Source organism: Bradyrhizobium sp. UFLA05-108, assembly GCF_059803455.1.
Genome location: NZ_JBANAZ010000060.1, coordinates 1 through 57,671, shown reverse-complemented (window position 1 = coordinate 57,671; position 57,671 = coordinate 1). Strand labels below are relative to the sequence as shown.

49 protein-coding genes (1 of these 49 running past the window's edge) are annotated in these 57,671 nt (G+C 64.3%); 34 read left to right on the top strand and 15 right to left on the bottom strand.

The features are described from left to right. Positions 1-271, bottom strand: the 5' end (the start) of a protein-coding gene (locus SO140_RS33770) for an MFS transporter (protein WP_449379068.1). It extends 992 nt beyond the left edge of the window; only the first 271 of its 1,263 coding nucleotides appear in the window; it begins with the start codon at positions 269-271; its stop codon lies off the left edge, out of view. Positions 272-599: 328 nt separating this feature from the next. Between SO140_RS33770 and SO140_RS33765 the strand changes: the two genes are divergently transcribed. Together SO140_RS33765 and SO140_RS33760 are read left to right on the top strand one after the other, a co-directional pair. After that, positions 600-3,923: an adenylate/guanylate cyclase domain-containing protein gene (locus tag SO140_RS33765; protein ID WP_498543684.1), complete on the top strand. Its 3,324-nt coding sequence runs from the start codon at positions 600-602 to the stop codon at positions 3,921-3,923. A 21-nt stretch (positions 3,924-3,944) separates the two neighbouring features. Then, positions 3,945-4,625: a redoxin domain-containing protein gene (locus SO140_RS33760; RefSeq protein WP_449379070.1), complete on the top strand. Its 681-nt coding sequence runs from the start codon at positions 3,945-3,947 to the stop codon at positions 4,623-4,625. Here SO140_RS33760 and SO140_RS33755 read toward each other — a convergent pair. Next, positions 4,622-5,476 (bottom strand): uroporphyrinogen-III synthase, encoded by an 855-nt coding sequence (locus tag SO140_RS33755; protein WP_449379071.1) that lies wholly within the window; start codon positions 5,474-5,476, stop codon positions 4,622-4,624. The genes SO140_RS33760 and SO140_RS33755 overlap by 4 nt on opposite strands. A 139-nt stretch (positions 5,477-5,615) precedes the next feature. Here SO140_RS33755 and purU point away from each other — a divergent pair, with 139 nt between their 5' ends. Next, positions 5,616-6,479 carry a formyltetrahydrofolate deformylase gene (purU, locus tag SO140_RS33750; protein ID WP_449379072.1) on the top strand — a complete coding sequence of 288 codons (864 nt, stop codon included), beginning with the start codon at positions 5,616-5,618 and terminating at the stop codon, positions 6,477-6,479. Positions 6,480-6,555: 76 nt separating this feature from the next. Here purU and SO140_RS33745 read toward each other — a convergent pair whose 3' ends face one another. Further along, a complete protein-coding gene (locus SO140_RS33745) occupies positions 6,556-6,840 on the bottom strand; it encodes a hypothetical protein (RefSeq protein ID WP_449379073.1) in 285 nt (94 codons plus the stop codon). A 531-nt stretch (positions 6,841-7,371) separates the two neighbouring features. Between SO140_RS33745 and SO140_RS33740 the strand changes: the two genes are divergently transcribed. From SO140_RS33740 to SO140_RS33715, 6 genes are all read left to right on the top strand, one after another. Then, complete coding sequence (locus SO140_RS33740) at positions 7,372-8,550, top strand: ABC transporter substrate-binding protein (protein WP_449379074.1); 1,179 nt, start codon at positions 7,372-7,374, stop codon at positions 8,548-8,550. Positions 8,551-8,725: 175 nt separating this feature from the next. Then, a complete protein-coding gene (locus SO140_RS33735) occupies positions 8,726-9,595 on the top strand; it encodes a branched-chain amino acid ABC transporter permease (protein ID WP_449379075.1) in 870 nt (289 codons plus the stop codon). A gap of 9 nt (positions 9,596-9,604) precedes the next feature. After that, positions 9,605-10,633 carry a branched-chain amino acid ABC transporter permease gene (locus tag SO140_RS33730; protein ID WP_498543683.1) on the top strand — a complete coding sequence of 343 codons (1,029 nt, stop codon included), beginning with the start codon at positions 9,605-9,607 and terminating at the stop codon, positions 10,631-10,633. After that, positions 10,630-11,385, top strand: a complete 756-nt coding sequence (locus SO140_RS33725; RefSeq protein ID WP_449379077.1) for an ABC transporter ATP-binding protein — start codon at positions 10,630-10,632, stop codon at positions 11,383-11,385. The genes SO140_RS33730 and SO140_RS33725 overlap by 4 nt, the downstream gene beginning before the upstream one ends. Then, the gene (locus SO140_RS33720; RefSeq protein WP_449379078.1) at positions 11,378-12,094 is read left to right on the top strand and encodes an ABC transporter ATP-binding protein; all 717 of its coding nucleotides are present in this window, start codon (positions 11,378-11,380) and stop codon (positions 12,092-12,094) included. Before SO140_RS33725 ends, SO140_RS33720 begins: the two co-directional genes overlap by 8 nt. Positions 12,095-12,172: 78 nt before the next feature. Then, positions 12,173-13,291, top strand: coding sequence for a cobalamin-independent methionine synthase II family protein (locus tag SO140_RS33715; protein WP_449379079.1), 1,119 nt, complete (start codon positions 12,173-12,175; stop codon positions 13,289-13,291). A gap of 204 nt (positions 13,292-13,495) precedes the next feature. On the opposite strand, the gene SO140_RS33710 is transcribed toward SO140_RS33715, so the two are convergent. After that, positions 13,496-15,205 (bottom strand): caspase family protein, encoded by a 1,710-nt coding sequence (locus tag SO140_RS33710; RefSeq protein ID WP_449379080.1) that lies wholly within the window; start codon positions 15,203-15,205, stop codon positions 13,496-13,498. A 196-nt stretch (positions 15,206-15,401) separates the two neighbouring features. On the opposite strand from SO140_RS33710, the gene SO140_RS33705 reads away from it, so the two are divergent. From SO140_RS33705 to SO140_RS33685, 5 genes are all read left to right on the top strand, one after another. Continuing rightward, positions 15,402-16,397 (top strand): ABC transporter substrate-binding protein, encoded by a 996-nt coding sequence (locus SO140_RS33705; RefSeq protein WP_449379081.1) that lies wholly within the window; start codon positions 15,402-15,404, stop codon positions 16,395-16,397. Between the two features lie 108 nt (positions 16,398-16,505). Beyond that, positions 16,506-17,861, top strand: a complete 1,356-nt coding sequence (locus tag SO140_RS33700) for a hypothetical protein (protein WP_449379082.1) — start codon at positions 16,506-16,508, stop codon at positions 17,859-17,861. A gap of 60 nt (positions 17,862-17,921) precedes the next feature. After that, positions 17,922-19,118, top strand: a complete 1,197-nt coding sequence (gene metK, locus SO140_RS33695; RefSeq protein WP_449379083.1) for a methionine adenosyltransferase — start codon at positions 17,922-17,924, stop codon at positions 19,116-19,118. 123 nt (positions 19,119-19,241) lie between these two features. Next, the gene (ahcY, locus tag SO140_RS33690) at positions 19,242-20,663 is read left to right on the top strand and encodes an adenosylhomocysteinase (RefSeq protein ID WP_449379084.1); all 1,422 of its coding nucleotides are present in this window, start codon (positions 19,242-19,244) and stop codon (positions 20,661-20,663) included. 161 nt (positions 20,664-20,824) lie between these two features. Further along, entirely contained in the window at positions 20,825-22,285 is a 1,461-nt protein-coding gene (locus SO140_RS33685; RefSeq protein ID WP_449379085.1) for a flavin-containing monooxygenase, read from the top strand. 18 nt (positions 22,286-22,303) lie between these two features. Here SO140_RS33685 and SO140_RS33680 read toward each other — a convergent pair whose 3' ends face one another. The 3 genes from SO140_RS33680 to SO140_RS33670 form a co-directional block, all read right to left on the bottom strand. Further along, entirely contained in the window at positions 22,304-23,533 is a 1,230-nt protein-coding gene (locus SO140_RS33680; RefSeq protein ID WP_449379086.1) for a YbfB/YjiJ family MFS transporter, read from the bottom strand. 92 nt (positions 23,534-23,625) lie between these two features. Further along, positions 23,626-23,802 carry a tautomerase family protein gene (locus tag SO140_RS33675; RefSeq protein ID WP_449379114.1) on the bottom strand — a complete coding sequence of 59 codons (177 nt, stop codon included), beginning with the start codon at positions 23,800-23,802 and terminating at the stop codon, positions 23,626-23,628. Between the two features lie 19 nt (positions 23,803-23,821). Continuing rightward, on the bottom strand, positions 23,822-24,532 hold the full coding sequence (locus tag SO140_RS33670; protein WP_449379087.1) for an SDR family NAD(P)-dependent oxidoreductase: 711 nt from the start codon (positions 24,530-24,532) through the stop codon (positions 23,822-23,824). A gap of 213 nt (positions 24,533-24,745) precedes the next feature. On the opposite strand from SO140_RS33670, the gene SO140_RS33665 reads away from it, so the two are divergent. The 4 genes from SO140_RS33665 (at position 24,746) to SO140_RS33650 (ending at position 28,200) form a co-directional block, all read left to right on the top strand. Next, entirely contained in the window at positions 24,746-25,669 is a 924-nt protein-coding gene (locus SO140_RS33665) for a LysR family transcriptional regulator (protein WP_449379088.1), read from the top strand. Positions 25,670-25,804: 135 nt separating this feature from the next. Beyond that, positions 25,805-26,854: an alpha/beta fold hydrolase gene (locus tag SO140_RS33660; protein ID WP_449379089.1), complete on the top strand. Its 1,050-nt coding sequence runs from the start codon at positions 25,805-25,807 to the stop codon at positions 26,852-26,854. A gap of 140 nt (positions 26,855-26,994) precedes the next feature. Continuing rightward, entirely contained in the window at positions 26,995-27,150 is a 156-nt protein-coding gene (locus tag SO140_RS33655; RefSeq protein WP_449379090.1) for a hypothetical protein, read from the top strand. Positions 27,151-27,270: 120 nt separating this feature from the next. Continuing rightward, positions 27,271-28,200: an aspartyl/asparaginyl beta-hydroxylase domain-containing protein gene (locus tag SO140_RS33650; protein ID WP_449379091.1), complete on the top strand. Its 930-nt coding sequence runs from the start codon at positions 27,271-27,273 to the stop codon at positions 28,198-28,200. Positions 28,201-28,299: 99 nt separating this feature from the next. Here SO140_RS33650 and SO140_RS33645 read toward each other — a convergent pair whose 3' ends face one another. The 5 genes from SO140_RS33645 to galE form a co-directional block, all read right to left on the bottom strand. After that, positions 28,300-29,127 carry an amino acid kinase family protein gene (locus SO140_RS33645; RefSeq protein WP_449379092.1) on the bottom strand — a complete coding sequence of 276 codons (828 nt, stop codon included), beginning with the start codon at positions 29,125-29,127 and terminating at the stop codon, positions 28,300-28,302. A 13-nt stretch (positions 29,128-29,140) separates the two neighbouring features. Then, entirely contained in the window at positions 29,141-29,953 is an 813-nt protein-coding gene (locus SO140_RS33640; protein WP_449379093.1) for an amino acid kinase family protein, read from the bottom strand. A 249-nt stretch (positions 29,954-30,202) separates the two neighbouring features. Then, a complete protein-coding gene (locus tag SO140_RS33635) occupies positions 30,203-30,904 on the bottom strand; it encodes a fumarylacetoacetate hydrolase family protein (RefSeq protein WP_449379094.1) in 702 nt (233 codons plus the stop codon). A 35-nt stretch (positions 30,905-30,939) separates the two neighbouring features. After that, positions 30,940-32,748: an ABC transporter ATP-binding protein gene (locus tag SO140_RS33630; RefSeq protein ID WP_449379095.1), complete on the bottom strand. Its 1,809-nt coding sequence runs from the start codon at positions 32,746-32,748 to the stop codon at positions 30,940-30,942. Between the two features lie 117 nt (positions 32,749-32,865). Further along, positions 32,866-33,879: a UDP-glucose 4-epimerase GalE gene (galE, locus tag SO140_RS33625; protein WP_449379096.1), complete on the bottom strand. Its 1,014-nt coding sequence runs from the start codon at positions 33,877-33,879 to the stop codon at positions 32,866-32,868. A gap of 127 nt (positions 33,880-34,006) precedes the next feature. Between galE and SO140_RS33620 the strand changes: the two genes are divergently transcribed. Continuing rightward, on the top strand, positions 34,007-35,044 hold the full coding sequence (locus SO140_RS33620) for a glycosyltransferase family 4 protein (RefSeq protein WP_449379097.1): 1,038 nt from the start codon (positions 34,007-34,009) through the stop codon (positions 35,042-35,044). Positions 35,045-35,296: 252 nt separating this feature from the next. After that, positions 35,297-35,599, top strand: a complete 303-nt coding sequence (locus tag SO140_RS33615) for a hypothetical protein (protein ID WP_449379098.1) — start codon at positions 35,297-35,299, stop codon at positions 35,597-35,599. 145 nt (positions 35,600-35,744) lie between these two features. Here SO140_RS33615 and waaF read toward each other — a convergent pair whose 3' ends face one another. Further along, the gene (waaF, locus tag SO140_RS33610; RefSeq protein WP_449379099.1) at positions 35,745-36,815 is read right to left on the bottom strand and encodes a lipopolysaccharide heptosyltransferase II; all 1,071 of its coding nucleotides are present in this window, start codon (positions 36,813-36,815) and stop codon (positions 35,745-35,747) included. Between the two features lie 210 nt (positions 36,816-37,025). Here waaF and rfaD point away from each other — a divergent pair, with 210 nt between their 5' ends. From rfaD to SO140_RS33580, 6 genes are all read left to right on the top strand, one after another. After that, positions 37,026-38,006, top strand: a complete 981-nt coding sequence (gene rfaD, locus SO140_RS33605; RefSeq protein WP_449379100.1) for an ADP-glyceromanno-heptose 6-epimerase — start codon at positions 37,026-37,028, stop codon at positions 38,004-38,006. 25 nt (positions 38,007-38,031) lie between these two features. Continuing rightward, positions 38,032-39,504 (top strand): D-glycero-beta-D-manno-heptose-7-phosphate kinase, encoded by a 1,473-nt coding sequence (rfaE1, locus tag SO140_RS33600; protein WP_449379115.1) that lies wholly within the window; start codon positions 38,032-38,034, stop codon positions 39,502-39,504. Then, a complete protein-coding gene (locus SO140_RS33595) occupies positions 39,501-40,787 on the top strand; it encodes an O-antigen ligase family protein (protein ID WP_449379101.1) in 1,287 nt (428 codons plus the stop codon). The genes rfaE1 and SO140_RS33595 overlap by 4 nt, the downstream gene beginning before the upstream one ends. A gap of 84 nt (positions 40,788-40,871) precedes the next feature. After that, on the top strand, positions 40,872-42,782 hold the full coding sequence (locus SO140_RS33590; protein ID WP_449379102.1) for an SDR family NAD(P)-dependent oxidoreductase: 1,911 nt from the start codon (positions 40,872-40,874) through the stop codon (positions 42,780-42,782). Between the two features lie 2 nt (positions 42,783-42,784). Then, positions 42,785-44,005, top strand: coding sequence for a glycosyltransferase family 4 protein (locus SO140_RS33585; RefSeq protein WP_449379103.1), 1,221 nt, complete (start codon positions 42,785-42,787; stop codon positions 44,003-44,005). Then, positions 44,002-44,949 carry an NAD-dependent epimerase/dehydratase family protein gene (locus tag SO140_RS33580; protein WP_449379104.1) on the top strand — a complete coding sequence of 316 codons (948 nt, stop codon included), beginning with the start codon at positions 44,002-44,004 and terminating at the stop codon, positions 44,947-44,949. The genes SO140_RS33585 and SO140_RS33580 overlap by 4 nt, the downstream gene beginning before the upstream one ends. Before the next feature lie 18 nt (positions 44,950-44,967). On the opposite strand, the gene SO140_RS33575 is transcribed toward SO140_RS33580, so the two are convergent. Both SO140_RS33575 and SO140_RS33570 read right to left on the bottom strand, forming a co-directional pair. Continuing rightward, a complete protein-coding gene (locus tag SO140_RS33575) occupies positions 44,968-45,963 on the bottom strand; it encodes an MraY family glycosyltransferase (RefSeq protein WP_449379116.1) in 996 nt (331 codons plus the stop codon). A 35-nt stretch (positions 45,964-45,998) separates the two neighbouring features. Next, positions 45,999-46,958 carry a lysylphosphatidylglycerol synthase transmembrane domain-containing protein gene (locus SO140_RS33570; RefSeq protein WP_449379105.1) on the bottom strand — a complete coding sequence of 320 codons (960 nt, stop codon included), beginning with the start codon at positions 46,956-46,958 and terminating at the stop codon, positions 45,999-46,001. A 212-nt stretch (positions 46,959-47,170) separates the two neighbouring features. On the opposite strand from SO140_RS33570, the gene SO140_RS33565 reads away from it, so the two are divergent. From SO140_RS33565 to SO140_RS33530, 8 genes are all read left to right on the top strand, one after another. After that, complete coding sequence (locus tag SO140_RS33565) at positions 47,171-48,160, top strand: NAD-dependent epimerase (protein ID WP_449379117.1); 990 nt, start codon at positions 47,171-47,173, stop codon at positions 48,158-48,160. A gap of 7 nt (positions 48,161-48,167) precedes the next feature. Then, positions 48,168-49,580: a mannose-1-phosphate guanylyltransferase/mannose-6-phosphate isomerase gene (locus tag SO140_RS33560; protein WP_449379106.1), complete on the top strand. Its 1,413-nt coding sequence runs from the start codon at positions 48,168-48,170 to the stop codon at positions 49,578-49,580. A gap of 182 nt (positions 49,581-49,762) precedes the next feature. Further along, on the top strand, positions 49,763-50,767 hold the full coding sequence (locus tag SO140_RS33555; RefSeq protein ID WP_449379107.1) for a Gfo/Idh/MocA family oxidoreductase: 1,005 nt from the start codon (positions 49,763-49,765) through the stop codon (positions 50,765-50,767). A gap of 51 nt (positions 50,768-50,818) precedes the next feature. Continuing rightward, positions 50,819-51,970, top strand: a complete 1,152-nt coding sequence (locus SO140_RS33550) for a DegT/DnrJ/EryC1/StrS family aminotransferase (RefSeq protein ID WP_449379118.1) — start codon at positions 50,819-50,821, stop codon at positions 51,968-51,970. 216 nt (positions 51,971-52,186) lie between these two features. Then, positions 52,187-53,713 (top strand): murein biosynthesis integral membrane protein MurJ, encoded by a 1,527-nt coding sequence (murJ, locus tag SO140_RS33545; RefSeq protein WP_449379108.1) that lies wholly within the window; start codon positions 52,187-52,189, stop codon positions 53,711-53,713. Between the two features lie 309 nt (positions 53,714-54,022). After that, entirely contained in the window at positions 54,023-54,367 is a 345-nt protein-coding gene (locus tag SO140_RS33540; protein ID WP_449379109.1) for a DUF1127 domain-containing protein, read from the top strand. A gap of 145 nt (positions 54,368-54,512) precedes the next feature. Further along, positions 54,513-56,822 carry a xanthine dehydrogenase family protein molybdopterin-binding subunit gene (locus SO140_RS33535; protein WP_449379110.1) on the top strand — a complete coding sequence of 770 codons (2,310 nt, stop codon included), beginning with the start codon at positions 54,513-54,515 and terminating at the stop codon, positions 56,820-56,822. 180 nt (positions 56,823-57,002) lie between these two features. Further along, complete coding sequence (locus SO140_RS33530) at positions 57,003-57,452, top strand: c-type cytochrome (protein WP_449379111.1); 450 nt, start codon at positions 57,003-57,005, stop codon at positions 57,450-57,452. Positions 57,453-57,671 lie beyond the last annotated feature (219 nt).

Below are 57,671 nucleotides of genomic sequence, written 5' to 3'. Positions count from 1 at the left end.
TATAGGCAAGACGCATGGCGACGAGAAGATCCCGGTGACCCATGCGGTCTCCGATCATCCCGAACACCGGTGCGGTCAGTGTCCCGACATATTGCAGCGATGCCAGGATCGTGAGCAGCAGCACCGAGCCGGTCTCCACCATGATGTACCAGCCGAGCACCAGCGTTTCCACCTCGAATGCCCAGGAGGTGAGCAGATCGGATGGCCATTGAAAGCGATAGTTGCGGATGCGGAACGGCGCGAGCGCGGAAGGTCGTGTGGCTGTGCTCAAGATGTGATGACGGGTTTCACGGCGATTCCCTGCCCTTATTATTTGCTTTTTCTGTTCGTCAGCGTAGTGCCGGCGATACGCGTGTCAATTGACGCTACCGCATGCCGCCATGCTAGCCGACATCAGGCGATGTGCCATGCGTTGCGCAACCCGTTTCGTGGAGGGATAGACGAGCCGCCGCTTGCTCTTCCGGCGCGTCGAGCCCATTCTGGTCCACACCCCGGACCCATTCGGCAGGAGCCAGGGGATCGCGCCATCGCGGCGTACACGAGGTCTTGGGCCATGAAAGGTCTTGGGCCATGAAAGGTCTTGGACAGGGTCTTGGGCCATGAACTGCTCGGGTTGCGGTTTCGAGGTTCAGAGTGGCTTTGCCTTCTGCCCGAAGTGCGGCACGAAGCAGCCGCGCGCGTGCCCTGGCTGCGGCTTTCCATGTGCGCCGGATTTCGCATATTGCCCGAAATGCGGCGCTCTCGTCTGTGAGGCCCCCCAAGGCGGCGGGCAGGCATCGGTGCGGACGAGCCCGACGATCATCCCGATCAGGTCCTCCTCGCCGCCGCTCGCGCCGACGGTTGAGGCTCAACACGCGTTTCGACCGCAGCCCGAGAAGATCGATAGCGAGGCAAATCGTCGTACCATCACCGTGCTGTTTGCCGACCTCAGCGGCTTCACTGCGATGACCGAGCGGCTCGACCCCGAGGTCATGCAGACGCTTCAGAACGAACTATTCGAGGAACTGACGGCCGCGGTGCAGAGCTTTGGCGGCTTCGTGGACAAATTCATCGGCGATGCGCTGCTTGCTCTTTTTGGTGCGCCAGCCGCGCACGAGGACGACCCTGAGCGGGCGATCCGCGCGGCTCTGGACATGATCAGCCGGACGGCGCGCCTCAGCGAACGCGCGAAGGCGTATGCCGGCTCACCGCTGCTGCTCCATGTCGGTATCAACACCGGGCATGTCGTTGCGGGAGGGTTGGGTGTGGGTGTTGCCAAATCCTATTCGGTAACCGGCGACACGGTGAATACCGCACAGCGATTGCAGTCCATGGCGCCTCCGGGCGAGGTCCTGGTCGGGCCGCTGACCCACCGTCTGACCCGGCATGCTTTCTCCTATGACTCGCTTGGCGAGGTCTCGCTCAAGGGCAAGATGGGCAGCGTCCTGGTCCATCGTCTGAAGGGGGCGCTCGACACGCCCCGTGCAGCAAGAGGCCTCGACACGCTAGGCCTCAGCGCGCCCCTGATCGGGCGCGACACCGAGCTTGCCCGCGTGATCGGCAGCCTTGATCGCGCGTGCAGCGGCGCGGCTCAACTGGTGCGGCTGGTCGGCGAAGCAGGAATCGGGAAAACGCGCCTGGTGAACGAATTCGTCGCTCGCATCCGCGATGAGGATCGCTTCGCGGGTGTGGCGATCCGGCAGGCCGTCTGCTCGCCTCTGGGCGAACAATCCTACGGCACACTCGCCGCGGTGTTGCGCAGCGCCTATGGCATCGCGCAGAAGGCCAGCGCCGCAGAGGCGGAGGCGAAGCTTGCCGAAGCGCTGTCGGAGCTTGGCCTCGCGGCCGAGGAGACCGACCGCTTGATGCCCCTCTATCTGCACGTTCTTGGCCTCGGCGACCCCAGCGCCGTGCTCAGGCATGTCGAGCCCGAACAGCTCCGTCGACAGATCTTTTTCGCGATCCGCACCGTCTTCGAACGCCGCCTCGCCTTGTCACCGCTTCTGATCATCGTCGAGGACCTGCACTGGGCCGATGCGGTGTCGCTTGAAGCACTGCGATTCCTTATGGATCGGCTGGAGCGGACGCGGCTGATGCTGCTGTTCACCCATCGGCCAATGCTCGAGCTTGATCAGTTCGGTTCGAGTCGGATCAGTCACACGACCCTTCGGCTGTCTCCGCTTGGCGATGCTGACGGACAAAAACTGCTCGCGGCCTACTTCAGTCATGGTTGGCGTGAGGCACCGGGACAGCTGTTCAGTCGAATCCTCGAGCGCGCGAGCGGCAACCCGCTTTTCCTCGAGGAGATCATTCGCGGCCTCATCGAAGCCGGCGCCCTCGAGCGTGATGGTGCGCAGTGGCGGATGAAGTCGGATGAAGCCGCTACCGATATTCCGGCAAGCGTTCAGGCGCTTTTGCTGGCGCGCCTGGACCGGTTGCCGCACGAGGTGCGCCGCCTGGCTCAGGAGGCTGCGGTGATCGGTCCGCGCTTTGATGCGGCTGTTCTCGGTGCGACAGCAACCGAGCGGGCGAGGGTCGAGGCAGGGCTCGAACTTCTGTGCGACGCCGAGATCATCGAGGAGGTCGCAGGCTCGAACACGATTTCGCTGCGGAGCTATCGCTTCACGCAAACCATGCTCCAGGACGTGATCTATCAGAACCTGCTAATGCAGCGACGGATCGAGCTCCATGGTCGCATTGGTGCCGCTCTGGAGCGGCTCTATGGCAACGAGCCCGAGCGGCTCGAAGATCTCATCTTGCTTGGACACCACTTCAGTCTGAGCGCAAGCAAGTCGAAAGGAGCGCGTTATCTGGGCGCGGCCGGCGATCGCGCGCGCGCGAGCTATGCCAACGACGATGCCCTGCGTTTCTACCAGCAGTCCCTTTCCGTGCTGTCGACCGGTAGTGAACGGGAGCCGGAGTGCCTGGTCTTGTGCGAGCGCATCGCGGACCTGTGTCGCGTGGCCGGCCGCCGAAGTGCTGCCGAGGAGCACTACCAGAGTGCCCTGGAGGGGCACCGCATCGCACGGGACAGCATCGGTGAAGCGCGAATTCTTCGCAAGCTCGGCCGATTGTTGTGGGACGCCGGCAAGCGCATCAAGGCAGAGGCGCACTATGCTGAAGCGGCTGACCGGCTTGGCGGCATCGAGGCGCCGATCGAGTGGGCGCACCTCCTGCAAGAACGCGGCCGACTTGCGTTTCGCGTGGGTGATCACGTCGCTGCCGCAAGATGGGCGGAGGAGGCACTCGGCTATGCGAGGTCCGTGCCGGCGGACGCGGACGGGCAGGCCGGGCTCGAGGCGGCGCGCGCTATTGCGGAGGCGCTCAACACCAAGGGGGTCGCGCTGGCCCGGCTTGGACGGCACCAGGAGGCCGTGGGCGAGGTGGAGCAAAGTGTCGCGGCAGCGGAAGCCGCCGGCCTGCTCAACGCGGCGTGTCGCGGCTACACCAACCTCAGCGTGCTCTATACGATCGTCGATCCGGCGCAAGCCATGGAGGTTTGCCGGCGCGGACTCGGGGTGGCGCGTCGCATAGGCGATCTCGGCTTCCAGGCGCGACTCCTCGCCAACTTTGCCGTCGCCTGTTGCACTTTCACGGACAGATGTACCGACGAGGGAGTGCCGGCTGCCGAAAAGGCGGTCGAGATCGATCGTGCGCTCGACCAGCGCGAGCATCTCCCGGTGCCGCTGATCGTTCTTGGGCAGATCCATCAATGCCATTTCCGTCCCGACCTCGCCGTCCGCTGCTACAACGAGGCCATCGAGGTGGCGAACGAAACCGGCGAGCCGCAGCAGCTGTTTCCGTGCTATGATGGTCTTGCGACGCTGAACCTTGATCGCGGCGACATGCCCGAGGCCGAGCGATATTTCGCGCTAGCCCAGGACGTCTGCGACCGGCACGGGCTTGATCCTGCTGGACTGATCGTACTGCCGTTTCTTGACTAGCCAATGTGAGGGAGTTCAATGATGTCAGACCGCCATCTCGATGGACCACTTCAACCGGGCGATCGCGCACCGAACATCGTGCTGGACGCCATCACGCGCGAAGGAAAGATCGCGCTCGAGGATTATCGCGGGCACAGTCCAATATTGGTCGGCTTGTTTCGTGGCCTGCACTGCCCGTTCTGCCGGCGCCATATCGCGGCGCAGGCGCAGCTTGACGGCGCGCTGCGCGGGAAGGGCATCGAAAGTCTCACGGTGGTCAATACGCCGATCGATCGCGCGCGGCTCTACTTCCGCTATCATCCATTGCCCAACCTGCTCGCCGCGTCCGACCCCGAGCGGGTCTCGCATCGCGCGTTCGGCCTGCCCAATCTCGAGTTCACGGAAAACGAAACCGAGTGGCCGCGTAAGGTGGGCATGGATGTGGTCATGAGCATGCCGGTCGCGATGCCAGGCGAATTGCCCGGGCCGATGAATCGGCCGGCGGCGGCCGAGTACCTCAACAACAAGGACGGCTACGAGATGATGGAAGCCGATCAGCGCATGGCGGCGACCGGCCAAGGCCAGCTGTTCGGCCAGTTCCTGCTCGATCGGGAAGGGATCGTGCGCTGGACGTTTACGGAGGTTCCTGACGGCGGCCAACGCATGTTCGGAGCGCCGAGCCCACAGGAGTTGATGTCGGCCGCCTCGCAGGTGGCGGGCTAGGTACCTGGCGATTGACCCGCCACGTTCGGCCGTTTCTCTGCGAGCGCCGCCGCCACCGCCGAGATGAGCGGGCGCATGAAGTAGTGGTCTTCCACCGGTGAGACGTCGGTGCGCAAGCCGTGCGCCGCGAGCTCGCTCGAGACCGCCGGCCCCACCGATGCAATCAGCGTCCGCTCGAACCCAGCGCGCAGGCGCGCCTCACTGCCATGCGCCCTCGCGGCTTCGATCAGGCGGCGCACCTGGCCGAGATTGGTGAGCGCGATGGCATCGATCCGCCCTTCCGCCATGTCGTCGATCGCGGTGACGATATTCGCATCCGCCGCCTTCGGATCGTAGACATAGGGCAACACGGTATCGACTTCGGCGCCTTGCGCCTCGAGCGAGCCGATCAGCGCGCTGTGATCCTTGTCCGGATAGACCTGCAGGCCGAGGCTGTGCCCCCCGAGATCGGTCTTTGCCAGCATCTCGATGACGCCCTCGGTGGTCGGCTTTTCCGTGGTCTGCTGCGCCTCCAGCCCGACCTCGCGCAGGGCGCGCCCCGGCTTCGGCCCGCGGGTGAATTTTCGCGATTTGGCGAGCGCTGCGACAAACGCCTGATCGATCCCGCGCTCGCGCGCGAGCTTCATCATCCGTCGCAGGCCTTCGCCGGTCATCAGCACGAGGTCGTCGAACGGCTTGTCGATACAGCGTCGGATCCAGGCCTCGACCGGCGCGGGATCCGGCGCGTCGTGAATGGCGAACATCGGGCATTGCACGACGTCGGCGCCTTGTTCGGCGAGAAGCTTGGAAAATTGGGCCTCCTCGCGCGTTTCCAGGATCAGGATGCGGTAGCCGTTCAGCCGGTCGGCCATGGTCGAGCCTCGCTTTGCAATTGCAATGTTACGTTCATCCTGACTCCGCTCTTGGGATTGGCGCAAGGCGGGCTCCGGTGATAGAGCAGGACGCAAATCGGCCTGTTCCGTATCGTTTGCCCAAACCTTCATCAAGCTCATGCCCGACCATCAATACGTTCTGACGCTTTCCTGTCCGGATCGCCCCGGCATCGTCTCGGCAGTGTCGACCTTCCTTGCCCATAACGGTCAGAACATTCTCGACGCCCAGCAGTTCGACGACGTGGAGACCAAGAAGTTCTTCATGCGAGTCGTGTTCACGGCGGCCGATCTCGCCGTCGAACTGTCGGCCTTGCAGACCGGCTTTGCCGCGATCGCGGAGCGCTTCGGCATGGAATGGCAGATGCGCGACCGCGCCGCGCATCGCCGCGTGATGCTGCTGGTATCGAAGTCCGACCACTGCCTGGTCGACATCCTCTATCGCTGGCGCACCGGCGAATTGCCGATGAGCCCGACCGCGATCGTCTCCAACCATCCGCGCGAGGCCTATGCCGGGCTCGATTTCGGCGAGGTCCCGTTCCACCATCTGCCGATCACCAGGGAAACCAAGCGCGAGCAGGAGGGGCAGATCCTCGATCTCGTCGCCAGGACGAAGACCGATCTCGTGGTGCTCGCCCGCTACATGCAGATCCTGTCGGACGATCTATCCGCAAAGCTGTCGGGACGCTGCATCAACATCCACCACTCGTTCCTGCCGGGCTTCAAGGGCGCAAAGCCCTATCACCAGGCTCATGAGCGCGGTGTGAAGCTGATTGGAGCGACCGCGCATTACGTCACGCGCGATCTGGACGAAGGTCCGATCATCGACCAGGACGTCGAGCGGATCAGCCATCGCGACACGCCGGCGGATCTCGTCCGCAAGGGCCGCGACATCGAACGCCGCGTGCTGGCGCGCGCGATGCGCTACCATCTCGACGACCGCGTCATCCTCAACGGGCGCAAGACCGTGGTGTTCGTGGATTAGTGGATGACGAGTGGCGAATAGTGGGTGGAAGAAGCGGAGCTTCCTATTCGCTATTCCCTATTCGCCATTCGCCTCTTCAATGAACCGCGCCGCCTGACGTCGAGCCCGTGGCGCCCTTCTGCGCCTGCTCTTCCTTCTCGCGGTCGGCCGCCGGCATCAGCCGCTTGCGCTCGCGCTCTTTCATGTAGGCGTCGTATTGCGGCGTGCCCGGTCGCGGCGGTGCGTCCGCCGGCAGGCCGCCAGCCCATTGCGGAATGTAGTCGCCCATGCCGGCCGACAGTTTCTCGTTCACCGTGCCGCAGCCGGACAGCCCCGCCGTGAGCGCGAGGAGGATGAGGAGGAAGCGGAAACGTTTCGACATTGTAAGTAGCGTAGGGAATCGGAACGGGTTAGCCGGAGGCCGGCTGGAGCCGGCGCCGAGGAGACTAGCCATCAACAAGGTAAAATAGACTTATTCGAGATAGGTTACATCATACCATTTTTGCGGCGGTCTCGAGAATTTCCGGATATACAGATTCTGCAAGGGGAAGCCGAAATCCTCCATCCACGCCGCTCGTCCCATCTGTGGACTGCCGCGGCGGCTTCGCGACAAAGTGCCCTGTTCGGCGACGGGGTTTTTCGTTGACAAGTCCATTTTATTTGTACAAGCGTACAAATAGTATGGCTAGCGTCGGGATGCTCAGGTTACCTCGACGTAACCGCAATACGGCTCCCGCTGCTGGCAACCGGAACGCGGCTTGCGCCGAATGGTCGCCAAACGTCCGATTGACAATGGGGGCGCGAAAGACGCCATGTGGCGCGCGACAACGCTCGCGCGCGAGCCAGGGTGAGGCAAGGACCAGGCGCTCGGTCCGGCACACGAGAGGTCAGGAATGAAGGGGAGGGACATCTGATGTTCGAACGCAACGTGTTTTCTCGGGCCGCCGCGGTGGCCGCTATCGCGGGCCTTGCGGCCGTCGCGCCTGCCAGGGCGGAAGATACCGTGAAGGTCGGCCTGATTCTGCCAATGACCGGCGGCCAGGCCTCGACCGGCAAGCAGATCGAGAACGCGATCAAGCTCTACATGCAGCAGAAGGGCGACACCGTCGCCGGCAAGAAGGTCGAGATCATCGTCAAGGACGATGCCGCGATTCCCGATAAGACCAAGACGGCCGCGCAGGAGCTGATCGTCAACGACAAGGTCAATTTCATCGCCGGTTTCGGCGTGACGCCGGCGGCACTCGCCGCTGCGCCGCTCGCCACCCAAGCCAAGATTCCGGAAGTCGTGATGGCGGCCGGCACCTCGATCATCACCGAGCGCTCGCCCTACATCGTGCGCACTAGCTTCACGCTGGCGCAGTCCTCGACCATTATCGGCGATTGGGCGGTGAAGAACGGCATCAAGAAGGTCGCGACGCTGACCTCGGACTATGCGCCGGGCAATGACGCGCTCAACTTCTTCAAGGAGCATTTTGTCGCCGGCGGCGGTGAGGTGGTCGAAGAGGTCAAGACGCCGCTCGCCAATCCCGACTTTGCGCCGTTTCTCCAGCGCATGAAGGACGCAAAACCCGACGCGATCTTCGTGTTCGTGCCGGCCGGCCAGGGCGGCAACTTCATGAAGCAGTATGCCGAACGTGGCCTCGACAAGGCAGGCATCAAGGTGATCGGGCCGGGCGACGTCACCGACGACGATCTCCTCAACAACATGGGCGATGCCGTGCTGGGCACCGTGACCGCGCATCTCTACTCCGCGGCGCATCCCTCGCAGATGAACAAGGACTTCGTCGCTGCCTACAAGAAGGCGTTCGGCAACCGTCCGGGCTTCATGGCCGTGAGCGGCTATGATGGCATCCATTTGATCTACGAGGCGCTCAAGAAGACGAATGGCGACACCGACGGCACCAAGCTGATCGAGGCTATGAAGGGGCAGAAGTGGGAGAGCCCGCGCGGCCCGATCTCGATCGATCCCGAGACCCGCGACATCGTGCAGAACATCTACATCCGCAAGGTCGAGAAGGTCGACGGCGAGCTCTACAATGTCGAATTCCAGACGTTCGAAGCCGTCAAGGATCTCGGCAAGACCAAGAAGTGACGCGCTTTTCTAAACCTCTCCCGCTTGCGAGAGAGGTCGGCGCGAAGCGACGGGTGAGGGCTCCCTCAATACGGGGATTGTCCCGTTGCGGAGAGACCCTCTCCCCAGCCCTCTCCCGCAAGCGGGAGAGGGAGCACAGCAGACCTCATATCTTTTCGACAACGATCTGCCCTCGATGACCGCAATCCTCACCAACCTGTTCGATGGCGTTGCCTACGGCATGCTGCTGTTCGTGCTCGCTTGCGGGCTCGCGGTCACGCTCGGCCTGATGAACTTCGTCAATCTCGCGCACGGCGCCTTTGCGATGTCCGGCGGCTATATCTGCGCCGTGCTGGTCAACCAGCAGGGCTGGCCGTTTTTCGCCGCACTACCGCTCGCCTTCGTCTCCGCCGCCGTGATCGGCATCGCGCTGGAGCGAACGCTCTACCGCCACCTCTATGCGCGCAGCCATCTCGACCAGGTGCTGTTCACGATTGGCTTGACGTTCATGTCGGTCGCCGCGGTCGACTACGTCATGGGATCGTCGCGGGTGTTCATCAATCTGCCGGCGGCGCTCCAAGGCCAGTTCGACCTGTTCGGCGTCGGTATCGGCCGCTACCGCCTGATGATCGTCATCATCTGCGGGCTCCTCACCATCGCGCTCCAGCTCGTGCTGGCGAAGACCCGCTTTGGCAGCCGTCTGCGTGCCGCCGTCGACGATCCGCGCGCCGCGAGTGGCCTCGGCATCAACGTGCCACAGGTGTTCGCCTTCACCTTTGCTTTCGGCTGCGGCCTCGCGGGCCTCGGCGGCGCGCTGAGCGCGGAGATCCTTGGGCTCGATCCGTATTTCCCGCTGAAATTCATGATCTACTTCCTGATCGTGGTCACCGTGGGCGGCTCCTCCTCAATTACCGGTCCATTTCTGGCGTCGCTGCTGCTCGGCATCGGCGACGTCGCCGGCAAGTACTACGTGCCCAAGATGGGTCCGTTCGTGATCTACACCATGATGATCGTGATCCTGATCTGGCGCCCGAACGGCCTGTTCGGCCGCACGGCCGCACGTTGAGTTGAGCCGATGAGCGCTGCATCCGACGTCGGTCATCACGCCCAGCGACATGCGCGCTGGCACTATGGCGAAGTCGCATTCTGGCTGATCGTGCTGGCCTGCGGCTTCGTGTTTCCCTCGCGCTACCTGATCATGACCGACATCGTGCGGCTCGCGCTGTTTGCGATGTCGCTCGACCTGATCCTTGGCTATGCCGGTATCGTCTCGCTCGGACATGCCGCCTTCTTCGGCGTCGGCGCCTATGCCGCTGGGCTTCTTGCGCTGCACGGCATCATCAACGAGCCGGTGCTTGCGCTGATCGTCGCGGGCCTCGCCGCGATGGTGCTCGGCTTCGCCACGAGCTTCTTGGTGATCCGTGGTGTCGACCTGACCCGGCTGATGGTCACGCTCGGCATCGCGCTGCTGCTGGAGGCACTGGCCGAGCGCTTCTCCAACATCACAGGCGGCACTGATGGTCTGCAAGGCATCGAGATGCAGCCGATTTTTGGGGTGCTTGCCTTCGACATGTTCGGCAAGACCGGGTTCTTCTATTCCGTCGCCGTCCTGTTCGTGCTGTTTCTGCTCGCGCGCCGCATCGTGCATTCGCCGTTCGGCCTGTCGCTGCGCGCCATCAAGAACAATCCGCTCCGAGCCGCCGCCATCGGCATTCCCGTCAACCGCCGCCTGATCGCGATCTATACGCTCGCCGCGTTCTATGCGGGGATTGCGGGCGCGCTGTTCACCCAGACTACCGCGATCGCCTCGCTCGACGTGTTCGCCTTCGAGCGCTCGGCCGATCTGATGCTGGTGCTCGTGATCGGCGGCACCGGTTATCTCTATGGCGGGCTGATCGGCGCGGTCGTGTTCCGCATGCTGCAGGAATGGTTCTCGACGATCACCCCGCAATATTGGCAGTTCTGGATCGGCCTCGTGCTGGTCGTGATCGTGCTGGTCGGCCGCCAGCGCCTGCATCGCTGGGTGCTGTTCGTGCCGAACCTGATCATCAAGCAGGTAGCCGGTCGCAAGGCGGTCGTCGCCGTGCCGGAGGGCGACGCATGACCATCGCGCTCGAAACCCAGAATCTCGAAAAGACGTTCGGAGGCCTGCGCGTCACGCGCGACCTGTCGCTCAAGATCGAGCAGGGCGCCCGTCACGCCCTGATCGGCCCGAACGGCGCCGGCAAGACCACGGTGATCAACCAGCTTACCGGCGTGCTCAAGCCGAACTCGGGACGCATCCTGCTCGAAGGCCAGGACATCACCGATCTGCCCGTGCACAAGCGCGTGCTGCGCGGCCTGTCGCGCACCTTCCAGATCAACCAGCTCTATCCCGACCTGACGCCGCTCGAAACCATTGGGCTAGCGGTCTCCGAACGCCTCGGCCATGGCGGCGACTGGTGGCGGCGCATGGGCACCCGCGACGACGTCAATGGCGAGATTGCCGAGCTCCTCAAGCACTTCCATTTGCTCGACGTCATGAACGAGCAGACCGTGACGCTGCCGTATGGCAAGCAGCGCTTGCTCGAGATCGCGGTCGCAATCGCGGCCAAGCCGCGCGTGCTGCTGTTAGATGAACCCGCCGCCGGCGTGCCCGAGAGCGAGCGCCACGACATCCTGGCCGTGGTCGCAGCGCTGCCCCGTGACGTCACCGTGCTCCTGATCGAGCATGACATGGATCTCGTCTTCTCGTTCGCCGACCGCATCTCGGTACTGGTTGCCGGCGCGCTGCTCACGGAGGGTCCGCCGGATCAAGTGGCGCGCGACCCGCAAGTCAAGGCCGTCTATCTCGGCGAGGAGGCGGTCAATGTCTGACCTGCTCGCAATCGACTCACTTCGCGTCGGCTACGGCGAGGCGGTGGTGCTGCCCAACATGTCCTTGCGCCTCGCCGAGGGGCAGGTGCTGGCGCTGCTGGGCCGCAACGGTACCGGCAAGACCACGCTGATCAACTCCATCGTCGGCGTCACCCGGCGCTTTTCCGGCTGGGTCGCGCTCGCCGGCGCCGATGTCACCTCGCTGCGGCCCGACCAGCGCGCGCGCGCCGGCATCGGCTGGGTGCCGCAGGAGCGCAACATCTTCCGCTCGCTGACGGTGGAGGAGAACATGACCGCCGTGGCTCAGCCCGGCCTCTGGACGGTCGAGAAGGTCTACGAGATGTTCCCGCGGCTGAAGGAGCGGCGGAGCAATTTTGGCAACCAGCTCTCCGGCGGCGAGCAGCAGATGCTGGCGATCGGCCGCGCGCTGACCCTCAATCCCAAGGTCCTGTTGCTGGACGAGCCGACCGAGGGTCTTGCGCCGATCATCGTCGAGGAGCTTCTGAAGGCGATCGGGACTATCACCCGGGCCGGCGGCATCTGCTCGATCATCGTCGAGCAGAACGCCCAAAAGATTCTGGGGCTTGCCGACCGCGTTGTGATATTGGAGCGCGGAACGATCGTCCACGACGCCCCGAGCGCCGCGCTGAAGGCCGACCCATCGGTCCTCGAGCGCCATCTGGGCGTCGCCGGGGCGGCCGCCCACTAGTCTGTCTGACGCGTCTTCTTCACGCGAACCGGTACCCACTTCGCTTGAAAACGCTATTGAAAATTTGGGAGTGAACCAATGCAGCGAACCAAAGCCCCCTTCCGCGCCGACGAGGTCGGCAGCCTCCTGCGTCCGGCGAAGATCAAGGAAGCTCGCGCGAAGCTGGAGAAGGGCGAGATCTCGGCCGATGATCTGCGCAAGATCGAGGACGTGGAGATCGAGAAGGTCGTGCACAAGCAGGCCTCGATCGGCCTGAAGCTCGCAACTGACGGCGAATTCCGCCGCTCCTGGTGGCATTTCGACTTCCTGGCGAAGCTCACCGGGTGCGAAATGTTCCACCCGGACACCGGCATCCAGTTCGCGGGCGTCGAGACACGGCATGACGCGGTGCGGGTGATCGGCAAGCTCGACTTCCCCGACCACCACCCGATGCTCGACCACTTCAAGTTCCTGAAGAAGTATGCCGATCAGGCCCACGTCACCGCCAAGATGACGATTCCTTCGCCCGCGGTGCTGCATTTCCGCGGCGGCCGCAAGGCGATCTCCAAGGACGTCTATCCCGATCTCGATGCTTTCTACGAGGACCTCGGCAAGACCTATCGCAAGGCCGTCAAGGCCTTCTACGACGCCGGCTGCCGCTATCTCCAGTTCGACGACACCGTGTGGGCCTATCTCTGCTCGCAGGACGAATTGAAGAAGGCGCGCGAGCGCGGCGACAATCCCGATGGTCTGCAGCAGATCTATTCGCGCATCATCAACTATGCGCTCGCCGAGAAGCCCGCGGACATGGTGATCTCGACCCATGTCTGCCGCGGCAATTTCCGCTCGACCTGGATCTCCTCGGGTGGCTACGAGCCGGTCGCCGAAACCCTGCTCGCCGGCACCAACTACGACGGCTACTTCCTGGAATATGACTCAGACCGCGCCGGCGGCTTCGAGCCGCTGCGCTTCCTGCCCAAGGGCAACAAGGTCGTCGTGGTCGGCGTCATCACCTCGAAGTTCGGCGAGCTCGAGAAGAAGGACGACATCAAGCGCCGTCTCGAGGAAGCCGCCAAGTTCGCGCCGGTGGAGCAGCTCGCGCTCTCCCCGCAGTGCGGCTTCGCCTCGACCGAGGAAGGCAACATCCTCTCCGAGGAGGAGCAGTGGGCCAAGCTCAGCCTGGCGGTTGAGATCGCGAAGGAAGTGTGGGGCAACTAAGAGCACCACGTAATCCGTCACGTGAGTGACGGGGAGGGGCCCTACCGCTGTCATTCCCCGCGAAGGCGGGGAATCCAGTACGCCGCGGCTTTTCCGTACCTTGCACTGTCTCTGGAATACTGGATCGCCCGGTCGAGCCGGGCGATGACACTTGAGCGTGATGCGAGCAGCGCCGCGCTCCTGTTGGGCAGCGCGCCAGCGCCCTCACTTCTCCGCCAGATAAACCTCGCCCAGCAGCGACGAGTTCGACCACGGCACCTGCTGGTTCCTGGTGGATGAGACCACCTCGGCGCGCACGCGCGTCAGCATCTGCTGCACCTCGAGCCCAGGCGTGCCGATATGGCGGGAAAGGGCCGACGAGAATGGTGAATTGGCGCCTTCGCCGTCGAGCGCAACCTGGCCGGGCGCGGTGGCGAATGCGATCAGCGTGCCGGCCCCCAGCGTCGCGCCCGCGCCGAGACTGGTCGGAGCCGCGAGACCTGAGGCGGCCTCGATGCCTCGATTGGCGCCTGCGCTCGCGATCTGCGGCGCCATCGGGTTGTTACGGCAGGCATCGAAGATCAGGAGGTTGGTGCGGACCTGATCGTCGAGGCCGGCCATGATCGTATCCATGTCGATCATCGCCTCCGTCAGGTGGGCGCCTGCCTTCAGCTCCACATCGATCGGGATGAGATAGTTGCGGCCGTCGATCTGCACGCCGTGGCCGGCGTAGTAGACCACCGCGACCTGCGCCCGCGCCGCATCGCGCAGGAAGTCGCGCGTCATCTTCTGCATCGCGGCGCGGTCGAGGTCGATGCCCTCCGACACCGTGAAGCCGATGTCGCGCAGGCTCTTTGCGACCGCGCGCGCATCGTTGGGCGGATTGGGCAGCGCCTTGACGTGGGCATAGGCGCCGTTGCCGATGATCAGCGCCATGCGCTTGCCGCGGCCTGCCGGAGCGGGCGAGGATGCCGTGCTTGCTTGCTGCGCGGGGGCTGCCGTCTGCTGCGCCGTCGAGGTTGGCGCATCGCGCGGCACCGGCACGGTTGCATCTGATAGCAGCGACAGCCGCACCTTGGCGGTCGCCTGGTTGGACTTGCTGCCGGCGTCCGACGCGGTGACGCCGAGCGCGCCCTTGTAGTCCTCCCTGGCGTGCGCGTAATCGCCCTTGGCCTCAAAGGCGAGCCCGCGGAACGTGTAGGCCGAGATCAGCACGCTGTTCGGCGGCGTCATGATGTTGACAGGTGGCTTGTCCTTGGCGAGCCGGATCGCCTCGCTGCCGTCGGCAATGGCGCGGTCGAGCTCGCCCTTGGCGCGCCAGATCGTGGTTCGGTGCACCAGCGGCTGCGACAGGCTCGGGTCGATGCGGATGGCCTGGTTGATGTCGGCAAGCGCAGCGTCGAGGTCGCCGAGCGCTTCCTTGCAGGCGCCGCGGTTCTGGTAGGAGAAGGCCGATTTCGGGTCGGCCTTTATCGCCGCGTCGAAATCTGCAATCGCCTTGGCGTAGTCCTTCCTGCCTTGATAGGCGTTGCCGCGGTTGTGGAAGATGATTCCGCTCGGTGGCCCGAGCTTCAGCGCGTCGTCGAAATCGGCGATCGCGATGTCGTACTCGCCTTTGTCGAAATAGGCCGAGCCGCGCAGGTTGTGGACCGCCTGGCTCGGCTCCAGGCGGATCGCTTCGGTCGCATCCGCGATGACCTTCGCGTAGTCGCCCTTCTTGTTCCAGCCCACTGCGCGCCAGAAATAGACGGTTGCGAGCTGTCCGCCCTTGAACACCTTCAGCGCGATGATCTTGTTGCAGGCATCGATCTGCTGGTCGGCCGGCGTGGTGTCGGTGGTGCAGAGCGGCCCGAGCTGGCTGCGCGACTGCGCAAGGACGGGTGCGCTCCAGAACGCTGAGACAAGCAGAGAGAGCGCGACAAGCAGACGGCGCATTTGGCGGAATCCGGGGGTGAGCGTCCCTTGTTTGTTGCCGGGGCGGGAACGATGGTTCAAGGGCAGAAACAATGACCCAACACGAAGATCGAGTTGGGCCAGTGCGGCAAGGCCGGCTCCTGCTATTTCCTCTGCGTCACGCCGTCGTAACCTGATACGATCCGGGCATTGCTCAGACGTCCAGAGGCGTTGTGCAATGAGGCGGCGGGATTTCACAGCGGGTCTCTTGCTTGCCACGGCGATCCAACCCGCGCGGGCGCAGCGGGGGACGCCACCGCGGATTGCGATCTTCCATCCGGCCATCCCCGTTGGCCTCCTGACCGAAACGGGCGGGGGGACGGCGTGGCGCGCGTTTTTCGGAGAGCTCCGTCGGCTGGGTTACGTCGAAGGACAAAATCTGATCGTCGAGCGCTATTCCGCCGAGGGGCATCACGAGCGCTATGCTGATTTCGCCCGGGATATCGTGGCGCGCAATCCGGATTTGATCGTCACCGGGACCAATCCGGTCGTGGTCGCCTTCAAGGCCACGACCAGCACGATACCGCTTGTGGCGTTTATGCTGGATCCGCTGAAGGCGGGGCTGATCGCCAGCCTGGCCCGACCCGGCGGCAACCTGACCGGTATCACGCTCGATGCAGGCATCGAGATCTGGGGGAAGCGCCTCGCGTTGCTGAAGGAGGCCGTCTCTCAGGCTGCGAGCGTCGCCTTCCTCGGGATGCGTGACGGGTGGGAAGGCTCATTTGGGCAGGCCTTGCGCGATGTCAGCAGCCGGTTGGGAATTTCACTGGTCTCGATGGTCCCGAACATCGGGACGACCACGGAGATCGAGCGTGTCTTCACTGATATGGCCGAGCAACGGCCGGACGCAGTCTTGATCACGGGCGAAGGCGACCTCTACGCTCACCGGCAGCTGATTGCCGAACTCGCCCTGAAATACCGCTTGCCGACGATGTGTCCGTACCGCGATTACGTCGATGCCGGCGGACTGATGGCCTATACGGTCGACCTCGCGGAATTGCTCAGGCGCATGGCCCAGGACGTGCACCAAATCCTGAAGGGAGCCAGACCCGGCGACATCCCGATTTATCAGCCGACCAAGTTCGAGCTCCTGATCAACCTGAAGACGGCCAAAGCGCTCGGCCTCGTCCTGCCGCCCGCGCTGCTGTCGAATGCCGACGAGATGATCGACTGAACCGTCAGGCAGGGCACTAGCCATCAATCCAAAGCCCAAGCTTCCCCCATTGGGCAGACCGTGGTAGGAACTGCTTATCCCAACCCGCTGCCCACCTCCGTCCCACTCATGAAGAACGACGAAATTCTCAGCCAGATCACCGAGTTCTGCCGCAAGGCGGACATGGCGGAATCGACGTTTGGCCGGCGCGCGGTGAACGATGGGAAGCTGGTGCAGCGCCTGCGCGAGGGTAAGCGCATCACCATCGATACGCTGGAGCGGATCCAGGCCTATATGGCCGCATCGATGACCGGAGGCCTGCCGCCGCCGCGAGGGCTTCAGGTGCCGCCGGAGAAGCGCGATCCGCGCGGTAATTTCCGCTTCTTCGAGAACCGGCAGAAATACCTGCTGTTCGTCCATACCTGCAGCGAGAAACGCGTGATCGCCGAGCGCGTGGCGCTCGAGCTCACCAGCATCCATCCGCGCCCACCGGCTCTGCGCATATTCGACGCGGGCGTCGGTGACGGCACCGTGCTGGCGCGGGTGCTGCGCGCCACCCACCAGCGCTTTCCGCACATGCCGTTCTATGTCGCCGGCAAGGAGCTTAGTCTCGAGGACCTGCGCCTGACGTTGGAGAAGGTGCCGGACCGCATTTTTGAGCATCCCGCGTCGGTTTTCGTCTTTACCAACATGTTCTACTCGGAGGCGCCCTGGTTGACGCCGGCCTCGCCCGCCGCGGCCGCCGCGACCGTCTGGCACGAGGTTCCGCTGCTGGGCGCTTCCTCGGGCGAGTTCGAGCAGCAGATCGCCGAGCTGAGGCCGTTCCTGGAGCAGAACTGGCGCGCCGCGATCAGCCCGCGCACGGCCATGCCGCTCTATGAGCGGCCCGTCGTCCTCGTGCTCTATCGCGAGGATCACAGATTCCTGCTGGATTCGACCATTCCGCGTCCCGGCCAGACCGAGGCCAATTTCGACCTGGTTATCGCATCCCAGCCATACCGCGCCCTGTCCTCGGTTAATTTTCGCGCAAAGCGGATCATTGCGCCTCTGGCGCGGGCATTGCGGCCAGGGGGGCGCCTGATCGGTATTCACTCTCATGGTCACGATCCGGGCATGGAAATGATCCAGGCGATCTGGCCCGGAGAAAATCCTTTCGCGGTGAGCCGTCATGAGCTATTGCGCGCAGTTAAGTATGAGCTCGGATCGTTGGGCCGCGATCTAAATTTTAATGCATATGCTGATAACCGCTCGATCTTCAGGTATGATATGGAAGCGCTGCCCAACGAGGTGACGGGTACCATCGGAACCTCGACGGCCTTTGCAGCGTGGAATGCGGCGGTGTATGTCGCTCAGATTGAGGACGACCGATTGACGGAAATGACTCAAAACGGCCGTACTCTGGATGCTGCCAGGGACGTGCTGCGGAAGTACAACGGGCTCTGGTTTTACGACGAATCCTACGTCATCTCGCGCCGGCGTGATTGACATCATCCAAAAGTAAACATTGCAAACGACTGCCCAACGGGGCGGGACAAGGGGTTACTGATGCGAGCGTCCTATCTCTTCACCAGCGAGTCCGTGTCCGAAGGCCATCCGGACAAGGTCTGCGACCGGATCTCCGATGAGATCGTCGATCTGTTCTACCGCGAAGGACCTAAAGCCGGCATTGACCCGTGGCAGATCCGCGCGGCCTGCGAAACGCTCGCGACCACCAACAAGGTCGTGATCGCGGGCGAGACCCGTGGTCCCGCATCGGTCACCAACGAGCAGATCGAGAGCGTCGTGCGCGGCGCGATCAAGGACATCGGCTACGAGCAGGAAGGTTTTCACTGGAAGACCGCGGATATCGAGATCCTCCTGCATCCGCAGTCGGCCGACATTGCGCAGGGCGTCGATGCGCTTCAGCCGGGCGAGGTCAAGGAAGAGGGCGCGGGCGACCAGGGCATCATGTTCGGCTACGCCACCAACGAGACGCCCGACCTGATGCCGGCGCCGATCTTCTACGCCCACAAGATCCTGCGGCTGATCTCCGAAGCGCGCCATTCCGGCCGCGAGAAGGTCCTGGGTCCAGACTCCAAGAGCCAGGTCACCGTGCAGTACGAGAACGGCAAGCCGGTCGGCGTGCGCGAGATCGTGGTCTCGCACCAGCACCTGGTCGAGGATCTCACCTCGAACCAGGTCCGCGACATCGTCGAGCCCTATGTGCGCGAGGCGCTGCCGAAGGATTGGATCAACGGCAAGACCATCTGGCACATCAATCCGACCGGCAAGTTCTACATCGGCGGTCCCGATGGCGACTCCGGCCTGACCGGCCGCAAGATCATTGTCGACACCTATGGCGGCGCGGCCCCGCATGGCGGCGGCGCGTTCTCCGGCAAGGATCCGACCAAGGTCGATCGCTCGGCCGCGTATGCCGCGCGCTACGTCGCCAAGAACATCGTCGCGGCCGGTCTCGCCGACCGCTGCACGCTCCAGCTTGCTTATGCCATCGGCGTGGCGCGCCCGCTGTCGATCTACATTGACACCCACGGCACCGGTAAGGTGCCGGAGGATCAGCTCGAGAAGGCGGCGGCGCAGGCAATGGATCTCACCCCGCGCGGCATCCGCACTCATCTCGACCTCAATCGCCCGATCTACGCGCGCACTTCGGCCTACGGCCATTTCGGGCGCACGCCCGACAACGAAGGCGGCTTCTCCTGGGAGAAGACCGACCTCGTCGAACCGCTCAAGCGCGCAGTCTGATCAATTCCGTCATTCCGGGACGCCACGATAGCGGTGAACCCGGGATCTCGAACCTCTGGATTCCGGGTTCGCTCGTTTCACGAGCGCCCCGGAATGAGTTTTTCAAACAACAGGAAGCTCGACATGAACGCGAAGCCTGGCTTCACCGATTACATCGTCAAGGACATTTCGCTGGCCGATTTCGGCCGCAAGGAGATCTCGCTCGCAGAGACCGAGATGCCCGGCCTGATGGCCACCCGTGAGGAGTTCGGTCCGAAGCAGCCGCTGAAGGGCGCGCGCATCGCCGGCTCGCTGCACATGACGATCCAGACTGCGGTGCTGATCGAGACGCTCGCCGCGCTCGGTGCCGACATCCGCTGGGTCTCCTGCAACATCTATTCGACGCAGGATCACGCCGCCGCCGCGATCGCCGCGGCTGGCATTCCCGTCTTCGCCGTGAAGGGCGAGACGCTGACCGAATACTGGGACTACACCGCAAAGCTGTTCGACTGGCACGGCGGCGGCACGCCGAACATGATCCTCGATGACGGCGGCGACGCGACCATGCTGGTGCACGCCGGCGTCCGCGCCGAGAACGGCGACACCGCTTTCCTCGACAAACCTGCTTCCGAGGAAGAGGAAATCTTCTATGCGCTGATCAAGCGCCTGTTGCAGGAGAAGCCCAAGGGCTGGTTCGGCGAGATCGCCAAGAACATCAAGGGCGTCTCGGAAGAGACCACCACGGGCGTGCATCGCCTCTACGAGATGGCCAACAAGGGCACGCTGCTCTTCCCCGCCATCAACGTCAACGACAGCGTCACCAAGTCGAAGTTCGATAACCTCTATGGCTGCCGTGAATCGCTCGTCGACGGCATCCGCCGCGGCACCGACGTGATGCTGTCGGGCAAGGTGGCGATGGTCGCGGGCTTCGGCGACGTCGGCAAGGGCTCGGCCGCCTCGCTGCGCCAGGCCGGCTGCCGCGTGATGGTGTCGGAAGTCGATCCGATCTGCGCGCTCCAGGCAGCGATGGAAGGCTACGAGGTCGTGACCATGGAAGACGCCGCGCCCCGCGCCGACATCTTCGTCACTGCGACCGGCAACAAGGACATCATCACCATCGAGCACATGCGCGCGATGAAGGATCGCGCCATCGTCTGCAACATCGGTCACTTCGACAACGAGATCCAGATCGCGGCTCTGCGCAATCTGAAGTGGACCAACATCAAGCCTCAGGTCGACGAGATCGAATTCCCCGACAAGCACCGCATCATCATGCTGTCGGAAGGCCGCCTCGTGAACCTCGGCAACGCCATGGGCCATCCGAGCTTCGTGATGTCCGCGTCCTTCACCAACCAGACGCTGGCGCAGATCGAGCTGTTCGCCAACAACAAGGACGGCAAGTACGAGAAGAAGGTCTACGTGCTGCCGAAGACGCTCGACGAGAAGGTCGCGCGTCTGCACCTCGCGAAGATCGGCGTCAAGCTGACCGAGCTGCGCAAGGACCAGGCCGACTACATCGGCGTCAAGCAGGAAGGCCCGTACAAGTCGGATCACTACCGCTACTGAGGTCCGATCGCCTCGCAACATGCAGAAGCCCCGGAGCAATCCGGGGCTTTTTGTTTTGCAGGCCGGAAACTACGGGATTCTCCTCCCGGTTGCATCGGACGCCGATTAGCGATTGACGAGCGGCAATGATGGCCGGACAATCTTGGGCGGCGGAGGAAACCATGCAACAAGAACACTTCGACGTCCTCATCGTCGGCGCCGGCCTGTCCGGCATCGGCGCGGGCTATCATCTCAAGACGAAATGCCCGGGCAAGAGCTACGTCATCCTCGAAGGGCGCGATTGCATCGGCGGTACCTGGGATCTGTTCCGCTATCCCGGCGTCCGATCAGACAGCGACATGTTCACGCTCGGCTATTCCTTCAAGCCGTGGACCGATCCGAAGGCGATTGCCGACGGGCCGCAAATTCTCAACTACGTGCGCGAGACGGCATCCGAGAACGGTATCGACAGGAAGATCCGCTTCCGCCATCGCGTCAAGCGCGCGTCGTGGTCGACGCCGGATGCGCGCTGGACCGTCGAAGCCGAGCGTCCGACGGGCGAAGGTGCATCCGAGATCGTACGCTTCACCTGCAATTTCCTGTTCATGTGCTCCGGCTACTATAAATACGAAGAAGGCTACACGCCGGAATTCAAGGGCACTGCGGATTTCAAAGGCCGCATCGTGCATCCGCAGAAGTGGACCGAGGACATCGACTACGCCGATAAGCGCGTCGTGGTAATCGGATCGGGCGCCACTGCCGTGACGCTGGTGCCGGAGCTTGCGAAGAAAGCCTCAGAGGTCGTCATGCTCCAGCGTTCGCCGACCTATGTCGTGTCGCGTCCTGCGCAGGATCCGCTCGCCAACAAGCTGCGCCGCAACCTGCCGGCGACGCTCGCCTATCATTTGATCCGCTGGCGCAACGTGATGTGGGGCATGTTCTTCTTCCAGCTCAGCCGGCGTCGGCCCGCCAAGGTGAAGGACTTGATCCTGAAGGGCGTCCAGATGGCGCTTGGACCGGACTACGACGTCGCGACGCATTTCACGCCGCGCTACAATCCCTGGGATCAGCGGCTGTGCCTGGTGCCCGATGGCGACCTCTTCATGGCGATCCGCGAGAAGCGTGCCTGCGTCGTTACCAACGAGATCGACACCTTCACGAAAGACGGAATTCGCCTCAAGGATGGCAGCGAACTCGCCGCCGATATCATCGTCACTGCGACCGGGCTCGTGCTTCAGATCGTCGGCGGACTCGAGATCAGCGTCGACGGGCGGGTGATCGATTTCGCCAAGACGCTGACCTACAAGGGCATGATGTACGCGGACGTGCCCAATCTCGCCTCGGCCTTCGGCTACACCAACGCGTCGTGGACGCTGAAATGCGATCTCACCTGCGAATATGTCTGCCGGATCGTCAACTACATGGACCGGCACAATTTCCGCCAATGCGTGCCGCACAATGACGATGCGACGGTCGCCGCCCAGCCTTCGCTCGATTTCACCTCGGGCTATGTGCAGCGCTCGATTGCAAAGCTGCCGAAGCAGGGCTCGAAGCGACCGTGGCGACTGTATCAGAACTATGCAATCGACATCGTCTCGCTCCGCTTCGGCAAGGTCGACGACGGCGTGATGCAGTATTCGTGAGTGCAGCCGACCTCGCGCTCATTGCTTGCGCAGAGTCAGCGCAAGGCCGAGATCGATCGCCAGCGCCAGTATCACGGCGCCTCCGCCGAGACCGAACAGGACCAGATAGTCACCGCCGGTCTGCACATACAACCAGGAGAAGCCATAGGCCGCGGCCGCCTGGAATAGCGCAAAGCTGGTGGTCGCGTGGCTCCATGTGGCACGCTGCTGCTCGGAGCTGTGCGGGATGAGCTCATGGATGCGCCCGAGCACAAGCGGAACGATGCCGGGCGTGAAGGCGCCGACGACCACGCTCGACACGATCAGGGAGACCGGTGCGGTGCTGACTGTCGGAAGCAGGACTGCGGCGGCCTCGATCAGGAAAGCTGCGCGCAAAGAGGGACCGAATCCGCTCCGGTCGCCGAGATGGCCCGTGATCAGCGGCCCCATGATCGCGCCGAGACCATAGAGCACCCAGTAGCGCGATCCCGCCGCGATACCCTGGCCAAGGCCGCGCGCCACGAAATCGACGATGAAGACCATGTGCGGCACGAGTGCCACGGCGTTGAGGCCATACTGGACCAACAGGGCGCGGGCGGCGAGCGGGGTGCGACCATGCTTGGCATGATAAGCTGAAGACGCAGCTTCGGCCGGCCCGTCCGCAGGCCAGTTCCACCAGCTGAGAAGGGTCAACAGTCCGGAGAGAATCCCGAGCCCATACCAGCTCTGCCGCAAACCCTGTTGCAGCAACAGCGGCACCAGCGTCCCCGAGGCGGCGACGCCGAGGCCGACACCTGCGAAAATCACGCCGCCAACGATGCCGCGCTTGGCGGGCGCGGTGTGCGGCAGCACGACCGAGGCTGCCAGCACCATGATGATGCCGCCGGTGAAGCCCGCCAGGAAACGCCAGGCGAAGAACCAGGTGAAGGATACCGGCACCGCGCAGGCAAAGCAGGACAGCGTGGCGAGCAGCATCATGATGCGCAGCGCGCGGACAGCGCCAACGCGCGCGGCAGCGGGCCGCGCGATCAGCGCGCCGGCGAGATAGCCGGCGAGGTTCGCAGCGCCAAGATAGACAGCGTCGGAAGCGCTGAACCATTTGCCCGCGATCAGGGCTGGAATCAGCGGCGTGTAGGCAAAGCGAGCGAGACCTAATCCAACCAGCGAAGCACACAAGCCCGCCATCGCAAACCGCCAGGTCGCCCCCGGCCGCTCATGCGGCCGGACGTTGGCGTGGGGCTTGCGGGCATCTGCATTCAGTTCGGTCATGTCATCCTCCTGCGCGCTTCATCGCGCACGGATCAGCCTGGTTGCCTCGCGCGGCGGCGTCGGAATTCGAGGACGGGCACGCCGCCCCAACCTTAATTGTCGGTGTCGACCTCTTCGATCACGACAAGGGTCGAATCCAGCGGCTTGCCGAGGACATCGAGCAGCAACTGGCTCGAGCCCTTGAGCAGCGCGGCTTTCTCCTCCGCGGTGAGCGACGTCGCGCCGGCCGTCGTTCCTTCGCGGGTCACTTGAATTGTGACGATGGGCACGGTGAACTCTCCTGTCGGATCAATGGCCGGCGCTCTGGCCGCCGTCGACATGCAGGATCTCGCCGGTCACGAAGCCGGCTTGCTCGAGATAGAGCACAGCATTGACGATGTCGGACGTCTCGCCCATGTGGCCGAGCGGGTGCATCGCGCCGAGCTGGGCATGCGTCTCGGCGGGATGCATCGGCGTCTTGATGATGCCGGGCGAAACCGCGTTCACGCGAATGCCACGCTTGGCGTATTCGATCGCCAGCGACTTCGTCGCGGCCGCGAGCCCACCCTTGCTTAGCGAAGCCAGCACCGATGGTACGTTCGAGTTGGCCTGATCGACGAGGGTGGTCGTGATCTGGACGACGTGACCCGAGCCCTGCTTTTCCATCTCGGCGATGGCAAGCTGCGTGATGCGGAAGAAGCCCGCGACGTTGATGCCCATCACCGCCGCATAGTCCTCGGCCGTGTACTGCGTGAACGGCTTTGCGACGAAGATGCCGGCATTGTTCACCAGCGTGTCGACGCGGCCGAAGCGGGCGACAGCCTGCGAGACCACGCGCTCGGCGGTGGTCCAGTCGGCAATGTCGCCGGGAACGGCGAGGACTTCGTCATCGCTCGACGGCTTGATGCTACGGGCCGTTGCGACGACCCGATAATTGCGGTCGCGGTAGGCTTGGACGAGGGCGGCGCCGATGCCCTGTGATGCACCGGTGATGATGGCGACTTTCTGCTCGATACCCATGATAGGCTCCTATTGTTGGGGTGAACGGGTGCCAATCGGCTGGACTGGCTCGCCGTCATACGTACGCTGCGGTGAGGTCTGCGCGAATACGCGCTGTCCGGCAGACACTCTTTCGCGGCGCGATCGAATGGCGGATCAGCCCTTGCGGCGGTTGTCGTGCCGCGCGTGAGCGCCTAGCTTGCGGCCGGACCTTGCTGGGGCAACGGAAGGCGCATGGATCGTCTCGACGCGATGAAGGTGTTCGTCCTTACGGTGGAGGAGGGCAGCCTTGCTGCTGCTGGCCGCAAACTCGGCCGGTCGCCGGCCGCGGTGAGCCGCGCCGTCGCCTTCCTGGAAGAGCGGGTCGGCATCGAGCTCCTGCACCGCACGACGCGGTCGATCAAGCTCAGCGAGGAGGGCGAGCGTTATGTCGAGATCTGCCGCCGCGTGCTGACCGAGCTGGAGGAGGCCGACGATATCGCGGCGGGGCCGCGTGCCGCGCCGCGCGGCACGCTTGCGATCACTGCGCCTGTGGTCTCCGGCGAGATGGTGCTACGGCCAATCCTCGACACGTTCCTGGATGCCTACCCGACGGTGTCGGCAAAACTGTTGCTGTTCGACCGGGCGGTCAACTTGATCGAGGAGGGCATCGACGTGGCGCTCCGCATCGGTCCTCTCTCGGACTCCGCGATGGTCGCGATGAAGCTCGGCGACGTGCGCCGTGTCGTCGTGGCTGCTCCGCGATATCTCAACCAGCATCCACGAATCAGCGAGCCCGGCGATCTCGCCAAGCATCAGATCGTCGCCATGGCTCACCTGCCGAATTCCTGGACGTTTGCGCCGGAGCCCGGCTCCGTGGTGCCGCGAACCGTTCAGTTCACGCCGCGGCTCGTGATCAACAGCACCTATGCAGCGGTCGCTTCCGCCGTCGCCGGGCGCGGCGTCGCGCGGATGTATTCCTATCAAGTCGCCGAACAGGTGCATCGCGGCGAGCTCGTCATCGTGCTTGCCGGCGACGAGGATCCCGAAATGCCCGTGCACCTGATTTCGCCGCAGGGCCGGCTCTCGGTCCCGAAGGTGCGGGCCTTCACGGATTTTGCCGTGCCGCGGTTGAAGAAGCAGTTCGCGGTTCTCAAGAAAGCCATCGACACTCGCTGAATTGTGACTCGTTCGCCGCGCGAAGAGTGTTTATCGCAGACCGGCCATTTGGCGCGCCTTGATCGCGCGTACATCCGTCGCGATTCAGCGGCGCCTCGGCTGCATTGCGCACCTTTCCAAATGCGGGAGATGAAGATGTCAAAAGAGATAAACAGAGAGCGTCGTCGTTTCCTGACCACTGCCGCGATCGGTGTCGCCGCACCATTCGTTCTCGGCAGCGCTGCCGCCGCGCAGTCCGGCAAGGCGAGCCCCTCGACCTTGCCCGCGATCAAGCCGGGTACGAACACGTCCTTTGCCGCGATCAAGCAGATCGATGCCGGCGTCCTCAACGTGGGATACGCCGAGGCCGGTCCGGCCGACGGTTCCGTGGTGATCCTGCTGCATGGCTGGCCCTATGACATCCACAGTTTCGTCGATGTCGCGCCTGCGCTGGCGGAGGCCGGTCTTCGCGTCATCGTGCCGCATCTGCGCGGCTATGGCACGACGCGCTTCCTGTCGGGCGAGACGATGCGCAACGGCGAGCCCGGGGCGCTCGCCGTCGACCTCGTCGCGCTGATGGACGCGCTCAACATCAAGCAGGCGACGCTCGCCGGCTACGATTGGGGCGGGCGGACCGCCAACATCATTGCGGCGCTCTGGCCGGAGCGCGTCAAGGCGATGGTCTCAGTCAGTGGCTATCTGATTTCCAGCCAGGCGGCGGGCAAGATGCCGCTGCCGCCGGCTGCCGAGCTGCAATGGTGGTATCAGTTCTATTTCGCCACCGAGCGCGGCCGCGAAGGCTACGCGAAGAACACGCATGATTTCGCCAAGCTGATCTGGAAGCTCGCCTCGCCCGAATGGCATTTCGACGACGCCACCTACGACCGCAGCGCGGCCTCGCTCGACAATCCCGATCATGTCGACATCGCGATCCATAATTATCGCTGGCGGCTCGGGCTGGCCGACGGCGAAGCAAAATATGCCGAGGTCGAGCAACGGCTGGCGGGCCTGCCGGTGATCACCGTGCCGACCATTACCATGGAGGGCGATGCCAATGGGGCACCGCACCCGGAGCCCTCCGCCTACGCGAAGATGTTTTCCGGCAGATACGAGCACCGGACGATCACCGGCGGCATCGGGCACAACCTGCCGCAGGAAGCGCCGCAGGCCTTTGCCCAGGCGGTCGTCGATATCGCCGCGAGCTGACGGGCCGACCGCGCCATGCGTTGTTTTGCGTATTCGAGGCCGGAGATGAATCGGCCATGCTGCCCAAACGGTTAACGCCGGATTAACCGGCGCCTCCTAGGCTCTCTCGGCCGGGGTGCTCGCTAACTAAGGGTAGCCCAATGGAAGCCCAGAAGATCGCGGTCGACGCCGTTGTCGCGCTGACCGATTGTGACCGCGACGCCGTCGCCACCTTCATCCGCCGGTTCTATCTCGAAGGCGTCAGGGACCCCAAGCGCCTCACTTTCAAGGGGCTTCAGGCGTTCGCGCGGGCCTGATCGCAGTCCCAGCCGTCTCAACTGTCTGTGTCGAGAACGGCGGAACCCGCCTGCGGCGCCTTGCCGCTGACGGCGGGCCGGGCTACACGAGACGCGGCTGGGTCACTTGGGATCGGGGAAATGCTGAAACAGCTCTTTGCGCCGCAACTCGTCATCCTCTATGTGCTTGCGGCATCAACGATTTACGTCCACTTCCGGGGCAAGCAGCGGCTCCGCTTTGCGCGCCAGCTTGGCGATCATTCGACCTATCTCGCACCCTACAACGTGCTGATGTATGCCGGCTCGGCGGTACCGAACAAGCCGGTGATCTCGGTCGAGCAGTTTCCCGAGCTGAAGCCGCTCAGCGAGAATTGGGAGACGATCCGCGACGAGGCGGTGCGCCTGTTCGATGAGGGCTTCATCCGCGCCGCCGCCAAGAACAACGACTGGGGTTTCTATTCGTTCTTCAAGAGCGGCTGGAAGCGCTTTTACCTGAAATGGTACGATGACTTCCTGCCCTCGGCGCGCACGCTGTGCCCGAAGACGGTGGAGCTTCTGAACTCGATTCCATCGGTGCATGGCGCGATGTTCGCGATGCTGCCGCCCGGCGGCAAGCTCGGCGCGCACCGCGATCCCTTCGCCGGATCGCTGCGCTATCACCTCGGCCTCGTGACGCCGAACTCGAACAAGTGCCGGATTCTCGTCGACGGCGTCGAATGCGTCTGGCGCGACGGCGAAGCCTTCATGTTCGACGAGACCTTCATCCACAGCGCCGAGAACGCGACCGACGTCAACCGCATCATCCTGTTCTGCGACGTCGAGCGCCCGATGAAGTTTGGCTTCATGACCGCGATGAATCGCTGGGTTAGCCATCACATCGTCAAGGCGTCGGCGACCCAGAACGTCGATGGCGAGAGCGTCGGCGTGCTCAACAAGGTGTTCGGCAAGCTCTACGAGATCCACCTTGCGAGCCGCAAGGTCAAGGAATGGAACCGCAACGTCTACTACACGCTGAAATATTCGCTGACGGCGTTGATCCTCGGTCTCATCGTGATGTCGGCGTTGAAGTGATCGAAGCGCGTAGGGTGGATTAGCGCAGCGTAATCCACTGATTGCAAGAAGCCCCGGAGCGTGCTCCGGGGCTTTGTTTTCGTGGACTTGGCGGTGACGCTACGCCGGGCGGGCGCCGGTCTGAACGATCGTCCCCACGTGCTGGCCGCGCAGCGCCGCCGTGAGCCGGCCCGGAACGAGACCATTCACGACCTGCACGCGCGCGATATGCCGCGCGTTCGCCATCACTTCGAGCAGCGCGGGATCGAACGGCAGCGTGCCCTTCAGCTTGCCGAGCTCGGCAACGTTGGTCTCGCGTAGCAGCTCCGCCTTCTTGCCGTCGGCGCCATTGGGATCGACGGTATAGACGCCATCGACGTCCTCGACGATCGTCAGCCCCGCGGCGCCGAGTGCGTCGGCGAGCAGGAACGCGCCGGTGTCGGCCCGATGCAGCGGGATGCGCGAGGTCGGGAATTCGTGATGGTGGTACGGCGGAAACGCGCTGCCCACGACCGCGCGGGCGGCCGAGAGATGAATGGCGAGCTGGCTCGCGATGGTGGGGTGCTCGACATAGGAGACGCCTTCCGGCGCGAGCAGGCTCGCAAGGATATGGCCGTTCTGGCCGGCCTCGCTCGCGGCGAGCGGCGCGAGCGACCCGACGGGGAGCCCGAGGTCGAGGCCGACGCTGTAGAGATGGCGGGCGCGGACGCCGGCGCCGGTCAGGATGAGCAGGCGATGCTCCGATAGCAGCGAGCGCAGCTCGTCGACGAGCGGGAGAATCGCTTCATGACCGCGATCCATGAGGCGGCCACCGATCTTGACGACCTGCACCCAGGGCAGAAGCTTGATCGGGCGGCTACCTGCAACCGGGCGCGTGAGATCGCCGTCGAGAAGGGTCTGGCGTGCGAGCGGCGAGGCGACGTGCTTGATCTGGTTGGTGACAGTCATGGCGCTAATCTCTTCAGCTCGCAGTGATGATGGTGCCGACATGCCCGCCCGCGAGCGCGCGGGTCAGATTGCCGGGAACGAGGCCATTGACGATCTGCACCTCGCGGACATGGCGCGCTGAGGCGAGGAGATCGAGCACCGGGAATTCCAGGATCGAGTCCTGCAAGCCCTTGGCCTTCATTTCAGCCACCGAGATTTTTGGGATGAAGGTGGCGCTCTCTGAGGTCTTGGGATTCGCGGTGTAGAGGCCGTTCTCGTCCTTCACATAGATCATCGCCTTGCAGCCGAACTGCTCGGCCACGAGGAAGCAGCCGGCGTCGGTGCGGTAGGGCGGAATCACGCCCTCGGCCGCGGGACGCATCCACAGGCTATAGGGCGGCATGCCGCTGAAGATGACGGCGTTCACCTCGGCGAGGAACAGCGGCACGGACGAGAGCCCGGCGCTGCTGACCGCGGAGATGCCGTGCTTGGCGAGGAGTTGCCCGAGCATCGCGGCGTTCTGATCGGCAACGGAGGCGCCGAGCTGCGAAAGCACGCCAGCCGGCAGGCGAAGCCCCGCCGCGATCGAATAGAGATGCCGCGCGCGGGTGCCTGCGCCGGTCCCGATCAGGAGCTTGTGGACCTTGCGCGCAGCGATGATCTCCTCGACCAGCGGATAGACCGCGGCGCGGCCGCGATCGATGACGCTCTGCCCGCCGATCTTGATCACCGTGGCATCCGGCAGGATCCGGAAGTCCGGAGCTGCTTCCGACGCCGCCACGAGCTCGGGATCGGTGAGTGAGCGCTGCATCAGGAGTGCTTCAAGCTCCGTGGTCGTGTTCGGCATCCGAGACATCCTCTCGTTTCAGTGCATTCGCGATGCTGGCCCGCCGGCCGAGCCCCGGGATCAGTCTAATATAGAAAAGCCCCGGAATGCACTCCGGGGTCCTGATTCCCAGTGCGTAGGTGGATTAGCGAAGCGTAATCCACCTTTCGACTTGAGCAACAATCGACGTGCTCAGTTGCCACGCGCCCGTGGTGGCGGATTATGCTTCGCTAATCCGCCCTGCGCTCCGAGCTTGACGCTGTGCGAGTTTCACTCCGGCTGGCCGATCGAGACCTTCAGCGTGCCGACGCCGTCGACGCCGCATTCGAGCTCGTCGCCGGGCTGGAGCTGCGACACGCCGGCGGGCGTGCCGGTCAGGATGATGTCGCCGGCAGCGAGCTTCACCTGCTGCGAGAGCTGCCAGATGATCTCCGGCACGTTCCAGATCAACTCAGTGAGGTCGCCTTTCTGGGCTTCCTTGCCGTTGACGGTGAGCCAGATCTTGCCCTTCGACGGATGACCGATCTTCGAGGCCGGCTGCACCGCGGAGCAGGGCGCCGAACCGTCGAACGACTTGCCGATCTCCCAGGGCCGCTCCTTCTTGCGCGAGGCGATCTGGAGGTCGCGGCGGGTCAGGTCGATGCCGACGGCATAGCCGTAGACATGGTCGAGCGCCTTCTCAGCGGGAATATTGAGGCCGCCGCTCTTCATCGCGACGACCAGCTCGACCTCGTGATGCAGGTCCTTGGTGAGGGGCGGATAGGGGATGGTGGCGCCATCGGGCACCAGCATGTCGGCGTGCTTGGCGAAGAAGAACGGCGGGGCGCGCTCGTCATTGCCCATTTCGCGGATGTGCTCGAGATAGTTGCGGCCGACACACCAGATCCGGCGCACCGGATAACGGCCGGTCTCGCCGACGACGGGAAGCGAAGCCTGAGGCGGAAGCGGGATGACGTAGGAGGCGGCGTTCATGAAGCGATCTCGCTGCTCTTGGGTGATAAGAATTCCTAAGCGGTTGCGCTGATTGGCGCCAGCCCCAGCGGGCTGGTGTCGTGATGCTGGAGACGGAAGAACGAGGCGTAGCGGCCGGAGCGACGCAAGAGCTCGTCATGCCGTCCGCGCTCGACGATCTCGCCGCCCTCGACCACCAGGATGGCGTCCGCGTGCATGATGGTGTGCAGACGGTGCGCGATCACGATGGTGGTGCGGTTCCGGCAGAGATGCTCGATCGCCTCCTGCACCTGCTTCTCGGATTCGGAATCGAGCGCGGCGGTGGCCTCGTCGAGCAGGATGATCGGGGCGTTCTTGAGCAGCGCGCGGGCGACAGCGATGCGCTGGCGCTGGCCGCCTGAGAGCTGCGTGCCATGCTCGCCGACCGGCGTGTCGTAGCCGAGCGGGAAGCCCATGATGAAATCGTGGGCGCAGGCCGCCTTGGCGGCATCGATGATCTCATCTTCGCTGGCGCCAGACCTGCCGAAGGCGATGTTGTTGCGGATGGTGTCGCGGAAGAGATAGACGTCCTGGCCGACATAGGCGGTCTGCGCGCGCAGCGATTTGCGCGACACCGACGCGATCGACTGGCCGTCGATCAGGATGTCACCCTGCGTCGCCTCGTAAAAGCGCAGCAACAGCGCCAGCACGGTCGACTTGCCGCCGCCGGAAGGGCCGACCAGCGCGGTGACCTTGCCGGGCTCGGCAGTGAAGCTCATGCGGTTGAGCACGGTCTCGCCCGCGCGGTAGGCGAAGCTGACATCGTTGAGCTCGATCCGCGCGTCCGACAGTTTCAGTGCCGGCTTGTCGTCATCGGATTGCTCGCTCGCCGGGCTGTCGACGACTTCGAGAAGCATGCGCGCGCCGACGAGCTGGCTGTTGAGGTCGATGTTGAGCCGCGCCAGCCGCTTGGCCGGCTCGGTTGCCATCAGGAACGCGGTCATGAAGGAGAAGAACTGCCCCGGGGTGGCACCGAGTGCGACCACGCTGTAGCCGCCATAGAGCAGGCAGCCGGCGACCGCGAAGCCCCCCAGCATCTCCATCAGCGGATTGGAGCGGTTGGCGACGCGCGCCATCTTGTTGGCGTTGCGCTCCACGACTGCGATGTTCTCGTCGATGCGGCTTTGCATCGCATCTTCCAGCGTGAACGCCTTGACCGTGCGGATGCCTTGCAGCGATTCCTGCATGGTCTCCAGGATGTCCGCGGTGCCCGTGAACTGGTTGTAGGCGAGGCCCTTGATGCGCTTGACCAGCTTGCGCAGCACCAGCATTGCCGGTGGCACCGCGACGAGGCCGATGAACGACATCAGCGGATCCTGCCACACCATCACGCCGATCATGGCGAGCAGCATCAACAGGTCGCGCCCGACGGCGTTGACCAGCATGTTGAGGACGTCGGTGATCGATTTGGCGCCGGCGGTGAGGCGCGCCAGGAATTCCGAGGAGTGCCGCTCGGAGAAGAAGCCGATGCTTTCGCGCATCAGCTTGGCGAAGAGCTGCCGCTGGTTGGTGGCGAGGATAGCGTTGCTGATCTTGGTCAGGATCACCATGTGGCCATAGGTCGCCACGCCCTTGATGAACAAGAGGATCACCGTCACGCCGGACAGCATCGCGATGCCGGGAACGTTCTTGTCGACATAGGCCTGGTTGATGACCTGGCCGAGAACGTAGGTCGCGGCCGCGGTCGCCCCGGCGGCCGTTGCCATCAGCGCGAAGGCGACCAGATAGCGCCGCCAATAGGTGATCCCCTGTTCCGTGACGAGGCGGCGAATCAGGATCGCTGCCGCATAGGGATCGTCGGTGATTTTCTTTGGAAACTGGGCCATCCGTAGTCCATTGACGGCCGGGGGCAAGCCTGCCCGCGCGTCAGGGATCGAATGGCCTCTGTGCCCGCTCAGGGAGGGTTTTTCAAGCCCAATTAAGGACTTGCAAACCTAACGATTCTAGGCCGACGCCGCCTGGCGAAGCTCGCCGTGGCGCTCGCGGAACAGCTGCTCCTCCCAGGCCAGCGCATGGGCCGCAATCGTTTCGAGGTTCTCATATTGCGGCTTCCAGTCCAGCACGCTGCGGATGCGGCTGGTATCGGCGACCATGGTCATGATGTCGCCGGGCCGGCGCGGCGCGTACTGGACCGCAAAGCTGCGCCCCGCAACCCGACGCACGGCATCGATTGTCTCGAGCACGGAATAGCCGCGGCCATAGCCGCAGTTCAGCGTTATCGAGGGGCCGCCGCGGCGCAGGTAAGCCAATGCCGAGTGATGCGCCTGCGACAGATCGGTGACGTGGATGAAGTCGCGGATGCAGCTTCCGTCCGGTGTCGGATAGTCGGTGCCGAACACGTCGATCTTGGCGCGCTGGCCGGTGGCGGCTTCGACTGCAATCTTGAGCAGGTGCGTGGCGCCGACGGTGGCGAGCCCGATGCGCGCCTGCGGATCGGCGCCGGCCACGTTGAAATAGCGCAGCACGACATATTGCATGCCGTAGGCCGAGGCGACGTCGTGCAGCATGATCTCGGTCATCAGCTTCGAGGAGCCGTAAGGCGAGAGCGGCCGCGTCGGCGCCTGCTCGGGCACCGGCACCTGGTCGGGATTGCCGTAGACGGCGGCGGTCGACGAGAAGATGAAGCGGTTGATGCCGCGCTTGACTGCGACGTTGAGCAGGTTGCGCGCGGTCATGAAGTTGTTGCGGTAGTAGCCGAGCGGATCGCGCATCGACTGCGGTACCACGACCGAACCTGCGAAATGGATGATGCTGTCGATGTTGTGCTGGGCGATCACACCTTCGACAAGGTTCTCGTCGCCGGCGTCCCCAATGAACAGCGGCACGCCTTCCGGCAGGTAAGCGGAAAAGCCCGTGGAGAGATCGTCGATCACGACGACGTCCTCGCCGGCTTCCGCCAGCGCCAGAACCGTGTGACTTCCGATATAGCCGGCACCGCCGGTGACAAGCACAGTCATGATCTCACCCGTCTTGCGATCATCCGGTGATGCTAACGTTTGCGTGGTGAAGAGGGGGTATCGGCGCGGCTGAACTGGTCACTATGCTTAATGTTGCGTATAGGAGCCGCACGAAACGGAGCGTGACGTGGCCAATTTCCCGGGCGATCTCGAACTGATCGTGCCAAATCTGCACAGGCGCTATTCCGGCGTGACCGCGACGAACCGGATGGTCGCGCCGCGCCTGGCAAGGCTGTTTCGCGCCGCCTGGTTCGGCTCCGACGCGCCGGAGGGGATCGCGCGCCTTGGCGTTGCCGACTTCCTGAAACTATGGCGCCGGCGCGCGCCGCTGATCTGGCACGCGCGCCGCAACAACGAGATGATCGCGGGCGTGCTGCTGCGCGCGCTCGGCTGGCCCTTGAAGCTGGTGTTCACCTCGGCCGCGCAGCGGCATCATAGCTGGATCACGCGCTGGCTGATCCGGCGAATGGACGCGATCATCGCAACCTCTGACATCTCGGCGTCGTTCCTGAAAGTGAAGGCGATCGTGATTCCGCATGGCGTCGACACCGACATCTACGCGCCGCCTTTGGATCGCGGCGCAGCGTTTGCGGAAGCCGCGCTGCCGGGTCGCTACGCGATCGGCTGCTTCGGCCGCGTGCGTGCGCAGAAGGGCAGCGATGTCTTCGTCGATGCGATGTGCCGTCTGTTGCCGCGCCATCCGGATTTCACCGCCGTCATCGTCGGTGCGATCACCCCGGAGCAGATGCCGTTCGCGAATGATCTGAAAAAGCGGATCGAGGCCGCCGGCCTGCAATCGCGCATCGTCATCACCGGCGAGCTACCGATCGAACAGGTACAGCGCTGGTATCAGCGGCTGACGATCTACGCCTTCACCTCGCGCAACGAAGGCTTTGGCTTGACGCTGATCGAGGCGATGGCGGCGGGCAGCGCGCTCGCAGCCTCACGCGCCGGCGCGGCCGAGCTCGTGGTCGAGGACGGCGTTACCGGCGTCTTGATGCCGCCGGGCGATGCGGATGCGCTGGTCGCCGCGCTCGAGCCGCTGATGCGCGACCCCGCCGCCGCGCTGGCCATGGGCGCGCGCGGGCGGACACGGGTGCTCGCGAGGTTCAGCCTCGATGCCGAGGCGGGGAGGATCGGAGACGTCTATCGTCCGCTGCTCTGAACCGGCGCTTTCGGGGGCCAGGACAAAAAACTCGAAAACAACCCCATGCAAAGTAGCGGTGACGGGTGGGGCGACGACTTGCGGGTTTTGCGAAATTGGTTGATGCGTCGGGCAAATCGCCAAACAGGCATCATCGCAGAAATGATCGGGCTCGCACCGTGTCATCGGCCGCGGGCTTTGTTGGTTTTCGACGTCCTTGACACATTGTTCATGTTTTGTTCTTATTCTGCCATCCCTGAAGTGGAGATGGCTATGGACAATCGCATCAACGAAATCCGAAGACTTATCAGGGCGTTACGCGTGAGCATGCTTGAGGCTGAGGCCATCATGCGTGATCAGATCAATCGGGATGAGAGCTGCGCCTTCGTGGCGCAGGAGATCATGAAGATGCGCTCGGTCATGGGCCTGCTGGTCCAAGAGCGGACAGCGCTCGGAGATACCGATCCCATTCTCGTCAATAGTTTCTTCCTTCCCCGTCGGCGGTCGACGGAGAAGGTCGTTGCCCGGCACCTCTCCCGAGCGGGGAGAGGCCGGATTGCGCAGCAATCCGGGTGAAGGGCTGCGGCGCTCAGTGAGACTGTAACCCCTCACCCGGATCGCATCTTTCGATGCGATCCGACCTCTCCCTTCGGGAGAGGTGATCTGGATCCTCGACTCACTTCCGATTCCAACCAAAAACCATCCCGCTTCAGTGCGCTTGTCACGTCGTGGCGCGTGCGCCGCTTTCGCTGAGCACGCGCTGCGCGATGGCGACGACCTCGGAGGCCGCGATGTCGCGCATGCAGCGGTGGCCGTTCATCCGGCAGATCGTGCTCTGGCAAGGCTGGCAGGAAAGGATCGACTTGTTCTGCACGACGGTGGCGGCAAGGCCGTTGAGCGGCGCCCAAAGGTAAGGGCTGGTCGGGCCGAAGATGCCCATGGTCGGCGTGCCCAGGGCGGCTGCGATGTGCATCAGTCCGGAGTCGTTGGAAATGGCAACGCCGGCTGCCGCCATCGCGAGCACGCCGTTGCGCAAGTCCGTGCCGGTCAGGTCGCGCACGCGCGGCCCACCGGCAGCGACGATCTCCTGTGCCATGGCCTTCTCGCCGGGGCCGCCGACCACCCAGACTTCCAGGCCCTTCTCCACGAACTGGCGGGCCGCTTCCGGATAGTAAGTCCAGCGCTTGGAGGCGCCGACCGATCCCGGCCCCAATGCGACTGCGGTGACCCCGGTCAGGCCGTTCGTCTGGCGCCAGCGTGCGACCTCCTCGGGCGGAACGCGCAATTGCGGCACCGGCCATTCCGGCGGCAGCGGCGCGCCGTCGGGTTGGGCGAGCGAGGCGTTCTTGTCGATGAAGCGGGGTAGCCGTTTCTCGCCCCAGCGCCAGCGGTTGATCAGGCCGAATCGGAATTCGCCGACGAAGCCGACCCGTTCGGGGATGCCGGCCAGCGCGGGCGCGATGGCCGCCTTCCAGGTCCGGGGCAGCACCAGGGCGGTGCTATAGTTCCGCTCGCGCAGCAGCCTTGCGAGGCCGAATTGTCTGGTCACGGCGAGCCGGCTGCGCGGTAGGTCCCAAGCGATCCCCTCTCGCACGCCCGGCATGTAATCGACCAGCGGAGCGCAGAGCGGGGTGGTCAGGAGGTCGACCGGCCGATTCGGCCAGCGCTCCTTCAGGACCCGCACCACGGTATGGTTCCGAACGAAATCGCCGATCCACATGTAGGGGATGATCAGAATCGGCCGCGTGTCGGCCGGATCCTCAAATCCACTAAATTGCGAATGTTCGTTCATTTGTTAAGGGGCCCAGGTGACGTCGACAGGGTCCGTTCGGTAGCCGCTCTGCACAGGCAGGACAAGGCGGGACAGTTCCGATCCCCAAAACCGCTTACACTTTGGCGGATCATGCGCTACGGCAGGGCTTGCGGCGGGTTCTTGGGTCGTTTCTTGGACAGTTTCTTGGTCAGTCGCACTGAATTTGGCAAATCGGGCAGGGACGGTTGAATGTTGCTGGTGACCGGCGGGGCCGGTTTTATCGGATCGAACGTCGTGGCGGCGCTCAATGATGCGGGCCGCAGCGACGTGGCGGTCTGCGACCTCCTCGGCCACGAGGGCAAATGGCGCAATCTCGCCAAGCGTCAGCTCGCCGACATCGTGCCGCCCGCGGAACTGATCGACTGGCTGAGCGGTCACAAGCTCGATGCCGTGATTCACCTCGGCGCCATTTCCGAGACAACCGCGACGGATGGCGATCTCGTCGTCGAGACCAATTTCCGTCTCTCGATGCGCCTTCTGGACTGGTGCACGGCGAACGCCGTGCCGTTCATCTATGCCTCATCAGCCGCCACCTATGGCGACGGCGCGGAGGGCTTCGGCGATGACGCCTCGCTCGCCGCGCTGAAGGCGTTGCGGCCGATGAATCTCTACGGCTGGAGCAAGCATCTGTTCGATCTCACTGTCGCCGGGCGCGTCGCGCGCGGCGACAAGCTGCCGCCGCAATGGGCGGGGCTCAAGTTCTTCAACGTGTTCGGCCCGAACGAATACCACAAGGGCACGATGATGAGCGTGCTGGCGAAGCGCTTCGACGACATCAGGACCGGCCGCGTCGTGCAATTGTTCAAGTCGCATCGCGAGGGCATTGCCGACGGCGATCAGCGGCGTGATTTCATCTATGTCGACGACGTCGTGCGGGTCATCATGTGGCTCCTTGCAACGCCCTCGGTCTGCGGGCTGTTCAACGTAGGAACCGGCAAGGCGCGCAGCTTCAAGGACATGATGCTCGCGGCCTACGCGGCGCTCGGCACGAGGCCCAACATCGAATACATCGATATGCCCGAGACGATCCGGGACAGTTATCAGTATTTCACCCAGAGCGAGGTCGATCGCCTGTGCCGCGCCGGCTATAACGGCGGCTTCACGGCGCTCGAAGATGCGGTGACGGCCTATGTCAGGGGCTACCTTGACCGGCCCGACCGTTTCCGCTGAGGCGTTGAGGACCATGCAGACGCCCATCTTCGATTTCGATACGCTCGCGGAGGCCGTCGCTGGCCGCACGGTGCTCTGCATCGGCGATCTCATGCTCGACGAATTCGTCTATGGCGAGGTCTCGCGGATTTCGCCGGAGGCGCCGGCGCCCGTCATCGTCGCGCAGCGCAGCGAGACCCATATCGGCGGCGCCGGTAACGTGGCGCGCAACATCGCGTCCCTCGGCGCGCGCTGCATCTTCGTCGCGCTGGTCGGCGAGGACGAGGCGGGGGCGCGGCTCAAGGGCGCGCTGACGGAGATCGCCCGCATTGAAAGCGTGCTGGTCAGCGATCCCTCGCGCCCGACCACGCGGAAAGTGCGTTTCGTCTCCGAACATTTTTCCACCCACATGCTGCGCGCCGACTGGGAGCAGGCGGTGCCGGCCTCCCCCGAAATCGAGCTGAAGCTGATCGAGGCGATCCTGCCGCAGATCTCGCGCGCCGACATCGTGCTGCTCTCCGATTACGCCAAGGGCGTGCTGACCGCGCGCGTGATCCGTAACGTGATCGACGCCGCGCGCAAACTCGGCAAGCGCGTGATCGTCGATCCCAAGAGCCTCAACTGGGCGATCTATCGCGGCGCCACCCTGCTCACGCCCAACCGCAGGGAATTTGCCGAGGCGACCCGCAGCCGCGCCGACACAGTCGGGAGCATCACCGAAGCCGCGCAGGACGTGATGCGGCTTGCCGATTGCGAGGCGATCCTGGTGACGCAAAGCGAGCACGGCATGACACTGGTGCCGCGCGAGGGCGAGGCGGTCCACGTGCCGGCCTATCCGGCGAAGGTGCGCGACGTCTCGGGCGCCGGCGACACCGTCGCTGCCGCGCTTGCCGCGACGCTCGCGACAGGCGCCGATTGGGATACGTCGCTGCGCATGGCCAGTGCCGCCGCTGCGGTCGCGGTCGGCAAGCAGGGCACCGCGAACGTGAGTGCGGCCGAGCTGCGGCGAAAAATCCTGCCGCATGCCTATCTCGCGGCCGAGGAAAAGATCGTGCTCGCCCCCAGCGCGCTTGCCGAGCAGCTGGCGGACTGGCGCAAGCAGGGCCTTCGCGTCGGTTTCACCAATGGCTGCTTCGACATCCTGCATCCCGGCCACGTCAAGGTGCTGACCGCGGCGCGCGCGGCCTGTGACCGCCTCGTCGTCGGCCTCAACAGCGACGCCTCGGTGCGGCGGCTGAAGGGCGAGGACCGGCCGGTGCAGAACGAACGCGCGCGGGCCGAGGTGCTGGCCGCACTCGAAGCCGTCGACCTCGTCGTCATCTTCGAAGAGGATACGCCGATCAATCTGATCACCGATATCAAGCCAAGCGTGCTGGTGAAAGGCGGCGACTACACCCGCGAGCAGGTGGTCGGCCATGAGGTGGTCGAAGCCGCGGGCGGAACGGTGGTGCTGGTCGACATCCTCAGGGGATTCAGCACGACCGCACTCGTCAACCGGGCGCGGGGAGGGACGACGTGACGACGCTGGCGCGGGAAACCACCGGTGCGATGATGCTCCGCCGCTTGCGCAGCCCCGCTGCGTGGGGCGAGACCGTGGACCTGTTCGCGGTGCTGACCGCGGCCTCGCTGCCCTGGTCGACCTCGCTGGCCGCGATCTTCAATGCCCTCATGCTCGTCTGCATGGTGCCATTTCTCGACGTCAGGGATTTCCTGCAATCGTTGAAGCGGCCGATCTGTGCGGCGCCGATCGCGCTGTTCGTGCTCGCGCTGGTCGGAACGCTGTGGTCGGATGCGGCGTGGGGCGCGCGGCTCTACGCCGTGAACCCGACCGTCAAGCTGCTCGTGCTGCCGGTTCTGCTCTATCATTTCGAACGCTCCTCGCGCGGACGGTGGGTGTTCGTCGCCTTCCTGGTCTCCTGCGCGCTGTTGTCGGTGATGTCCTGGCTGGTCGCCTTCAATCCCGCACTCTCGATCAAGCCCGGAAACGTCGAGCGCGGCATCTTCGTCAAGAACTACATCGACCAGAGCCAGGAATTCACGCTGTGCGCGGTCGCGCTCGCCTATCCGGTCGTGATGCTGCTGCGTGAGAAGCGATACGGGCTCGCCGTCCTGCTCACGGCGCTCGCGCTGAGCTTCTTCGCCAACATGGCCTTCGTCGTGGTGTCGCGCACCGCGCTCGTCACCGTGCCGATCATGTTCGCGGTGTTCGCATTTTTGCACCTGAAATGGCGCAGCATCGCGATCATCTCCGCCGCTCTGCTCGCTGGCGCTGCGCTCGCCTGGCAGATCTCGCCGCAATTGCGCAAGACCGCCGACAGCTTCGCCAGCGATTATCGTGGCTACAAGGAGAGGGGCGAGCCGACCTCGCTCGGGCTGCGGCTCGAATTCTGGCGAAAATCCCTCGGTTTCTTCGCGGAGGCTCCGGTCATGGGGCACGGCACCGGCTCGACGCGCGGATTGTTCGAGCAGGTCGCCACGCCCAGTGGGCGCTACCAGGCTTCTGCCGAGGTGATCGGCAATCCGCATAACCAGACGCTGAATGTCGCCGTGCAATGGGGCGTCATCGGCATCGTCGTCCTCTATGCGATCTGGCTCCTGCACCTTCTGCTGTTTCGCGGCGACGGACTTGCCAACTGGATCGGCCTGTTGGTCGTGGTGCAGAATATCTTCACTTCGCTATTCAACTCCCATCTGTTCGACTTCCACGAGGGCTGGATGTACGTCATCGGCGTCGGCGTTGCCGGTGGCATGGTGATCCGCGCGCGACAAGCTGACCCGAAGGTGGGGGAAGCTGGTTCCTGAGCGGTCGGGCGGCTGGCATGTCTCGACGAGATGGGCTATCAGCGCGGTCAGGTTGCATCTAACTGGATATTCATCGGTCGGCGGATGACGCGTCTTTCGCATCTTACCTTGCGCAATTTCCTGATCGCACTCCACGACCTCCTGGCGACCACGGCGGCGCTGTTCGTCGCTTTCTATCTGCGCTTCGAGGGCGGGGAGCTGTTCTTCGCCCGTTTGCCGCTGCTGCTGAAGATCCTGCCAGGGTTCCTCGCCTTCAGCGTGGTCGTGTTTTACGTCTTCAACCTGACCACGACGAAATGGCGCTTCATCTCGCTGCCCGATGCGCTAAACATCATCCGCGTTGCGACCGTGCTCACCTTCGCACTGCTCGTGCTGGACTACATCTTCCTCGCACCCAACGTCCACGGCACCTTCTTCCTCGGCAAGGTGACCATCATCCTCTACTGGTTCCTGGAGATCTCCTTCCTCAGCGCGCTGCGCCTGACCTATCGTTACTTCCGCTATACGCGGGTGCGGCGTCACGCCCGGATCGAGGATGCCTCGCCGACGCTGCTGATCGGCCGTGCGGCGGACGCTGAGGTGCTCTTGCGCGGCATCGAGAGCGGGGCGATCAAGCGCATTTGGCCGGTCGGCGTGCTGTCGCCGTCGAGCTCCGATCGCGGCCAGCTGATCCGCAATGTGCCGGTGCTGGGCGGCATCGACGACATCGAGGACGTCATTGGCGACTTTGCCAAGCGCAACAAGCCGATTGCCCGTGTCGTGATGACGCCGTCCGCGTTCGAGCCCGAAGCCCATCCGGAATCGATCCTGATGCGGGCGCGCAAGCTCGGCGTGATCGTCAACCGCATGCCGTCGCTGGAGAGCGGCGACACGCCGCGGCTCACGGCGGTCGCGGTCGAGGACCTCCTGCTGCGGCCGAGCGAGAAGATCGACTATGCGCGTCTGGAAACCCTGATCAGGGACAAGTCCGTAATCGTCACCGGCGGCGGCGGCTCGATCGGTTCGGAAATCTGCGAGCGCGTCGTCGCCTTCGGTGCTGCGCGCCTGCTGGTGATCGAGAATTCCGAGCCGGCGCTCTACGCGGTCACGGAAGCGCTTGCGGCGCAGGGTTCTGCGGCGACGATCGAAGGCCGGATCGCCGACATCCGCGATCGCGAACGCGTCATGCGCCTGATGGCCGAGTTCAAGCCGGACATCGTGTTCCATGCCGCCGCGCTCAAGCACGTGCCGATCCTGGAACGCGACTGGAGCGAGGGGGTCAAGACCAACATCTTCGGCTCGATCAACGTGGCGGACGCCGCCCTTGCCGCCGGCGCCGAGGCCATGGTGATGATCTCGACCGACAAGGCGATCGAGCCGGTCTCGATGCTCGGCCTGACCAAGCGTTTTGCGGAAATGTACTGCCAGGCGCTCGATCACGATCTGGGGTCGCAGGGCGGAGACAAGTCGCCGATGCGGCTGATCTCGGTGCGCTTCGGCAACGTGCTCGCCTCGAACGGCTCGGTGGTACCGAAATTCAAGGCGCAGATCGATGCCGGCGGTCCGGTCACGGTCACGCATCCCGACATGGTCCGCTACTTCATGACCATCCGCGAGGCCTGCGACCTCGTGATCACGGCTGCGACCCACGCGCTCGGGGCCGAGCGCTCGAACGTTTCGGTCTACGTGCTCAACATGGGCCAGCCGGTCAAGATCGTCGATCTCGCCGAGCGCATGATCCGCCTCTCCGGCCTGCAGCCCGGCTACGACATCGAGATCGTGTTCAGCGGCATGCGGCCCGGCGAGCGCTTGAACGAGATCCTGTTCGCGTCCGAGGAGCCGACCGTCGAGATCGGCATTGCCGGCATTATGGCAGCGCGGCCCAACGAGCCGCCGATGCAGACCCTGCGCAAATGGACCTCCGCGCTGGAGCAGGCGATCGCACGCGACGATCGCGCCACCATCAGGACCATCCTGAAGGATGCCGTTCCGGAATTCGGATCGACTGCGGCCTGACCATGCAGTCTCAAGGCAAGATCGTGGTCGCGAGCCAGCATTATCCGCCGGATCCCAGCACCACGGCGACGATCATGGCGGAGATCGCGTGCCGTCTGGCCGTGGACCATGAGGTCGTTGTGCTGTCCGGCATGCCCGGCGAGCTGCCGGCCTCGCAGACCGGACCCGGCAAGCCGCGCGTCGTTGCCGTCAAGAACCGGATGACCGGAAAGGCGGCGCTGGTCCGGCGCGCTCGTGCCGAGATCCTGTTCGCGCTGCGCACCTTCCTCGCGTTGACGAAGGTTTTGAGGCGCGGCGATGTCGTGCTCACCGTGACTGCGCCGTTCATGCTGCCCTATGCGGTCGCGGCGGCTGCAAGGCTGAAGGGCGCGCGCTCCGCGTTGATCATGCACGATCTGTTTCCCGACGTGCTGGTGATGGCGGGCCTGCTCAAGCCGCGCTCGATCGTGACCCGCGTGATCCGTGCCGCCAACGCTTTGATGTTCCGCGCGCTCAATGCCGTCATCACCATTGGCCGTGACGCCGAGGGACCGCTGCTGCGCTACCACGGCATGACCGCGAACAAGATTCGCTTCATCCCGAACTGGGCGACGCTCGCTCCTGCGCTGCGTCCGGTCTCGGTGGACAATCCCTTCCGCCGCGCGGTGCCGGCCCGCTTCGTTGTCGGGCTGTCGGGCAATCTCGGTTTCACGCACGATCCGGAGATCGTGTTCGAGGCCGCGCGCCTGTTGCGGCAGCAGACGGACATCCACTTCCTGCTCTCCGGCTGGGGGATCGGGTTCGAGCGGCTGAAGCAGTTGCAGGCGGAATCGAGCTTGCCGAATGTCTCCTTCGTGCCGCGCGTCGAGGACGCCGAGCTCGAGGCGTTTCTCGCGGCCGCCGACGTCTGGATCATCCCCTATCGGAAGAACGTCGCGGGTGTGTCGGTGCCGAGCCGATTCTATAATCTGCTGGCCGTCGGTCGTCCGGTAGTGCTGGTTTCCGAGCCTGAGGCGGAGGCTGCGTTGACAGTGGTCGAAAACGGGTTGGGCTGGGTGGTGGCGCCGGGCCGCCCCGAGGAGCTGGCGGATGCGATCCGCGCGGCGGCCGGGGCCGACGCCAAGGCCATTGTGGACCGGGCGGTGAAGGCCGCCACAAAATTCGATCGCGTCACGGCCATGGATGCCTATGCTGGCGTGATGGACGAATTGTTGCGCAATCCGGAACTGGCAGGGCAACGATGAGCGAGCGAAAGCCGGTTGTGCTGGTGACGGGCGCCAGCGGCTTTGTTGGGCGCCACGTCGCGCCCGCCCTCGTCGACCAGGGGTGGTCGGTCCGCCGCGCGGTGCGCAGCCCTGAGGGGCTGGATGGCGAGGTCGTCGTCGAAACGATCGGTCCCGAAACCAACTGGCAGGCCGCGCTCGACGGTGTCGATGCCGTCGTCCACCTTGCCGCCCGCGTTCACCACAAGCACGAGGAGCACGCGGTCCAGCTCTATCGCAACATCAACATCGCCGGCACCCTGCATCTGGCGCGATCGGCGGCTGCGGCCGGCGTGCGCCAGTTCATCTTCATCAGCACCGTGCTCGTTCACGGCCGCAGCAATGAGGGCCGCGCGCCGTTCAGCGAGGACGACATCCTGACCCCGCGGGGGCTCTATGGCATGTCCAAGGCGGCTGCCGAGGCAGGTCTCAAGACGCTGGCGCGCGACAGCGACATGAAGGTTTCGGTGATCAGGCCGCCGCTGGTCTATGGCGCCGGTGCCAAGGGCAATTTTGCGCTGCTGAGCCGGGCGGTCAATCTCGGATTGCCGCTTCCGTTCGCCGCGATCCGCAATCATCGCGCCTTCCTTGCCGTGCAAAACCTCTCGTCGTTCATCCTGCGCCGGCTCACCCATCCCGATCCCGCGAGCAATTTCGAGATCTTCCTGATCGCCGACAAGGAGCAGGTCTCGACTCCCGAGTTCATCGAGAGGCTGGCCAATGCCGCGGGCAAGCGGCCGCGGCTGTTCGCGGTCCCGCAGGATCTCTTGGGCTCGGTGCTCGGGGTCATCGGCCGCCAGGACACCCATGACAGCCTGATCGGCTCGCTCGAGCTGAACGTATCGAAGGCGATCGCGACCGGCTGGCGGCCGGAGGTGTCGCTCGACGAGGGACTGCGACTGGCGCTGTCGCCCCAGGGCACCTGACATGCCGCCGGCGTCGCCTCAGCCCGCCCGAACCTGAGAAAACCTGCGCAGCACGAAGCCGACCGCGACGGCGCCCGCAAGCAGCGCCAGCGTCGTGACCGTCGTCGAGGCGGCCTTGATCGTGAGAATCGCGAGCAGCGCGAGTAGGAGGTTGAGCGCGAACACCTCGCTGACGACGCGGGACACCGTGAAGCCATTGTCGGTGGCACGCTGATAGAAATGCGAGCGATGCGCCGACCAGAACGGCTCCCGCCGTGCAATGCGCCGGAACAGCGTGACGGTGGAATCGGCAAGGTAGTAGGCGGGCAGCAGCAGCGCCGCGGCGATCTGCTGATGCCAGGCAAGCCCCAGCAGGCACCAGCCGAGCAGGAGCCCGATCGGCAGGCTGCCGACATCGCCCAAGAACACCTTTGCGACGGGTCGGTTGAATGGCGCAAATCCGGCCATGGCGCCGCACAGCGCCGCCGCGACGAACGCGGCCGGCAGCGGCAGCTCGCCGAGCCATCCGAGCAGGGCCAGCGCGGCGGTGATGGGGACCACCTCCGACACCGTCATCAGATCGAGCCCGTCCATGAAGTTCACGAGATTCACGAACCACACGCCGGCGAGCAGGATCAGGCCGCGCTCGAAATCCAGCGGCAGCGCCGGGATGATCCGCAAGTTGTCCGGCGTCGCGAATACGACGGCTCCGGCGGCGGCGGCCTGCAGCACGAGACGAACCAGGACGGGAAGGGATTTGACATCATCGGCAAAGCCGACCAGCGCAATCACCACCGTGGCCGCGATCAAAACCAGCGGAACGGATGCATTCAACCAGGCGGCCCAAAGCGAGGCGACCAGCAGGGTCGCAGCGACAATTGCGATGCCGGCACCCTGCGGCGTCGGGATCCGATGCGAGGAGCGCGCATTTGGCCGAGCCAGCGCGTAACGTTGCAGCAGGGGCATGCTCCGCCAGGTGATGCAGGCCGAGAGCAGCGCGGCCAGGGCGGCAGGTAGGAGGACGAGCAGAAACATCCCCGCCGCCGTTGCAGGTCCCGAAGCGAACGTGCTCACTCCGCAACCCCTATCGGCGCCGATCCCTGCTGGGCTTTCTCCGCGCTGAAGATCCAGAGCAGTCCGCCGAACGCGCCGACGATGAAGGACACCGCACCGTACAGCAGCGAGACGTTGACGCCCTCATTGGCTGCGAGGCCCGCAAAGCCGAAGGCAAGGCCCATGGTCGCTTCGCGCACGCCCCAGCCGGCGATCGAAATCGGCATCATGGTGATCAGCATCACTGGCGGAATGAGCAGGAAGGTCTCGCCGAAACTGACGGGCGCCGTGATCGATTGCACGACGCACCAGGCGATCACGACGGTGAGCACGTGAACGAGCAGCGACAGGATCGTGACGATCGGCCCGCGCGAACGGTTGAAGATGGCGCGGTTGGCGATCACTGCGCAGGCATGAATGTGGTGGGTGCCCCACCAGCGCTTCAGCCATGGCCAGTTCAGGGCACCGAGCAGCAGGAAGCCGAGACCGGCCCCGAGCGCGGCAAAGTCCAGCAGCAACAGTGCCGAGCGACCCTGGGCATCGTTGATGAGGCGATAGCTCCACGGCAGGCTGGCGACGATGACGATCGCGAGCGCGATCAGGCCGATCGCGCGATCGACGAAGATCGAATAGGTCGCTGCACGCCAGCCGGCGCCAGCGCGGGCGACCAGCCAGAGCCGGACGGCATCGCCGCCGATCGCCGAGGGCAGGGTCTGGTTGAAGAAGGTTCCGATCACGTTGTAGCGCATGGCGCGCTCGAGCTCGAGCGGCGCGCCGCACTCCGCGCTGATCTCACGCCAGCGCAGCACACCGACGAAGATCTGGAGGAACGTCACCGCGATCGCGAGCGCGATCCAGTACAGGCTGCTCACGGTGAAACGTGACAACAGATCGGAAGGGTTCACCTTGCGCAGCGCCAGATAGAGCAGCGCCCCGGAAACGATGATCTTGGCCGCAGAAAGCAGGATTCGGCGCATCTCGCCCGCGTTTGAACAGGGGGTTTCTTCAGAGTTGGCGTAACCCGACGCCCTGCGCCGAATTCGGCCGCTTTGGTATGGTCTTGGCGCCGATCTTGCAATAGCTGTCGTGAGAAGCCGTCGTGAGAAGCTGTCGTGAGAGGCCGCGGTAGCTATTGCCGCCCCCTTGACGCGGCGGCTAAAGAGGCGGCGGCGGACGATTTGGGAACATGATGGCAGATCAGGCAATTTTGCTCACGGGCGCGGCCGGCTTCATCGGTTTTCACGTCGCCCGGCAGCTTCTGGCCGAAGACCGGCCGGTCGTCGGGCTCGATAATCTCAACAGCTATTACGATCCGGCCTTGAAGCGGGCGCGGCTGGAGGTGTTGCAGCGGCATGGCGGCTTTTCCTTCGTCCAGGCCGATCTCGCCGATCGCGACACGATTGCGAACCTATTTGCGCAGCACCGGTTCGCGACCGTCGTGCATCTGGCCGCTCAGGCCGGCGTGCGTTACTCGATCGATCATCCGCAGACCTACGTCGATTCCAATCTTCAGGGCTTTCTCAACGTGCTCGAGGGCTGCCGGCACAATGGCTGTCGTCATCTCGTCTATGCTTCGTCATCCTCCGTTTACGGCGCCAACACAAAACTGCCATTTGCCATCGGGGACGGAACAGACCATCCCGTAAGCTTCTACGCCGCGACCAAGAAGGCCAATGAGGTGATGGCGCAGTCCTACAGCCATCTGTACCGGCTGCCGGTCACGGGCTTGCGCTTCTTCACCATTTACGGCCCCTGGGGCCGGCCCGACATGGCCATGTTTCTGTTTGTAAACGCCATCATGGAGGGCAGGCCGATCCGGCTCTTTAACCATGGCAGGATGCGGCGCGACTTCACCTATGTTGACGACGTCACGCGTGTAGTATCCAAACTAATTGATCGTGTTCCGGTGGATAACCCGGCCGCCGCAAATGCGCCGTCACGGCTCTACAATGTCGGTAACCACCATCCGGAAGAGCTGATGCACGTCGTCGGACTGCTGGAAAGGGAGCTGGGCCGGACGGCTGTCAAGGATCTGTTGCCGATGCAGCCGGGAGACGTACTGGAGACTTTTGCCGATGTCGGGGATCTGATGCGTGACACGGGGTTCGCACCATCAACGCCGATCGAGATCGGTGTCCGGAATTTCGTGGGCTGGTATCGCGACTACTACAAGGTTTGAGATGATGATGGACAAACGCATTATTCCACTGATCATGTGCGGCGGCGCGGGCACGCGGCTGTGGCCGGCTTCGCGCGAGGTGCGGCCCAAGCAGTTTTTGCCGCTGTTCGGCACGCGCTCGACGTTCCAGGACACGCTCTTGCGCGTCTCTGATGGCGCGCTGTTCGATCGCCCGATCGTCATCACCAATGCGGCCTATCGCTTCATGGTGCTGGAGCAGCTCGTCGAGATTGGCGTCGAGGCCGATGTGCTGCTGGAGCCGATGCGGCGCGACTCGGGACCTGCGATTGCGGCCGGCGCCGCCTTTGCGCAGGGCCGCGACAACGCGGCGATCGTGCTAGCGCTCGCCGCCGATCATGTCGTGCGCGACAACGCCGCGTTCGTCGCGGCGTGCCGGCAGGGGCTCGTTGCCGCGGGCGAAGGGCACATCGTCACCTTCGGCGTCAAGCCGGAACGGCCGGCGACCGAATATGGCTACATCAACCCCGGTGACGTGATCGCGGGCGAGGTGCGCGCGGTCACGAAATTCGTCGAGAAGCCGGACGCGGCGAAGGCGGCCGACTACGTCAATTCGGGCTATCTCTGGAACAGCGGCAACTTCATGTTCCCGGCCGCCGTGCTGCTTGACGAATATCGCAAGGTCGATGCGACGAGCGTGCAGGCGGTCTCCGAGGCCGTCGCCAATTCTGGCCGCGATCTCGGCTTCGTGACGCTCGAGCCGAAGGCGTTTGGTTCCGCCAAGGCGATCTCGATCGACTATGCGGTGATGGAAAAGACCACGCGTGCCGCCGTCGTCCCGGTGTCGTGTGGCTGGTCCGATGTCGGCTCCTGGCTTGCGGTATGGGAGCTCTCGGAGAAGGATGCACAAGGCAATGCCGCGCACGGCACTGCCGTGTTCGAGGATTCGCGCAATTGCAACGTCACGACCGACTCTGCGCTGGTCGCGCTCGAAGGTGTCGACGATCTCGTCGTAGTGGCGACCGCCGATGCCGTGCTGGTCTCGCGCCAGAAGGATGCCAACGGCCTCAAGCGCCTCGTGACCAAGCTGAAGACGGTGGCCCCGAAGGTCACTGAGGAGCATCTCAAGGTGCATCGCCCCTGGGGCAGCTATCAGTCGGTCGACAATGGCGAACGTCACCAGGTCAAGCGCATCGTGGTGAAGCCGGGCGGGCGGCTGTCGCTCCAGAAGCATCATCATCGCGCCGAGCACTGGATCGTGGTCCGCGGCGCGGCCCGGGTCACCGTGAACGAGACCGTCAAGACGGTGCACGAGAACGAGTCGATCTACATCCCGATGGGCGCGGTGCACCGGATGGAGAACCCCGGTAAAATCATGCTGGAGCTGATCGAGGTCCAGACCGGCAGCTATCTCGGGGAAGACGATATCATCCGGATTGAAGACGACTATCAAAGGTCGTAACCAGCAACTCCGAATCGCGTGATCCGGGCTCAAGGCCGGCCTCCGATCGTGGCCTAAGGCCCGGGGAACGTGTAATTTTTTGAATCAAATCGTGTCCGGTCTACTATCTCGGCATTCGCCACAAATGTGGCGCCGTGCTAGGAGTGGCGCCGGGGATTTGGGTTGAATCGGGGTTCGATCAGATGAGTTCCAAAGGATCTGCACCGGCCAAGGCCGGCTTGCGCGTCGGTGTCATCGGCGCGGGCGTGATGGGCAGCAACCACGCGCGCGTGCTCGCGGGGCTTCCCGGCGTCAGCCTGGTCGGTGTGGTCGATCCCTCGCCGGCGCACCGCGTGCGTGCGACCGAGCTTGCCAATTGCCAGTGCTTCGAGACGCTCGATCAGCTCGTCTCCGAAGGCGTCGATGCCGTCACGATTGCGGCGCCGACCCATCTGCACCACGAGATTTCGCTCGCCTGCATCGCCAGGAAGGTCCACCTGCTGGTCGAGAAGCCGATCGCGTCTTCCGTGGAAGAGGGGCGCGAGATCGTCACTGCTGCGCGCGAGGCTGGCGTGACGCTGATGGTCGGCCATGTCGAGCGCTTCAATCCGGCGGTCGCTGCGGTCAAGCAGGCGATCGCGGGCGAGGACATCCTGTCGATCGCGATCACGCGCGTCGGTCCGTTCCCGCCGCGCATGTCGAATGTCGGCGTGGTGATCGACCTCGCCGTGCATGACATCGACCTGATCCGCTGGTTCACCGAGTCCGATATCGTCGAGGTGCAGCCGCAATTGTCGAGCGCGGTCGCCGAGCGCGAGGACATCGCGCTGTTGCAGTTCCGCACCGCGTCGGGTGTGCTTGCCCACATCAACACCAACTGGTTGACGCCGTTCAAGGCGCGCAGCGTCACGGTCGCGACGCGCGGCAAATACGTCATGGGCGATCTGTTGACGCGCCAGGTCACCGAATGCTTCGGCTTCAAGCCGGACGGCGCCTATTCGATGCGGCATCTGCCGGTCGGCCATGACGAGCCGCTGCGTGCCGAGCTGATCTCGTTCCTCAACGCGGTGCGCCATGGCGAGACGCCGGCGGTGACCGGCGATGAGGGCGTTGCGAGCCTCGAGATCGCGACGCGCTGCCTGGAGGCGCCGAGCCGTCCCGCGGCGGCATCCGCGGCCCGCAAGGGGCCGCGCCGCGTCGCCGGCTGATCCGTCTCGATGTCGACCACCCAGAATCTGCCAGACAACCCGCAAGGCGCCATGAACCAGCATCTGCGTTCCGATCCCATTCCCTTCATCGATGTCGGCGCGCAGCGCCGCCGGCTCGGCGCTTCGCTCGATGCCGCCGTCACGCGCGTCCTCGACCATTGCCAGTTCGTCAACGGACCGGAGGTCACCGAGCTCGAGAAGCAGCTCGCGGCCTATTGCGGCGCCAAGCATGTGGTGGGCTGCGCCAGCGGCACCGATGCGCTGCTGATGGTGCTGATGGCGAAGAACGTCGGGCCCGGCGATGCCGTGCTGTGTCCGTCGTTCACCTTCATTGCAACCGCTTCGCCGGCGGCGCGGACCGGTGCTACGCCGGTCTACGTCGATGTGGATGAGGCGACCTTCAACATGAGTGCCGAGTCCCTGAAGCGCGGCATTGCGACCGCCCGGAAGGCCGGCTTGAGGCCTGTCGCGATCATTCCGGTCGATCTGTTCGGACAGCCCGCCGATCACGACGCCATTGCCGCGATTGCGGAGGCCGAGGGCCTGTTCGTGATCGACGACGCCGCGCAAAGTTTTGGCGCGAGCTACAAGGACCGCAAGCTCGGCACGCTGGCGCTGGCAACCACGACCAGCTTCTTCCCGGCCAAGCCGCTCGGCTGTTTCGGCGACGGCGGCGCCATCTTCACCGATGATGACGAGCTCGCGCACACGCTGCGCAGCATCCGCGTCCACGGCCAGGGCGCGGACAAGTACGACAACGTGCGCCTCGGCCTGACCGGCCGGCTCGACACCATGCAGGCCGCAATCCTGATCGAGAAGCTCAAGATTTTCGACGACGAGATCGCGGCGCGCAACAAGGTGGCCGAACGCTATGCCCGTGGCCTGTCCAACGTCGTCACCGTTCCGCGACTTGCGCCCGGGTGCACCTCGGTCTGGGCGCAGTACACCATCCGCCTGCCTAAGGGCACCGACCGCGACGGCTTTGCCGCCGCACTGAAGGCCCAGGGCGTGCCGACCGCGATCTACTATGCGAAGTCCATGCATCAGCAGACCGCCTACAGGCACTATCCGGTCGCCGACGGCGGCCTGCCGGCCTGCGAGAGCCTGTCGGAGGACGTCATCAGCCTGCCGATGCACGCCTATCTCGACGAAGCGGCCCAGGAGCGAATCATCGCCGCCGTGCGCGGCGCGATTTCAACCTGATTGTCCTGATTTTGTGGTGCCACCTTGGGGGTACCTCTCCCGCTTGCGGGAGAGGTCGGATTGCGAAGCAATCCGACTGAGGGCTCTATACTCTTGGGGGTTCTCGTTTGCGGAGATACCCTCTCCCCAACCCTCCCCCGCAAGCGGGGGAGGGGGCGCAACTTCGCCGCGCGGCTTGCACCTAGACCTAATCTGGCCATGCTCTAAAACGGACGCATGCTTGGACGCATCTTCACAGTTGGCGGCTATACGCTGCTCTCGCGGCTGACGGGGTTTGCCCGCGACATCATGCTCGCGGCGATCCTGGGCGCCGGCCCCGTTGCCGACGCCTTCTTCGTGGCGCTGCGGCTGCCCAATCATTTCCGCGCGATCTTTGCCGAAGGCGCCTTCAACGCCGCCTGGGTGCCGGCCTATGCCCATGTCCATGGCGAGAAGGGCGAGGCGGCCGCAAGACTGTTCGCCGACCGCATCTTCACGCTGCTGCTCGCATCCCAGCTCATGCTGCTGATTGTCGCCTGGCTGTTCATGCCGCAGGCCATGAGCATCCTGGCGCCAGGCTTTAGTGAGGACGCCGAGCAGCGCAAGCTCGCGATCGAGCTGACCCGGATCACTTTCCCCTATCTGCTTTTGATCACGCTGGTGACGCTCTACGGCGGCATGCTCAACGTGATGCAGCGCTTTGCAAGCGCCGCGGCTGCGTCGATCTTCCTCAACGTCTCGATGATGATGACGCTGGCGCTGGCCGCCTGGTTTCCGAGCGCAGGGCACGCTGCCGCCTGGGGCGTCCTGATTTCGGGCTTCCTTCAGTACTTCCTGCTCGCGGGTGATCTCGCGCGCCATGGCGGCCTGCCGCGCTTTGCGCCGCTGAGGCTCGATGAGGATGTCCGCAGCTTCTTCAAGGCGCTGGGCCCGGCGACGCTGGGCTCGATGGGCACGCAGGTCGCACTGTTCGCCGACACCATCATCGCGACCTTCCTGCCCGCAGGCGCGCTGTCGGCGCTCTACTATGCCGATCGCCTCAACCAGCTACCGATCGGCGTCATCGGCATCGCCATCGGCACAGTGCTGCTGCCGGAGATGTCACGGCGGATCACGGCCAACGACCATGATGGCGCGATGAAGGCGCAGCGCCGCGCGTTCGACTTCACGCTGCTGTTCTCGGTGCCCTTCGTCGCGGCCTTCATCACCGTGCCCGAGGCGATCATGCGCGCGCTGTTCGCCCGTGGTGCCTTCTCCAAGGCCGATGCGGCAGCCGCGGGCGCGACGCTCGCGGCCTATGCGATCGGCCTGATTCCCTTCGTGCTGATCCGTAGCGCGGTCGCGACTTTCTACGCGCGCAAGGATACGGCGACGCCGGTTCGGGCATCGCTGACCGGCATCGCGGTCAACGTCGCCCTGAAGGTCGCCTTGATGGGATCGCTCGCCCAGATCGGCCTGGCGCTGGCAACCGCCGTTGGCGTCTGGACCAATCTGCTGCTGGTGCTCTTCTTCGCGGTGCGACGAGGCTTTCTCGTGCCGGATCGCGCCTGGCTGTTGTCGCTCGTCAAATTCCTGCTGACCGGATTAGTCCTGGCAGCCGCCTTCTGGCTGATCGCGCGCTTCGGCGGTGCCTATCTTGCCCCGATGCGCTTCCACGACGAACTGACGCTGGTCCTGTTGGCCGTCGGGGGCACGATCGTCTACGCCCTCGCGATCCTCGTGCTGTTTGGCCGCCGCTGGCTGGTCTCGCTGGTGCGCGGCTAGGCGAACTCCAATAGATTCGTTGTGTCCGTTTTACGGGGGACGAATGCGCCGGTTCGAGGTTCTCGCCTCTAGGATGCATCGGACCTCCGCACATCCCTTGATTTTGCACGATTCCCGTGGTATTGGCGCCTCATGAACAAAGTAGTGCGCAACGTCAACTTCAAGGACATGACCCGCTTCGGCTGGGCCGTGGAAGGAGTCGCGCGCTAGGAATTCGACGACGACATCTTTTCACAAAGGCCCCGCCGGCATCGGACGGGGCCTTTTGTTTGGCCACGCTCCCTGCCGGCACAACAGCAGGAGCATCCGATGCCACCCCAACAGACGAACATCACATCCGAGACCGAGCGCGATGCCGCGGCGCTCCGCCTCGACCTCTCCATTGCAACGCTGGACGACACTTTGTCGGAAAAGGACGGTGCTGGAGCGGCCGCAGCGACGGGGCGCGTCTTAAGCCTGCTCAAGCGATATTGGCGTGCGTTTCAGGAGCAACGCCAGCGCGAGAGCTTGCGAGCCAGCTTGCAGGACCTGAGTGACAGGGAGCTGATGGATATTGGCTTGACGCGCGGCGAGATTGACTACCTCACACCTGAACGGGCTATCGATACGCTTAGAGATAGCACGAGGCATCTATGGAGCCGTGGGGGGATGTGACAGATCAATCGTCCTGCCCCCGCCATCCGCGCGGGGGCGCGGCGCTTTGCCCGGCCTGCGGCCATCTTGCATGGTAAAGCCGTTTGCGCTGCCCGCCGTTCCGCTGCAATATACGGCAAAACAACCATGAGGGCATGGAGAGAACATGGCTGCTCCCATCAAGTTCGGCGTTGGCCAAAGCGTGCTGCGCAAGGAGGATGACGTACTGATCCGCGGCAAGGGCCGCTACACCGACGACTATGCGCCGCACGCGGCCTTGCGCTGCCTGATGCTGCGCTCGCCGCACGCGCATGCCAAATACACCATCGATGTGAGTCGCGCCCGCACGCTGCCCGGCGTCGCGTTGATCCTGACCGCCGACGACGTCGGGGATCTCGGCAATCTGCCGTGCCTGTTCAACCTCGAGACCGATCCGTTCACCGGCCCGCCTTACCCGATCCTCGCCAAGGACGAGGTGCGCCATGTCGGCGATTCCATCGCCTTCGTGGTGGCCGAGACCATCGATCAGGCCCGCGACGCGATCGAGGCGATTGAGGTCAAGTGGGCGCCGCTGCCGGCGGTGACGGGCGTCGTCAACGCCGTGAAGCAGGGCGCACCGCAGGTCTGGCCGGACAAGCACGGCAACGTCTTGTTCGACGTCTCCATCGGCGACAAGGCCGCAACCGAAGCTGCCTTTGCGAAAGCGCATGCGGTCGCCGAAATCTCCATCGTCAATCCGCGCGTGGTCGCGAGCTTCATGGAGACGCGTGCAGCGGTCTGCGAATACGACGCCAAACGCGACCATCTGACGCTGACGGTCGGCAGCCAGGGGAGCCACCGCCTGCGCGACATCCTCTGCCAGAACGTGCTCAACATCCCGACTGACAAGATGCGGGTGATCTGCCCGGATGTGGGCGGCGGCTTCGGCACGAAGCTGTTTCCGTACCGCGAATACGCGTTGATGGCGGTCGCGGCGCGAAAGCTGAAGAAGGCCGTGAAATGGGCGGCCGACCGCTCCGAGCATTTCATGGGCGACGCGCAGGGCCGCGACAACGTCACCACCGCCAAGATGGCGCTGGCCGAGGACGGCAAATTCCTCGCCATGGATTGCGACCTGATGGGCGACATGGGCGCCTATCTGTCGACCTTCGGGCCCTATATCCCGCATGGTGGCGCCGGCATGCTGCCGGGCCTCTACGACATCCAGGCCTTCCACTGCCGGGTGCGCACGGTGTTCACCCACAGTGTGCCGGTCGATGCCTATCGCGGCGCGGGCCGTCCCGAGGCCGCTTACGTCATCGAGCGCCTTGTGGACGCGTGCGCGCGAAAACTTGACATGACGCCGGACGCCATCCGCCGCAAGAACTTCATCCAGCCGAAGGCGCTGCCTTACAAGACCGCGACGGGCAAGATCTACGATTCCGGCGACTTCGCCGCGCATCTGAAGCGCGCGATGGAGATCGCGGAGTGGAAGGAGTTTCCAAAGCGCGCCAAGGCGGCCAAGAAGCAGGGCCTGGTCCGCGGCATTGGCTTGGCGAGCTACGTCGAGATCTGCGGCGTGATGGGGGAGGAGACCGCCAATGTCAGGCTCGACCCCAACGGCGACGTCACCGTCCTGATCGGCACGCAGTCGAGCGGGCAGGGGCACCAGACGGCTTACGCCCAGATCGTTGCCGAGCAGTTCGGCCTGCCGCCGGAGCGCGTGCATATCCGCCAGGGTGACACCGACGAGATCGCGACCGGCCTCGGCACCGGCGGCTCGGCCTCGATCCCGACAGGCGGCGTCTGCGTGGAACGTGCCACGGGGGAGCTCGGCAACAAGCTGAAGGAGATCGCGGCGCAGGCGCTGGAGGCAAGCGCCGGCGACCTCGAGATCTCGGGCGGCGCAATCCGTATCGCCGGCACCGACCGCTCAATCTCCTTTGCCGATCTCGCCAAGCGCCCCGGCGCCGACCCATCGAAGATGAACGGCAGCGCGACCTTTGCCAGCGCCGACGGCACTTATCCGAACGGCACGCATCTGGCGGAGGTCGAGATCGACCCGGCCACCGGCGTGATCAAGATCGTCAACTACGTGATCGTCGACGATTTCGGCAAGACGCTCAATCCGCTGCTGCTCGCCGGCCAGGTGCATGGCGGCGCCATGCAGGGCATCGGCCAGGCGCTGATGGAGCAGGTGGTCTATGGCGCGGGTGACGGCCAGCTCGTCACCGGCACCTACATGGACTACGCGCTGCCGCGCGCGGCCGATGGTCCGGCCTTCGTGTTCGAGACCCACAACGTTCCCTGCAAGACCAATCCGCTGGGGGTGAAGGGTGCGGGCGAAGCCGGTGCGATCGGCTCGTGCCCCGCGGTCGTCAATGCCATCGTCGATGGCCTCTGGCGCGAATACAAGATCGACCACATCGACATGCCGGCAACGCCGGAGCGGGTGTGGATCGCGATCACCGAGCACCATCGCCGTCACAGCCTTTGATACGTGATCTCCGCATGCGGGAATAAAACCCCGCGGCGGGGTTCTATTCAGGGATGGGCCGTGCCTCCCGCAATGCGGAGCGTGGTTCTGAGTGTTTGAGCATGATCTTTTTCGGAAAACCGCGTCACACTTTTCCCGGATCATGCTCTTGAAACGTCTGCGAGCCCGGAGAAATACCAGATGAAACGGACGATTATTGTCGTGGGCACCTTGTTGCTGGGTGCGGGCGCCGTGATGGCGCAGCAGGAGATTGCCGTTCAGCAGGACAATCTGATGCGCTCGCAGGCCAAGAGCATGTATGGCGTCATCCTGAAGATGACCAAAGGCGAGATCCCCTACAACCAGAAGGCCGTCGACGAGGCGATTGCCAACCTCGAGACCGATGTCGCCAAGATCGCCAAGACCTTCGAGGTCAATCCCAAGCAGGACGTCGTGAACGCGACCTACGGCGCGTCGCCAAAAGTCTGGCAAAACAAGGCTGATTTCGACTCCAAGATTCCGCCGGTGCAGAAGGCGATCGCGGACGTCAAGGGCAAGGTCAAGGACCTCGCGAGCCTGAAGGCCGCTTACACCAGCATGAATGATCGCTGCACCGACTGCCACGAAACCTATCGCGTGAAGTTGAAGTAGCGGGGCGGGCGTTGCCGCTCCGGCAGCTCTCTTCGCGATCACCGAATCGTGGCATGCGCGCATCACATCTGCGCTGTCATCGCCCGCGAAAGCGAAAGCGGGCGATCCAGTACGCCGCGGCGGTGTAAGGAACGTCTGGCGTCTCTGGAATACTTGTATGGGCTTGGTCAAGGATGAGTGGTTGTTAGATCATTTCAGATCATCTCCTTGTTCGAAGGA

What these genes read in the sequence shown, in the direction of transcription:
- SO140_RS33765 (WP_498543684.1), top strand. Translation starts at nt 600, where the DNA reads ATGAACTGCTCGGGTTGCGGTTTCGAGGTTCAGAGTGGCTTTGCCTTC.
- SO140_RS33760 (WP_449379070.1), top strand. Translation starts at nt 3,945, where the DNA reads ATGTCAGACCGCCATCTCGATGGACCACTTCAACCGGGCGATCGCGCA.
- SO140_RS33755 (WP_449379071.1), bottom strand. Translation starts at nt 5,476, where the DNA reads ATGGCCGACCGGCTGAACGGCTACCGCATCCTGATCCTGGAAACGCGC.
- purU (WP_449379072.1), top strand. Translation starts at nt 5,616, where the DNA reads ATGCCCGACCATCAATACGTTCTGACGCTTTCCTGTCCGGATCGCCCC.
- SO140_RS33745 (WP_449379073.1), bottom strand. Translation starts at nt 6,840, where the DNA reads ATGTCGAAACGTTTCCGCTTCCTCCTCATCCTCCTCGCGCTCACGGCG.
- SO140_RS33740 (WP_449379074.1), top strand. Translation starts at nt 7,372, where the DNA reads ATGTTCGAACGCAACGTGTTTTCTCGGGCCGCCGCGGTGGCCGCTATC.
- SO140_RS33735 (WP_449379075.1), top strand. Translation starts at nt 8,726, where the DNA reads ATGACCGCAATCCTCACCAACCTGTTCGATGGCGTTGCCTACGGCATG.
- SO140_RS33730 (WP_498543683.1), top strand. Translation starts at nt 9,605, where the DNA reads ATGAGCGCTGCATCCGACGTCGGTCATCACGCCCAGCGACATGCGCGC.
- SO140_RS33725 (WP_449379077.1), top strand. Translation starts at nt 10,630, where the DNA reads ATGACCATCGCGCTCGAAACCCAGAATCTCGAAAAGACGTTCGGAGGC.
- SO140_RS33720 (WP_449379078.1), top strand. Translation starts at nt 11,378, where the DNA reads ATGTCTGACCTGCTCGCAATCGACTCACTTCGCGTCGGCTACGGCGAG.
- SO140_RS33715 (WP_449379079.1), top strand. Translation starts at nt 12,173, where the DNA reads ATGCAGCGAACCAAAGCCCCCTTCCGCGCCGACGAGGTCGGCAGCCTC.
- SO140_RS33710 (WP_449379080.1), bottom strand. Translation starts at nt 15,205, where the DNA reads ATGCGCCGTCTGCTTGTCGCGCTCTCTCTGCTTGTCTCAGCGTTCTGG.
- SO140_RS33705 (WP_449379081.1), top strand. Translation starts at nt 15,402, where the DNA reads ATGAGGCGGCGGGATTTCACAGCGGGTCTCTTGCTTGCCACGGCGATC.
- SO140_RS33700 (WP_449379082.1), top strand. Translation starts at nt 16,506, where the DNA reads ATGAAGAACGACGAAATTCTCAGCCAGATCACCGAGTTCTGCCGCAAG.
- metK (WP_449379083.1), top strand. Translation starts at nt 17,922, where the DNA reads ATGCGAGCGTCCTATCTCTTCACCAGCGAGTCCGTGTCCGAAGGCCAT.
- ahcY (WP_449379084.1), top strand. Translation starts at nt 19,242, where the DNA reads ATGAACGCGAAGCCTGGCTTCACCGATTACATCGTCAAGGACATTTCG.
- SO140_RS33685 (WP_449379085.1), top strand. Translation starts at nt 20,825, where the DNA reads ATGCAACAAGAACACTTCGACGTCCTCATCGTCGGCGCCGGCCTGTCC.
- SO140_RS33680 (WP_449379086.1), bottom strand. Translation starts at nt 23,533, where the DNA reads ATGACCGAACTGAATGCAGATGCCCGCAAGCCCCACGCCAACGTCCGG.
- SO140_RS33670 (WP_449379087.1), bottom strand. Translation starts at nt 24,532, where the DNA reads ATGGGTATCGAGCAGAAAGTCGCCATCATCACCGGTGCATCACAGGGC.
- SO140_RS33665 (WP_449379088.1), top strand. Translation starts at nt 24,746, where the DNA reads ATGGATCGTCTCGACGCGATGAAGGTGTTCGTCCTTACGGTGGAGGAG.
- SO140_RS33660 (WP_449379089.1), top strand. Translation starts at nt 25,805, where the DNA reads ATGTCAAAAGAGATAAACAGAGAGCGTCGTCGTTTCCTGACCACTGCC.
- SO140_RS33655 (WP_449379090.1), top strand. Translation starts at nt 26,995, where the DNA reads ATGGAAGCCCAGAAGATCGCGGTCGACGCCGTTGTCGCGCTGACCGAT.
- SO140_RS33650 (WP_449379091.1), top strand. Translation starts at nt 27,271, where the DNA reads ATGCTGAAACAGCTCTTTGCGCCGCAACTCGTCATCCTCTATGTGCTT.
- SO140_RS33645 (WP_449379092.1), bottom strand. Translation starts at nt 29,127, where the DNA reads ATGACTGTCACCAACCAGATCAAGCACGTCGCCTCGCCGCTCGCACGC.
- SO140_RS33640 (WP_449379093.1), bottom strand. Translation starts at nt 29,953, where the DNA reads ATGCCGAACACGACCACGGAGCTTGAAGCACTCCTGATGCAGCGCTCA.
- SO140_RS33635 (WP_449379094.1), bottom strand. Translation starts at nt 30,904, where the DNA reads ATGAACGCCGCCTCCTACGTCATCCCGCTTCCGCCTCAGGCTTCGCTT.
- SO140_RS33630 (WP_449379095.1), bottom strand. Translation starts at nt 32,748, where the DNA reads ATGGCCCAGTTTCCAAAGAAAATCACCGACGATCCCTATGCGGCAGCG.
- galE (WP_449379096.1), bottom strand. Translation starts at nt 33,879, where the DNA reads ATGACTGTGCTTGTCACCGGCGGTGCCGGCTATATCGGAAGTCACACG.
- SO140_RS33615 (WP_449379098.1), top strand. Translation starts at nt 35,297, where the DNA reads ATGGACAATCGCATCAACGAAATCCGAAGACTTATCAGGGCGTTACGC.
- waaF (WP_449379099.1), bottom strand. Translation starts at nt 36,815, where the DNA reads ATGAACGAACATTCGCAATTTAGTGGATTTGAGGATCCGGCCGACACG.
- rfaD (WP_449379100.1), top strand. Translation starts at nt 37,026, where the DNA reads ATGTTGCTGGTGACCGGCGGGGCCGGTTTTATCGGATCGAACGTCGTG.
- SO140_RS33590 (WP_449379102.1), top strand. Translation starts at nt 40,872, where the DNA reads ATGACGCGTCTTTCGCATCTTACCTTGCGCAATTTCCTGATCGCACTC.
- SO140_RS33585 (WP_449379103.1), top strand. Translation starts at nt 42,785, where the DNA reads ATGCAGTCTCAAGGCAAGATCGTGGTCGCGAGCCAGCATTATCCGCCG.
- SO140_RS33580 (WP_449379104.1), top strand. Translation starts at nt 44,002, where the DNA reads ATGAGCGAGCGAAAGCCGGTTGTGCTGGTGACGGGCGCCAGCGGCTTT.
- SO140_RS33575 (WP_449379116.1), bottom strand. Translation starts at nt 45,963, where the DNA reads ATGTTTCTGCTCGTCCTCCTACCTGCCGCCCTGGCCGCGCTGCTCTCG.
- SO140_RS33570 (WP_449379105.1), bottom strand. Translation starts at nt 46,958, where the DNA reads ATGCGCCGAATCCTGCTTTCTGCGGCCAAGATCATCGTTTCCGGGGCG.
- SO140_RS33565 (WP_449379117.1), top strand. Translation starts at nt 47,171, where the DNA reads ATGGCAGATCAGGCAATTTTGCTCACGGGCGCGGCCGGCTTCATCGGT.
- SO140_RS33560 (WP_449379106.1), top strand. Translation starts at nt 48,168, where the DNA reads ATGGACAAACGCATTATTCCACTGATCATGTGCGGCGGCGCGGGCACG.
- SO140_RS33555 (WP_449379107.1), top strand. Translation starts at nt 49,763, where the DNA reads ATGAGTTCCAAAGGATCTGCACCGGCCAAGGCCGGCTTGCGCGTCGGT.
- SO140_RS33550 (WP_449379118.1), top strand. Translation starts at nt 50,819, where the DNA reads ATGAACCAGCATCTGCGTTCCGATCCCATTCCCTTCATCGATGTCGGC.
- murJ (WP_449379108.1), top strand. Translation starts at nt 52,187, where the DNA reads ATGCTTGGACGCATCTTCACAGTTGGCGGCTATACGCTGCTCTCGCGG.
- SO140_RS33540 (WP_449379109.1), top strand. Translation starts at nt 54,023, where the DNA reads ATGCCACCCCAACAGACGAACATCACATCCGAGACCGAGCGCGATGCC.
- SO140_RS33535 (WP_449379110.1), top strand. Translation starts at nt 54,513, where the DNA reads ATGGCTGCTCCCATCAAGTTCGGCGTTGGCCAAAGCGTGCTGCGCAAG.
- SO140_RS33530 (WP_449379111.1), top strand. Translation starts at nt 57,003, where the DNA reads ATGAAACGGACGATTATTGTCGTGGGCACCTTGTTGCTGGGTGCGGGC.